This window comes from Clostridium sp. chh4-2 (assembly GCF_002899675.1).
In the GTDB taxonomy this organism is placed as follows: domain Bacteria; phylum Bacillota; class Clostridia; order Lachnospirales; family Lachnospiraceae; genus CHH4-2.
This window is the reverse complement of the sequence record NZ_PKUU01000005.1, coordinates 114,979-172,649: the sequence shown is the minus strand read 5'-3', so window position 1 is coordinate 172,649 and position 57,671 is coordinate 114,979. Positions and strand designations below refer to the sequence as shown.

43 protein-coding genes (1 of these 43 running past the window's edge) are annotated in these 57,671 nt (G+C 43.9%); 40 read left to right on the top strand and 3 right to left on the bottom strand.

What is annotated here, in order from left to right; genetic code table 11:
• The first annotated feature begins 176 nt into the window (after nucleotides 1-176).
• The 22 genes from C0033_RS07115 to C0033_RS07010 all read left to right on the top strand — a co-directional run bounded on the left by C0033_RS07115 (nucleotide 177) and on the right by C0033_RS07010 (nucleotide 32,736).
• Entirely contained in the window at nucleotides 177-1,577 is a 1,401-nt protein-coding gene (locus tag C0033_RS07115) for an MATE family efflux transporter (protein WP_103227182.1), read from the top strand.
• 183 nt (nucleotides 1,578-1,760) lie between these two features.
• Nucleotides 1,761-2,987, top strand: a complete 1,227-nt coding sequence (locus tag C0033_RS07110; protein ID WP_180994603.1) for a hypothetical protein — start codon at nucleotides 1,761-1,763, stop codon at nucleotides 2,985-2,987.
• Between the two features lie 76 nt (nucleotides 2,988-3,063).
• Entirely contained in the window at nucleotides 3,064-4,752 is a 1,689-nt protein-coding gene (locus C0033_RS07105) for an SWIM zinc finger family protein (RefSeq protein ID WP_103227180.1), read from the top strand.
• Nucleotides 4,752-4,955, top strand: coding sequence for a hypothetical protein (locus tag C0033_RS07100; RefSeq protein WP_103227179.1), 204 nt, complete (start codon nucleotides 4,752-4,754; stop codon nucleotides 4,953-4,955). Before C0033_RS07105 ends, C0033_RS07100 begins: the two co-directional genes overlap by 1 nt.
• A 73-nt stretch (nucleotides 4,956-5,028) precedes the next feature.
• A complete protein-coding gene (locus C0033_RS07095) occupies nucleotides 5,029-5,625 on the top strand; it encodes an HNH endonuclease signature motif containing protein (RefSeq protein WP_103227178.1) in 597 nt (198 codons plus the stop codon).
• 189 nt (nucleotides 5,626-5,814) lie between these two features.
• Nucleotides 5,815-6,756 (top strand): LysR family transcriptional regulator, encoded by a 942-nt coding sequence (locus tag C0033_RS07090; RefSeq protein WP_103227177.1) that lies wholly within the window; start codon nucleotides 5,815-5,817, stop codon nucleotides 6,754-6,756.
• A 321-nt stretch (nucleotides 6,757-7,077) separates the two neighbouring features.
• A complete protein-coding gene (locus C0033_RS07085; RefSeq protein WP_103227176.1) occupies nucleotides 7,078-8,385 on the top strand; it encodes a 2-hydroxycarboxylate transporter family protein in 1,308 nt (435 codons plus the stop codon).
• Nucleotides 8,386-8,438: 53 nt separating this feature from the next.
• A complete protein-coding gene (locus C0033_RS07080) occupies nucleotides 8,439-9,257 on the top strand; it encodes an alpha/beta hydrolase (protein WP_103227175.1) in 819 nt (272 codons plus the stop codon).
• A 303-nt stretch (nucleotides 9,258-9,560) separates the two neighbouring features.
• Complete coding sequence (locus tag C0033_RS07075) at nucleotides 9,561-10,796, top strand: ABC transporter substrate-binding protein (protein ID WP_103227174.1); 1,236 nt, start codon at nucleotides 9,561-9,563, stop codon at nucleotides 10,794-10,796.
• A 45-nt stretch (nucleotides 10,797-10,841) separates the two neighbouring features.
• Entirely contained in the window at nucleotides 10,842-13,409 is a 2,568-nt protein-coding gene (locus tag C0033_RS07070) for an ATP-binding protein (RefSeq protein WP_103227173.1), read from the top strand.
• A gap of 464 nt (nucleotides 13,410-13,873) precedes the next feature.
• Complete coding sequence (locus C0033_RS07065) at nucleotides 13,874-14,353, top strand: flavodoxin (protein WP_103227172.1); 480 nt, start codon at nucleotides 13,874-13,876, stop codon at nucleotides 14,351-14,353.
• Between the two features lie 3 nt (nucleotides 14,354-14,356).
• Nucleotides 14,357-15,079 (top strand): RibD family protein, encoded by a 723-nt coding sequence (locus tag C0033_RS07060; protein WP_103227171.1) that lies wholly within the window; start codon nucleotides 14,357-14,359, stop codon nucleotides 15,077-15,079.
• A gap of 278 nt (nucleotides 15,080-15,357) precedes the next feature.
• Nucleotides 15,358-16,515 (top strand): DnaB-like helicase C-terminal domain-containing protein, encoded by a 1,158-nt coding sequence (locus tag C0033_RS07055; RefSeq protein ID WP_180994602.1) that lies wholly within the window; start codon nucleotides 15,358-15,360, stop codon nucleotides 16,513-16,515.
• Between the two features lie 44 nt (nucleotides 16,516-16,559).
• Entirely contained in the window at nucleotides 16,560-17,285 is a 726-nt protein-coding gene (locus tag C0033_RS07050; protein WP_103227169.1) for a hypothetical protein, read from the top strand.
• A 295-nt stretch (nucleotides 17,286-17,580) separates the two neighbouring features.
• Nucleotides 17,581-19,524 carry an extracellular solute-binding protein gene (locus tag C0033_RS07045; RefSeq protein ID WP_103227168.1) on the top strand — a complete coding sequence of 648 codons (1,944 nt, stop codon included), beginning with the start codon at nucleotides 17,581-17,583 and terminating at the stop codon, nucleotides 19,522-19,524.
• A gap of 32 nt (nucleotides 19,525-19,556) precedes the next feature.
• A complete protein-coding gene (locus C0033_RS07040; protein ID WP_242984436.1) occupies nucleotides 19,557-22,166 on the top strand; it encodes an ATP-binding protein in 2,610 nt (869 codons plus the stop codon).
• A gap of 18 nt (nucleotides 22,167-22,184) precedes the next feature.
• Nucleotides 22,185-23,657 (top strand): GntR family transcriptional regulator, encoded by a 1,473-nt coding sequence (locus C0033_RS07035; RefSeq protein ID WP_103227282.1) that lies wholly within the window; start codon nucleotides 22,185-22,187, stop codon nucleotides 23,655-23,657.
• Nucleotides 23,658-23,722: 65 nt separating this feature from the next.
• A complete protein-coding gene (locus C0033_RS07030; RefSeq protein ID WP_103227167.1) occupies nucleotides 23,723-25,276 on the top strand; it encodes a sensor domain-containing diguanylate cyclase in 1,554 nt (517 codons plus the stop codon).
• 8 nt (nucleotides 25,277-25,284) lie between these two features.
• Complete coding sequence (locus tag C0033_RS07025) at nucleotides 25,285-27,999, top strand: bifunctional diguanylate cyclase/phosphodiesterase (RefSeq protein ID WP_103227166.1); 2,715 nt, start codon at nucleotides 25,285-25,287, stop codon at nucleotides 27,997-27,999.
• A 206-nt stretch (nucleotides 28,000-28,205) separates the two neighbouring features.
• On the top strand, nucleotides 28,206-31,214 hold the full coding sequence (locus C0033_RS07020) for a 3'-5' exonuclease (protein WP_103227165.1): 3,009 nt from the start codon (nucleotides 28,206-28,208) through the stop codon (nucleotides 31,212-31,214).
• Nucleotides 31,215-31,225: 11 nt separating this feature from the next.
• A complete protein-coding gene (locus C0033_RS07015) occupies nucleotides 31,226-32,056 on the top strand; it encodes a GyrI-like domain-containing protein (RefSeq protein ID WP_103227164.1) in 831 nt (276 codons plus the stop codon).
• 131 nt (nucleotides 32,057-32,187) lie between these two features.
• Nucleotides 32,188-32,736, top strand: coding sequence for a DUF6144 family protein (locus C0033_RS07010; protein ID WP_103227163.1), 549 nt, complete (start codon nucleotides 32,188-32,190; stop codon nucleotides 32,734-32,736).
• Nucleotides 32,737-32,798: 62 nt separating this feature from the next.
• Here C0033_RS07010 and C0033_RS07005 read toward each other — a convergent pair whose 3' ends face one another.
• Nucleotides 32,799-33,686: a LysR family transcriptional regulator gene (locus C0033_RS07005; protein ID WP_103227162.1), complete on the bottom strand. Its 888-nt coding sequence runs from the start codon at nucleotides 33,684-33,686 to the stop codon at nucleotides 32,799-32,801.
• A 112-nt stretch (nucleotides 33,687-33,798) separates the two neighbouring features.
• Here C0033_RS07005 and C0033_RS07000 point away from each other — a divergent pair, with 112 nt between their 5' ends.
• From C0033_RS07000 to C0033_RS06975, 6 genes are all read left to right on the top strand, one after another.
• Nucleotides 33,799-34,308: a flavodoxin gene (locus tag C0033_RS07000; protein WP_103227161.1), complete on the top strand. Its 510-nt coding sequence runs from the start codon at nucleotides 33,799-33,801 to the stop codon at nucleotides 34,306-34,308.
• A gap of 84 nt (nucleotides 34,309-34,392) precedes the next feature.
• Nucleotides 34,393-34,710: a carboxymuconolactone decarboxylase family protein gene (locus tag C0033_RS06995; RefSeq protein WP_103227160.1), complete on the top strand. Its 318-nt coding sequence runs from the start codon at nucleotides 34,393-34,395 to the stop codon at nucleotides 34,708-34,710.
• A 32-nt stretch (nucleotides 34,711-34,742) separates the two neighbouring features.
• On the top strand, nucleotides 34,743-35,705 hold the full coding sequence (locus C0033_RS06990; protein WP_103227159.1) for an aldo/keto reductase: 963 nt from the start codon (nucleotides 34,743-34,745) through the stop codon (nucleotides 35,703-35,705).
• Between the two features lie 100 nt (nucleotides 35,706-35,805).
• Complete coding sequence (locus C0033_RS06985) at nucleotides 35,806-36,663, top strand: aldo/keto reductase (protein WP_103227158.1); 858 nt, start codon at nucleotides 35,806-35,808, stop codon at nucleotides 36,661-36,663.
• 70 nt (nucleotides 36,664-36,733) lie between these two features.
• The gene (locus C0033_RS06980) at nucleotides 36,734-37,120 is read left to right on the top strand and encodes an NUDIX domain-containing protein (RefSeq protein WP_180994601.1); all 387 of its coding nucleotides are present in this window, start codon (nucleotides 36,734-36,736) and stop codon (nucleotides 37,118-37,120) included.
• Complete coding sequence (locus C0033_RS06975) at nucleotides 37,117-38,061, top strand: HNH endonuclease signature motif containing protein (protein ID WP_103227156.1); 945 nt, start codon at nucleotides 37,117-37,119, stop codon at nucleotides 38,059-38,061. Before C0033_RS06980 ends, C0033_RS06975 begins: the two co-directional genes overlap by 4 nt.
• 148 nt (nucleotides 38,062-38,209) lie before the next feature.
• Here the strand turns inward: C0033_RS06975 and C0033_RS06970 are convergent, their stop codons facing one another.
• Entirely contained in the window at nucleotides 38,210-38,962 is a 753-nt protein-coding gene (locus C0033_RS06970) for a hypothetical protein (protein ID WP_103227155.1), read from the bottom strand.
• Nucleotide 38,963: 1 nt separating this feature from the next.
• Nucleotides 38,964-39,995: a DUF6709 family protein gene (locus C0033_RS06965; protein WP_103227154.1), complete on the bottom strand. Its 1,032-nt coding sequence runs from the start codon at nucleotides 39,993-39,995 to the stop codon at nucleotides 38,964-38,966.
• A 307-nt stretch (nucleotides 39,996-40,302) separates the two neighbouring features.
• Between C0033_RS06965 and C0033_RS06960 the strand changes: the two genes are divergently transcribed.
• The 12 genes from C0033_RS06960 to C0033_RS06905 form a co-directional block, all read left to right on the top strand.
• A complete protein-coding gene (locus C0033_RS06960; RefSeq protein ID WP_103227153.1) occupies nucleotides 40,303-41,013 on the top strand; it encodes a LytTR family DNA-binding domain-containing protein in 711 nt (236 codons plus the stop codon).
• A gap of 288 nt (nucleotides 41,014-41,301) precedes the next feature.
• Complete coding sequence (locus C0033_RS06955; protein ID WP_242984435.1) at nucleotides 41,302-42,354, top strand: GHKL domain-containing protein; 1,053 nt, start codon at nucleotides 41,302-41,304, stop codon at nucleotides 42,352-42,354.
• Nucleotides 42,355-42,486: 132 nt separating this feature from the next.
• On the top strand, nucleotides 42,487-44,832 hold the full coding sequence (gene feoB / locus C0033_RS06950) for a ferrous iron transport protein B (RefSeq protein ID WP_103227151.1): 2,346 nt from the start codon (nucleotides 42,487-42,489) through the stop codon (nucleotides 44,830-44,832).
• Between the two features lie 122 nt (nucleotides 44,833-44,954).
• Complete coding sequence (mgtE, locus tag C0033_RS06945; RefSeq protein WP_103227150.1) at nucleotides 44,955-46,286, top strand: magnesium transporter; 1,332 nt, start codon at nucleotides 44,955-44,957, stop codon at nucleotides 46,284-46,286.
• A 221-nt stretch (nucleotides 46,287-46,507) separates the two neighbouring features.
• Nucleotides 46,508-51,091 carry an AAA domain-containing protein gene (locus C0033_RS06940; protein ID WP_103227149.1) on the top strand — a complete coding sequence of 1,528 codons (4,584 nt, stop codon included), beginning with the start codon at nucleotides 46,508-46,510 and terminating at the stop codon, nucleotides 51,089-51,091.
• A gap of 174 nt (nucleotides 51,092-51,265) precedes the next feature.
• Complete coding sequence (gene treR / locus C0033_RS06935; RefSeq protein WP_103227148.1) at nucleotides 51,266-51,982, top strand: trehalose operon repressor; 717 nt, start codon at nucleotides 51,266-51,268, stop codon at nucleotides 51,980-51,982.
• Nucleotides 51,983-52,383: 401 nt separating this feature from the next.
• On the top strand, nucleotides 52,384-53,244 hold the full coding sequence (locus tag C0033_RS06930) for a sugar ABC transporter permease (protein WP_103227147.1): 861 nt from the start codon (nucleotides 52,384-52,386) through the stop codon (nucleotides 53,242-53,244).
• Between the two features lie 4 nt (nucleotides 53,245-53,248).
• A complete protein-coding gene (locus C0033_RS06925) occupies nucleotides 53,249-54,052 on the top strand; it encodes a carbohydrate ABC transporter permease (protein WP_103227281.1) in 804 nt (267 codons plus the stop codon).
• Between the two features lie 46 nt (nucleotides 54,053-54,098).
• Nucleotides 54,099-55,340, top strand: a complete 1,242-nt coding sequence (locus C0033_RS06920) for an extracellular solute-binding protein (protein WP_103227146.1) — start codon at nucleotides 54,099-54,101, stop codon at nucleotides 55,338-55,340.
• Between the two features lie 36 nt (nucleotides 55,341-55,376).
• The gene (gene treC, locus C0033_RS06915; protein ID WP_103227145.1) at nucleotides 55,377-57,041 is read left to right on the top strand and encodes an alpha,alpha-phosphotrehalase; all 1,665 of its coding nucleotides are present in this window, start codon (nucleotides 55,377-55,379) and stop codon (nucleotides 57,039-57,041) included.
• A 142-nt stretch (nucleotides 57,042-57,183) separates the two neighbouring features.
• Complete coding sequence (locus tag C0033_RS06910; RefSeq protein WP_103227144.1) at nucleotides 57,184-57,606, top strand: GNAT family N-acetyltransferase; 423 nt, start codon at nucleotides 57,184-57,186, stop codon at nucleotides 57,604-57,606.
• Between the two features lie 53 nt (nucleotides 57,607-57,659).
• On the top strand, nucleotides 57,660-57,671 hold the 5' end (the start) of the coding sequence (locus C0033_RS06905) for a hypothetical protein (RefSeq protein ID WP_103227143.1). 474 nt of this gene lie beyond the right edge of the window; the window shows 12 of its 486 coding nt (coding positions 1-12); its start codon is at nucleotides 57,660-57,662; its stop codon lies off the right edge, out of view.

The following is a 57,671-nucleotide window of genomic DNA, read 5'->3' as shown; positions in this document are numbered from 1 at the left end:
CTCCATTCCCGTACCAGTGCAGCCCGGAACTATATTTTGTCTACGTCTATTATATCTACATTTTTATATGCTTGTCAAGTATGGGAAACTATTTAGTATAAGTATTTGATATGAAACTGTTTTTGGAATACAATAATGGCATAAAAAGAAGTAAATGATTTGCGGAGAGGAGAAGTATGGAGAAGGAAAGCATCATGGGGACAGCACCCGTCCCTCAATTAATAATAAAAACGTCCATACCACTGATTATATCATTGCTGGTAAACAATCTTTATAATCTTGTGGACAGTATTTTTGTCTCACATGTCAGCGAAGATGCGCTGACAGGAATCTCACTTGCGGCACCGCTGCAGATGATCATGATTGCGCTGGGATGCGGGCTGGCCGTGGGACTGAACGCAATGGTATCCAAAGCCATGGGAGAAAAGAAAACGGATGAGGTAAAAAAGACGACGTCAGCGGCCATCGTCATGGCATTTGGAGCCTATCTGATCAATGTTATTGTCTGCCTGTTATTTGTAAGACCGTACTTTGCATGGCAGGCCGGCGGAAACGAAGTGATAGCCCGGTATGGAATTTCCTACATCCGGATCTGTATGCTCTTTTCTTTTGGGCAGATGATCCAGTGGGTATTTGACCGGCTGTTGATTGCAACAGGAAAATCCACGCTGTTTCTTGCCACTTTGGGGACGGCTTCCCTTGTAAATGTGATTTTAGACCCCATCCTGATATTTGGATACTTCGGTTTTCCGGCAATGGGGACTGCCGGGGCGGCCGCTGCTACTGTTACGGGACAGCTGGCAGGAGGACTTCTTGGAATCTGTTTGAATATAAAAAGAAACAAGGAAATTCCGGTTCATTTTACCCTGCATATTCAGAAAAAGTATGTGGTAAATATCCTGAAAGTTGGAATTCCGACGGCAATTATGCAGGGAATCATGTCCGTCATGGGTATATTTATCAACACCATTCTGTATCAGTTCTCATCGACAGCGGTGGCAATTTATGGAATCCTGCTGAAAGTGCAGAACCTGGCGCAGATTGGCGTCCAGGGAATGAATAACGGCCTGATTCCGATTATCGCTTACAATTACGGGGCCGGAAAAGAAAAGAGAATCCGTGAGACAATCCGGTGCGCATTTCTTTATGCTGTGATTATGATGACGGTTGTCCTGTTTGCCCTTGAACTGATGCCGGATAAAATTCTGATGCTGTTTGACGCTTCTGAACAGATGATGCGTCTCGGGATTTCAGCGGTAAGGATCATGTCTGTCAGCTTTTTCGTATCATCGGTGGGTATTATATTTGCGGCGGTTTTTCAGGGATTTGGAAATGGAAACTACAGTATGTATCTTGCATTCATGCGCCAGGTGATTTTACTCATACCGATTCTGCTGATAGGAGCGGCTATGGGAAATATAGCGGTTATCTGGTCGGGATTTGCTTTAGCGGAGGCGCTGTCAATACCGTTTGGAGTATGGTTATATGGAAGAGTGAAACGAGATACGATTGCGCCTATGGCAGAAACTTATGAGGGAAATCATCATATGAAGATGCTAGAACGGGGATTCAGATAGGTGCCGGGCAATTGTTGGCAGCAGATATCCAAAAGGGACATATTAGAAAACGATTTTGCATGAAACAGGAGTCGTCAGTTCAGATAAATCATGTTATAATTTGAGAAAAGACATTATGTCAGCAAATCCGCAAAAAGGATGGTTGATTTTTGTCTAAATCAGGTTCCGGCTAAGGAGAAAATGATGAAAATAATAAAAGGCAGAAAAGAAAATTGGGAAAAGGAAGCTGAGAAGGTTTGTCATGATTTTGATATGTTTTGCGAATATCTGTTAGAGAAAAAGGTCAAACTTTCCAAAGGCTCAGGTAACATTGGTAAAAAGGCATGTTTTGAACTGAACAGTCTCTTTACTGTAAAAGAAGATTTTGAAAAACCCACTCGTTTACAAAAAGACTATCCGGTGATTAATTTCTTTTATTTCTTTGCGGTAAGTAAAGGTATCCTGGAACAGGACCCAAAGGGGAATTATATGCAGCCCGGATGCAATTACGGATACTATAAAGAGGCATCGGTCTTAGAAAGATTTCTTTTGCTGCTTATGGATGTTCTTTTTGACGGACGGTTTTCAAACGACAGTGTATGGAGTGGGATGAGCATGGAGTATTTGATGGATTGGGCGGAGAAAAAAAGACCATGTGCCAATAAGTCATATGCCCTGCCGGAAAATATTTCTGTCAGATTATGTATGACGGGCAGGGACAACCTTATGACATATCTGGAGGAACTGGGGGTACTGACATTACGATTGAAGGAAGGCCAAAAGTATTTATTGCCAATAGAACGGCAGTGGAAAATGGAGATAAAGCCTCTTTTTGAGCTGGTTTGTAATCTGTACAGTGCCGTGCATAAGGAGTATGACGAGGAAAAAGAGGACCTGGCTTTCTTCTGTTTCGATACATACTGGAAAAAACATATTTCAGGAGGAAAGGCATCAGGGCTGATAAAGATATTCGAGGAGCAGCCGGTGGATTATGAGAACCAAATAGCTGATCTGGAAATTAGTGTGCACCGGGGAAACTGTATCCGGGTCGTGCGCATGAACCTTTCTGATTCCCTTTATAAGCTGCACTTAATGATCCAAAAGGTATTTGAATTTGAAAATGACCATCTGTTTGCATTTTATACAGGACATGGGATGATGAAAGAGACCTTTACCATGCCGGAAGCATTTATGTCTAATGCTGACTATTCTGTACATGATACGGCGCTGGGAGATTTGCGCCTTCATAAGGGGGATAGTTTTTCCTATCTGTTCGACTTTGGGGATGAGTGGTGGTTTGATATCGAGGTTGTGGAAGTCACTGATGGCAGCGTTCCTGAGCCGGAACTGATAAAGGCAGTTCACGATGCGCCGGAGCAATATCCGATGTATGAGTATGAGGATGAAGCATATGAGGATGATGATGAATAGGGAGATGGCTAACTGCCGGGAGGAATGATCTGCGCAGAAACTATAGTAACCGGATGAGGTGCGGCAGGAGGAGACTATGAATGATTGGAAATATTTATTCAGACCACATATTCTTGAACGGGGGTTTGATTATTATGTGGTGGGGGCTGTGGATGAAGTTGAGCGGACAAAGACAGGGTACCGTGCAAACGTAGAGGGGACAGAAGATTATGGGGTGGAGATAGAACTCAGAGACGGTGATGTCTATGATATGAACTGTACGTGTCCCTATGCGCAGGATGATAAATACTGCAAGCATATGGCTGCGGTTTTATATGAGATAGAAGAACGAGAGAGGGATCTTGAAATGTCTCAGAAGTCCCGGAATGAAAAATGTGGTGATTCAGGAAATGAGCTCAGGGATGTAATAGATGAAATTCCGGAGAATGAGCTGAGAGACCTTTTGGAATGTATAGCTTTGGAGAATGAGAAACTGAGAAATCAGATTCTGATCAGATATTCCCGCACCATCAGCCAAGGACAGATGGTTATGCTGAAAAATGAGATAGCGGAAATTGCTAAACGGTATTCGGACAGGGGCGGTTATGTAGATTGGAGAAATGCGGGTGGCTATATATCCGAGATGGAAGCATTTTTGCGTGACAAGGTACAGGAGATAATTGAAAAAGGGTGCTATATGCAGGCATTTGAGCTTACGAACCATGTATTTGTCACAATCGGCAACCAGGGTATAGATGATTCGGACGGCGGTACATCCATGGCAGCAGACCTCTGCTATGAATGCTGGCAGCAGATTCTGGAAAAATGCAGTGAACAGGATAAAACTAAGATGCGGGCCTGGTTTGAGAAGCATCAGTCGGACGGCATTGTGATTGACTATATGGAAGATTATATCAGGGAGTTTCTTCTGAATGAACTGCATGATAAGAAACTATTAACGAAGGAAATACAGAGGTTGGACGAGGTGATTGAAAATAGGGGGGACAGTACAGACTGCGGAACCTATTACAGCGTGTATAGTGGAGACGTAAACAATATCCGGAAGCGGATACAGTTTATGAAAGCGCTGGGTGCCACGGAAGAAGAAATTCGCCGGTACAGGGAGAAAAACCGCAGATTTGCAGCGGTAAGGATGCTGGAAATCGAAGAATTCATCCGGGCGGGAAACAATATGGATGCCGTCCGCGTACTGAAGGAAAGTAAGGAACTGGATCAGATATCACAGGGCTGGGTTAAAGGGTACAGCCGGAAACTGATTGAACTGTACAGCCAGATGCATATGGAGAAAGAATATAAAGAGGAGCTGTTGTTCCAGGTTTTTTCCTGCGCACAGGACAGCCTGGACTTCATAAAGAAATTAAAGGCGGTCTGTAATCGTGAGGAATGGGAACAGAACCGGGAAAAACTGCTGGCAGCCCCCGTTGGCATGGCAGTTAAACTGCATCTGCTGGAATCAGAAGAATTGTATGACCGGCTGCTGGAGGAAGTGCTAAACTCCGGCTCCGTATATTGGCTGGATTCCTTTGAAAAGAGGCTGAATAAAATCTATCCGGATAGGATGATGGAAGCTTATATTATCTATATAAAAAAAGAGGCAGGAACGGCACATAACAGAAGCGACTATAAAGAACTGATGAAGTATCTGAAAAAAATCACATCTTATCCACAGGGCCGGGAGGCTGCTGCGCAGCTTGCAGGGGAGTGGAAGACTCTTTATAAGAGACGGCCCGCCATGATGGATGAATTGAGAAGGGCAGGATTTTGATGGGGTATAAACCGGAATTATGGGCGGAAGCTAAGAAAAAATGCAGACTTGGAGAGAAGGAAATCCAGATGGCGAAAGAAATGGGATTAAATCCCAAAAGTCTGATTAAAAATATCCCTAATTCCAGGGAGCAGTGGAAACTTTCCGTCAAAGATTGGATTCATGAGATGTATGAAGACAGGCAGATGAAAAAGAAAGGATGACACAGATGACAGATCCGAATGAAGTATATGCCAAAGCAGTGATAAAGACGACTCTGATAAAAGAGGAATCAAAATGAATATTAATAAGTACGAAATTTATAATTATTGGAAAGATAAAGCGATTACCAAGAATTTAGAAGTAAAGTTATGGGAGAGGTGTACATCTGAGGATGAGGCCGTGAAACTTATTGAATTTTCAGATGGTATTGTTTGCTGGGGATGCGGTCTCTTACCCTACAGCACTGTTGATTCGGATAAAATTGAAGTGCTGTGGAAACATGATCATCTGCTGAATAAAGCTCACATTCTTGCGCGGTCTAAAGGTGGAGAGGACGTGCCATCCAATTTGTTTTTATTGTGCCCCAATTGTCATGAGGAAGCGCCGGATACGACAAATCCTAAAAATTTTTATGCTTGGGTTTATCATAAAAGAAAATCTGACAATTGGGTGCAGGTCTATAGACGGGAGCTTGAAAAAGCAGCGTCTATTAAGGGAATCGCTTTGGAAGAATTAGTTGGATGTTTTGGACAGTTAAATATGGATTCTGATACAATCGAAGCCATGCGCAAGCAAATGGCAGAAAGATGTGCACTACACGGTGGGGCGGTATCAATGAGTTCAAAAATGTTAAGTATTATAGATATTTTGTTAGAAAGCACAAAAGAGTGATATGGCCGCCACGGTCCAACCACGTCCTTGCGGATCATGAAATTTTTATTACTAAATTCCAAGTGTTGTTAGGCGAAAAGGTTTTGTGTAAAGCATATTTGGAATGGATTTAAAGAGAACGAAAGCATATTGAGCGCCACCATAGCCTGTAGTATAATAAATGGCAGAAACACAGGAGAGGAGCTTTTCATGGATACCAATATTTATCGTTATGTTGTAGCTGTGGCGGAATGCAGGAGTATTTCGGCGGCGGCAAGAAAACTATTTATCTCTCAGCCGGCTTTGACAAAACATCTTCGCAAATTGGAAGATAGTTTGGGAATCACGTTGTTCAACAGAACTCCGTCTTCGGTTACCCCGACTCCGTCAGGTGAGATTTTTTTAGAATATGCGGCACATTATTTAAAAATGGAAGAGGAGATGAATGCACGGTTATTTCAGCAGGCAGGCGTGGAAAAGATGCATTTGAAGGTTGCAACTTCCAATCGAGGCGGTAAATATGTGGGTGATTACACTGTATTGTTTTTAAATGCCTATCCCAATATCAGTCCGGAATATCTGTTTGCCAGTGCAGAACGGTGTGAGGAGGCGCTGGAAAATGAGGAAGTGGAATTGGCGGTTTACACCGATCCGGTAATTTCAGGCAGGCTGGAATATATGCCTTTGGAGGAAGATCCGCTCATTCTACTGGTTCCTCGAAACAGTAAGCTGCTGGAGGGAAAAGATATTGAAAACAATGGAGTAAATAAACCTGTGGAGATCGAACCGGAACGCTTCCAAAATACGGAACTGACGTATATCCTTTCGACTCCTGATCACAGCCTGTATCACGCCGAAAATTCCTTTTTTAAGAAGTACAAGATTACGCCTCAGCACTATTTCCGGGTAGATCTTGTAGATACACGATGCTCGATCACTTGTGCTGGCGGTGGAATCTCCTTATTTCCGCGGACAACCGTTGCGGGAAAGCAGGATCTGGGTGACGCTGTAATCTGCACTGTCAAAGGAGAAGATATGTACCGTTATGTGATTATTGCAAAGAAAAAAGGCCATATCTTATCAAAGTCGGCAGAGATGTTTTGGCGATTTATGGTGGATCAGAAGTTTACGTCTTATAACAAATCAGAATAGGATTATAGTGAATTGGAATAGTCAATGTTTTATTTTTGCAAAGATGATCGGAGAGATAGAAAAAAATGCGGAAGATTTATAAGATTAAAAAGAGTATTTGAATTTTATGTCAAAAAAGCATCCTTATTTTTGTGCAAGGTGCTATAAACATTGGGAAATATACGGTTATAATTGAATAGATTAAATGGAATAGCCATAGCCTTCTGATCTGTTGAAAATATTGTTTATCATATTGTATAATTCAACCATAGATTCAACCGGTGAATCATTCAAAATGCATACAATGCGCAAACTGCATTTATTTAAAATCAGGAGGAAACTATGGAAAAGTTAAAAGAAACAAAGATACTTGGATTTCCGCTCTGGATGTTTATGATTCTGAGTGCGGTCATGATTTTTCTAGCTTCGACAGACTGGATGCTTACCAACATGGTTGGAGCCCTTGCTTTTGCTCTGGTAGTTGGAACTTTGCTGGGATGGGTGGGAGACCATATTCCGGTATGGAAAACATGGTTTGGCGGCGGAATGTTATTTACCTGCCTTGCAGCAGGAGCCATGAATACGTTTAATCTGGTAGGAGAAGAAGCAAAAGCTGCTTTGAGTACCTTCAATGGATCGACCGGATTTTTGGATCTGTACATTCTGGTTTTGATTACCGGATCGGTTCTTTCGGTAAACAGAAAGGCGCTGCTTAAATCATTTGCAGGATATATACCGGCCATCATCGCAGGTGTTGCCTGTGCTTTAGGAATGGCGGGATTGGTAGGCGCTATTACCGGAGTAGGGGCCGTAGATGCCATTGCGACCTATGCCATTCCAATCATGGGCGGCGGAAACGGCGCAGGTATTCAGCCTATGAGCCGGATGTGGGAGGCAGTGACTGGCGGAGACGGAAGCTCCTGGTATGCGACAGCATTTGCCATCACGAGTCTGGGCAATCTGGTAGCAGTTATTATGAGTGCTTTGTTAAATAAGGTAGGGCAGATGAATCCCAAATTAACCGGTAACGGCCAGTTGATGCCAGGTATGGAAAATACGGCAGAGAAGCAGGCCGAAGCGAAACCTACAGTTGCCGATTATGCTACAGGTTTAGCATTGGCACTGACTTGCTTTTGTATTGCAGATCTTTATTCCAAACATATTTCTATTGTGAATAATCATCTGAAGCTCGGTTTCTCAATCCATACGTTTGCGTTTATGGTAATTTTGATAGCAGCGTTAAACATCTCTGATATCCTTCCGGCCAATGTAAAGGCAGGAGCCAAGGGAATGCAGCAGTTTTTTGTGAAATTTATGTCCTTCCCGCTGATGATCACCGTAGGAATTGGAACGAATCTTAGCGATTATGTAAAAGTATTTACCAATCCTGCTTACATCCTGATTATTGTAGCAACCGTAATCGGCGCGATGATCGGTACGTTTGCAGTTGGAAAACTATTCCATATGTATCCGGTGGAGGCAATGCTGACAGCTGGATTGTGTATGGCAAACGGAGGCGGCGCTGGAGATGTGCAGTGTCTTGGAGCTGCAAACCGTATGGAGATGATGTCATATGCACAGATATCCTCCCGTATCGGCGGTGCTATCATGTTGGTGGTAGCAAGCTTCTTCTTTGGAAGATTCTTATAAAAGATGCTTAAATAAAGCAGCGGTAAGTGGCTGGCGATTAGGAGGATAATGATATGATAAATAATAATTCACTGGATCAAAACCTGACTCCGGAGATGAGAAAAAATTTGTTTGGCAACGCATATCTGAATATGCTGTGGCATTGCCCGGAGGCCCCGTCTTTTCCATATTGGGTACATGTGCCGGACAGTTATAATGAGGAAGAGGATTCTTCCTATCAGCTGATGGTGGTAATTCATGGAACCGGATGCGAAGTGGAAGCTTATGTAAATGAAGCGAAAGAATTGGCCGATGCTAATCATATGGCAGTGCTGGCCCCCTTATTTCCGAGCGGAATGGTAGAACGGGATGATTTTAACAGTTACAAATTGCTGAATGACCGGGGAACGCGCTATGATCTGGCCCTGTTTGCCATGATCGAGGACATGAAAAAGCGCTATCCGAGAATTGAGGGCGAACGCTTTTTCCTCTTCGGACATTCCGGAGGAGGGCAGTTTACCAACCGGTTTTTATTGGCTTATCCGGAACGGCTGAAAGCCGTATGTATCGGGGCGCCGGGACGTCCGACCTTTATCAATCCGGATGAGGATTATTTCTGGGGGGTTCGGGATTTTAAGGATTATTTCGGAAAAGATGTGGATTTGGAGGCTGTGAAAAAAGTTCCGGTTCAGATTGTGGTAGGCGAGAGGGACACAGAGTTTATCGGAGATTCGCCTTATGGTACCTGCCGCGTGGAACGGATGAAGAGTTTGAAAAAGAATTTTGAAGACTATGGTTTGAGTGTTGATTTAAAAATTCTTCCGGGTATCGCTCATATAGGCGGAGAAAAGGAACGGATTCAAACCGCTCAGCGTTTCTTCCTCGGGATTTAACGAAAATTTTTGAGAGGCAATAGAGCGGCGGGGAGACCTGCCGCTTTTTGGCTGAAGGTATTACCGGTAATATAATGTATGTCAGGCTGCTTTTTTAAGAAATTAAAGGAGCAGTCTTTTTATGTTCCTCTGCCGGACAAACAGCGGTTTCTATACTGTATTTAACGCAAATATTGTATATTTTCGGCTTTTTGTTGTGCTGTCAGCAATTATACTTTATAATATAAATAGTTGTTTTTCAGACAGTTTGTAACCAAGTACAGCAGAAAAGTAGATGGCCGAAAGGCTGTCAATGAGGATAAAATGAAGATAATTAATAAAAAGCGTTTGATTGGATGCGGTTTTGCGCTGGCTGTTTTTGCAGGTCTGCCCGGTATATGCGGATGCAGTGAGAGCAGGAAACCAGAGATTGAGGTGGCGCTTTGGAATTTAGATGTGTATGAAAATTATACAAAACAAGTGCAGAGCCTGGTACCGGATGTGACGATTAAATGGGTCAAGGGGCAAAGGGACCTGGATTATTATAAACAGCTTTCAGAGACGGACAGTCTGCCCGATATTATAACGGTTCGTAAATTTTCAATGAAGGATTCTCTCAGCTTAAATCCCTATCTTCTGGATTTAACCAGGACTGAAATAGCATCTTCTTATTATGATATTTATCTTGAAAATTATAAAACCAGAGAGGGAAAGGTATTTTGGGTTCCTATGTCCGGTACGGTTGACGGAATAGTAGCCAATAAAGAGCTGTTTGAACAGTACAATATTCCGGTTCCAAGTGATTTTGAAAGTTTTATTTCGGCCTGTCAGGAATTTGAAAAGCACGGAATAAGGGGATATTCTCTTGATTTAAGCTTAGACTATAATGCCCTGCATCTTTTACAGGGAATGGGAATTGAAAGCTTGTCTTCAGTCGACGGAATGGTTTGGCGGAAAGATTATGAAGAAGGAAAGACAAATCACTTGGATTCTAAGGTATGGCTGCCGGCTTTCGAGAAAATGGAGCGGCTTAATACATTAAAAATCCTGGATAAAGACACCATGTATTCCGATGATGTGGGTTCCTATGAACGATTTATGGAGGGAACACAGGCCATGGTTAACATCAGCAGTGAAAGTATTTCCAAACTTCTTCCCGGCAAAGATTTGGAAATACTTCCGTATTTTGGAGAGGATCAGGACTTTCTGCTGACGTATCCCACATTCAATGCGGCCGTCAGTAAAGGAGTGGAAGAGAGCAGTGAGAAGGAGAAAGCAGCCTGGAAGGTTTTGATGGCTATGACTTCTTCGCAGGCTCAGGAGGTACTGAACCAATATACGGATGGGTTGATTTCTTATAAAAGGGACATTTCTTTTGAATATGACGGAAGTATGAGTATGGTACAGCGATACCTGGAAAAAAACCGTACATATATCCGCCTCGGTTCGGAAGAATTTTTTGAAAATTCCAGAATCACGGTTGATGAAATGTTGGTAAATCATATGTCTGCTGAAAGCGCGCTGGAATTGATGGATGATCTTATGAGCAGTTCAGAATAAACATAGAAATACTACTACAATACAAATGAAAAAGTTGGAAAATTTATGACGCAAAAGAAAAAAGAGAAGAGCAGCAGTAATAATAAGTATAAACACGTACGCAACGTCATAGTGATTGGAGCGTTGCTTGCCATATCGGGTATTATTTTCTTGATGACGATGTTATTAAAGAATATGGAAGATAATGCCAGAAAGGAAAATGAATACCATTTATTAGAAATCGCACATCAGGTAAGTGATAATATAAATTCCAAGCTGGAACAAAACTGGTCTCTGCTGCGTACGATTGATTATGAGTTGGGTTCTTCCCATATGTCGGATGCAGACATCCAAAAATATCTGCAAAATCTGGTGAATGAATGGAAGTTCAGCCATATTTACCTTATCGATGATGCCGGCAACTGCAGAGATGAATATGGGGAAAAGAGCAGGTTAATAACGAGGGATCATGCCATTGCTCTTTTAAGGGACAGGACAGAGGTTTCTTTTCTGAGAAGGGATGTTAACGGCAATGCCACGCTGTTTTTTGCAATTCCGGTGGATGAGAAAGAAGCAGATTCCGATAATATATCTGCTATAGCCCTTGAATATAAGCTGGACAATATTTTAGATATACTAACTATTTCAGCCTTTGAAAAGAAGGGGATGTGTTATGTTATTGACCAGAATGGAAGCAGGCTGTTTAATACCCAGTCTGACAATGCGATTAAAGATTATAACATTTTAAATTACCTGGAATATGCATCAAAGGATGGAAGGCAGAGTGCTGAAGTAATTCAGGAGGCGATGGACGGCGGTTTCAGTGGAGTAACTGTTTATACGAAAGACGGACATCAGGAATATATCGGCTATAATCCCCTGAAAAATGGAAAATGGACGCTTCTTCTCTTTGTTGGGGGAGATATTATTGGGGAAAATATGAATCGTTTTTCCCGAAATGTATTTACTTCATGCGCTGCAATCATTGGACTTCTCATTATCATAAGCGGATTTATATTTTTCCGGCTCAATCAGACAGCGAACAGAAAGAGGGATGCTGATGTGTATAATCGTGAACGGATGCTGAACCTTTTGATCGACAGGGGAAATGAAGTCTATATGATGTATAATAAGACCAAAGGCTGTCTGGAGTATGTAAGCCCTAATCTGGAAAGCGTGATGGGATGGAGCCGTCAGGAGGCGGAGCAGTTGTTTGCGGAAGGCGATACTGTGAGCGAGGAAGATATCGCCGGGATCAGAGATGAATTTATTGATTGGGATGGCCGGGGCGAATTTGTGGGTTCTATCCACAGGCATAGGATCAGGAATACGGGAAATCTGCGGTGGATACGCCTTCAGGTAAACCCTGTCCATCTTAGCTCTGAGGAAGTGTGGATTGCCAATCTTTCTGATATGACAAAGGAATGGGAACAGCGTGAAAACTTAGAACAGGCGCTTATTGCGGCCAACAGTGCCAATATAGCTAAAAGTAATTTCCTTTCCAATATGAGTCACGATATCAGGACGCCGATGAATGCCATCCTTGGCATGGCGGCTATTGCGGAGCGGTATGCAAAAGATCCTGAAAAAGTTACAAGCTGTATGAAAAAAATCTCCTACTCTTCCAAGCATTTGTTGTCGCTGATTGATGAGATTCTTGATATGTCAAGGATTGAAAGCGGAAAGGTACTGCTCGACAATAAGGCTTTTTCAATATCCGATATGCTGGATGGCATTGTATCCATGTTTCAGGAACAGTTTAAATCAAAAAAACTTTCATTTAACATGGAGAAACGCGGCATAAAAAATGAGATCCTCATAGGAGATGAATTCCGGCTCAGCCGTATATTGGTGAATATCTTGTCAAATGCTGTCAAATATACGCCTGAACAAGGTCAAATTTTATTTTCTATAACAGAGCTGGAGACAGACAAAGAAGGGTTTGCCAGATACCAATTTGTGATAAAGGATAACGGAAGGGGAATGACTGAGGAGTTCCTGAAAACTATCTTTATGCCTTTTACCAGAATGGAGGAAAAAGAAGGATGCTATACACAGGGAACCGGCCTTGGTATGGCCATTGCCAAAAGCATGCTGGATTTAATGGGAGGGACTATAACGGTTGAAAGCGCCTTGGATAAAGGAAGTACTTTTACAGTAGATGTGGAATTTGAGCTGGCGGAAGGTTGGGAAAGCCAGGAAGATAAGAACGAGCAGGAGGACAATAAGAAGAAACGCTTTGATTTTACCGGAAAGAGAGTGCTGATCGTTGAGGATAATGAAATTAACGAAGAGATTTTAGAAGAACTTCTGCATATGGAAGGCGCTTTGACGGAAAGTGCGGGAAACGGACAGGAAGCTGTGGACAAATGGGAAGAATCATCTCCAGAATATTATGATCTTATTCTGATGGATGTGCAGATGCCGGTTATGAACGGATATGAAGCGGCTGCCGTAATACGCAGTCAGGACCGCCCTGATGCGAAAACAATTCCAATCATTGCTTTGACCGCCAATGCATTTTCAGAGGACAGAAACAGAGCGCTGGCTGCCGGCATGAACGCTCATGTGACAAAACCTATAGATATGACAAAGCTTTATGATGTGCTGGGGGAAGTGTTTTCAGTAACGTAATGTATATCAGGCTGCTTCTTTAAGAAATTAAAGGGGCAGCTTTTTATTCCCTTTAGGTAGTTATAGCAATTTCAGATAAGTTTTACTTATTAAAAGACCATGAAAACAAGATTGTTTCCTGTTTGCATGGTTTTTATAATAACAAGTAAAACAGGAATTTGGTATCCGTGAAAGGCATAAATAATCCTCCTACAATGGAGGAATCCACTAACCAATCAAACCATACCACAAATCGTGTAAGAGTAAAATCGTCAAACACGAATTTAAAGGGTGAAACAAGAATTAACTAATACATTTTAGTAAATATTTTACATAAATATTTTAAGTTTGGTATTGACTTAAACTTAACTTTAAGTTCTATACTCTAATAGAACTGACACATAAAGGTTACCAAATGTTCCGTTTACTAATGAAGAATGTACGGATATTTACGAAAAATTTACTGCTAAATAAAGGAGGCATCTATGAAAATCTTACTGCTATATTACTCTTACGGAGGAAATACACACCGTGTTGCACAGTACATCCGAAAAATATTAGACTGTGATGTGCAGGAAATTTTAACCGTAACGCCCTATACAGGGTCATATAATTCGGTTGTCAGTCAAGGCCAGCGCGAAGTGGATGAGGGCTTTGAACCCCCAATCCGTCCGATGGATAAGGATTTGAACAATTATGATACTATAATTTTGGGAACTCCCGTTTGGTGGTATACGTTTGCTCCAGCAGTAAAGACTGTCCTTTCCGCTGTTGACTGGAACGGAAAAACAGTCTATCCGTTTGCAACAAACGGAGGATGGATCGGCCATACATTCCGGGATATTAAAGCGGCTTGCGTTGGGGCGGATGTAAAAAAGGGACTAAATATTTATTTTGAAGAAGACAAGATGCGGACTGCAGCTGAAGAAATCGACCGATGGGCAGAACAGATTAAGGAGGATTAAATAATGGAGAGACCATATATTTTTTGCCATATGATGACATCGTTGGATGGAAAAATCATGGGCAATTACATGGAGGCGCCGGAGGCCGGCCCTGCTGGAGATGCATTTTATGACATCGCTTTCGGTAAAGAACCAAAATATCAGCATCAGGGGTGGTTATCCGGACGTGTGACCACAGATGACAATTTTACCATGTACCGCAAGCCTGCTTTGGATGAAAATGCTTCCGATGTTCCGGAAGGGGACTTTGTTGCGAAAAAAGCGTCTATGTATTATGTCTCCATTGACCCGTCCGGCAGGCTGGGCTGGGAGACGAATACACTCACTTATATTGATATCACCGCTCATGTGCTGGAGGTGCTGACTGAGAAGGCGTCCAATGCTTATAAAGCATTTCTTCGCAAGCTGGGCATTTCCTACATCATTGCGGGAAAAGATGCGCTGGATTACAATGAGGTATTGGTCAAATTAAAACAGTTATTCGGTATTGAAACCCTGATGCTGGGCGGCGGCGGAGTGCTGAATTGGTCTTTTATCCAGGCTGGAATGTGTGATGAAATAAGCCTGGTAATCGCCCCGTGTGCGGACGGCTCTACGGAGACTCAGACACTGTTTCAGGCAAAAGACGGATTGAGTACAGAGGAACCGGTAGGTTTTACTTTGAAAAGTGCCGATGTTCTTGAAGGGGATGCCGTATGGCTCCGTTATCTGGTAAAAAGCAAATAATATGAGAGGGATTACAGTTGAGTTTGTATGAATGTCCGAATATACAGGCTGAGTAACGAGAGGATAGGGCACATTAGTTCTAAAAACTGGAAGATTTTGGAGGAGCCATTAAGAATAGATCAATCGGACTTGAAAGCCGTTCTTATAAGCTGATAAATCTTGATTTAAAAAAGATTGCCTATCAGGAATAATGAATCCTGATAGGCATTTTTTATATAGTAAGATGTGAGTTGATGTGGTAAAATTGAAAACAGAATATGCTTTGGAGAGAGGAAAATATGGTATATTATTTATACAGATTCTTAAATGTAAATAATGATATTTTATATATTGGTAGAACAAACGATATCAAGCGCAGAATATTAAAAGAACATTTCACGGACAATACACATTTACCAAAGGAATGCTATTTGGAAACGGAGAAAGTCGAATATACTGAAATAGAGTATGAGTCAGAAGAGGTGGCATATGAGGCAATACTAATTAATCGATATCGCCCCAAATATAATATACAGTTTAAGGATGAAGGAAAATTTGATACTAATTTTCCGGAATTTGAATGGAGGGAATTTGAATGGGAGTATGATAGACAATTGGAGTTTCTGAAAAAGAAGAAGAATGACGTGATAAAGGCAGCAGACATTGTAGAATATTACATTTCGCAATCTGATGTCGGAATTGCCGTTACCGGAATAGAAGGTATAGACTATCGGGTTCCAATTTTGCCACAAAGCTTTACATTGATCGCTGGAATAAGCGGTATTGGAAAAACTACTTATATGTTAAATATTGCACTGCGCAACGCAAGACTGGGGAAGAAGGTCTTGTATATTAATCTAAAAGATAGTGAAGAGAATCTGTTTATGAGAATAATATCTATTGACAGTGGGATTCCGTTAAAGAACTTGGCTATGAAACTAATGGACGAACAGGAGTGGAATCCGTTTATAGATTGTATAAAACAGTTCATGAATTTAGATTTATTAATGTACAATAAAAATGAAGACTACTGGAAGTTGGAAAAGATTATGACCAGCAGTTTGCAAAGCAACGCGGATTTAATATTAATAGACGATTTACAAATGATCGAATATGAGAAAAGTAATTATGTCAAAGACAAGATGGATTATGTATTAAAAAGTATCAGAGCCGTTGCATTGAAATGTTCAATTCCTATAATTGGGTCATATTGTATCTTAAAAAATCAAGTTATTAATAGAACGGATCATAGACCGATTCTGACTGATTTAGAATATGACAGCCTTTTTAAATATGCGGATAATATCCAATTAATGCATAGAGAATCCTTTTATAGTGCTCAGGCAGAGAAAAGCACAACGGAAATAATTGTCGTTAAAAATATGGTCGATAGTAAAAACTTTACACAAGAAGTTTGCTGTGTGAACGGAGTATATGCCGGTATTAAAAATGAGTAATGGGAGCTAATTTCCAGTAAAAAACAAGGAATAGGAGAAAGAGTATGAAACAAGGATATTTGGAACAAGAGGCAAATCGGGCAAACCAGGCTGCGGGAAAAACAGTTATCAGGGCGGTAATTGCATTTATCTGTATACTTGCAGTCCTTTATTTTCTTTTAAAGGATTCCATCGATGTAAATGATCCTTCCGGCAGACAGGTGATTACTTATATTGGTATCGTTTGTGTGGTAATGCTGCTTGGGGTAGTGGTGAGATTGTTTAAATCAAAGCAGTCGGCTGCCAACGGCAGAAATCTGGTACTCCCTTATGAGGAAGCTTCAAAGGAGACCGTGGGAAATATAATTGACCAGGAAGCATCAGAGGGAAAGATTTTAGTAGAGGAATACATCGATACGTTTGCAGAAGGCAAGAAACCGTCTGGGGAGAAGGTTGTTCTGACCCCTTCTTATCTGCTGCTTTGCGGCCCTGGAACTAAGATAACGGCAATTCCCCGTAATAAAATTTACTGGATCTGTGCACAGGTCGGCCATAAAGGAGGATCTTTCCGGGTTCAGCTGCTGGTATTTACGGAAAAGAAGATCTTCCGCGTGGTTGGTGTCGATATCGAGCATGTTCAGAATATAGCGGAAAAGATTTACCGGTACATACCGAATGTGTTCAGCAATTATGATCCGTTTATACTGTCATATGAGCTGGAAACACTCTTTGATAAAAACCGTGATGAGTTTCTCAATTTTTATAAAAGCCATGCGGCTGAAAGCAGATAGTCATACCATTATAAATCCGGATTCTAATTTACTTGAAGAGAACTGGACGAGGAGTATTCCTGTCTGATAATGGAGGAGAATGCTCTGTGCGTTTGGAATTAGCGGATTGATATGAATTATAATCTGCCGTGCAATGCTTCCTTTACCATGTCGGCAGACTCCTATAAAAGAATACAGATCAAGCGATAAGGGGCGTCCCGAAACGATTGCGTTTCGGACGCCCCGTTTTTGGTTGCAAAGCAGGGCGTTTTGCTTTATAATAATCTGGATAAGGTACCAAGAAAGAAGGGGCGATATGAAACTCAGTACATCCAGAAGAATTGCAGGTCTGTTAAGCGCTGCCGCGCTGCTCTCAGCCTTGGCGGGCTGCGGCAGGCCGGCGCCGGAAGAAAAGACTGTGATTAGAATTCTCTATTCCAATAACTTTAAGAAGGTGGAGGAACTGGTAGAATCCACCTATGATGATATTGATCTTCAGGCTGAGATATCGCCTTATCCCAGTGAACAGCTTCGGCGCCTGGACCGGGGAGTGGGCCCGGATCTGGTGATTTCGCCGCAGCCTGATTCTAATCTGGTACAAAAGTATTTGTTGGATCTCAGCGACACGAAGGCCAGTACGGCATATGACGGTACCATTATGAACGCTTTAAAGCTGGAGGGGAAAACATATCTGATCCCGCTTCCCGGCGTTTACAGCGGGTATGTGGTCAATGAAACGTTGTTTGAACAGGCCGGACTGCCTTTGCCCTCCAATAATGATGAACTGACAGCGGCGTTTTCTGAATTAAAGAAAAAAGGATTGGGCTTGGGGGAAGATAACACGAATTTTTCAATTATGAGCGATTACAATACATCGGTAGGAATGTTTTATGTCGGATGCATGGTTCCTGATTTTTTGGGAACGGTGGAGGGCGTTAAATGGCTGTCCGATTTTAAAGAGAAAAAAGCATATTTTTCTGGTACTTGGGAACGGTGCTTTTCGCTGTCGGATTCCTTTGTAGAAACAGGTGTTATGGATCCGGCTGCCATTGCCCGCCAGCGCAATTCCATTCTCTGCAGTCAGCGCATGAGCAAGGGAACCCTGGCAGCAGCTTTTGGAGATTCCACACTGTATTATGAATGTGTTGCCGGCAACAGGAAAGCGGCAGAGGAAGGCGAAGCGGAAACGTATACATACAGAATGCTTCCAATGCTCAGCAGTGAAGGGAACCAGCCCTGGTTTTTGTTCGCTCCTTCAGCTCTTATGGGCATCAATAATGCAATCAGCGAAGAAAAGCAGGACGCCTGTAAACGGATATTGGAACTGCTGTCCACGTCCGACGGACAGGATGCACTGATTGAAGATATGGGCGCAGGCATGTCCTGTCTGCGTAATTATCCGCAGCGGGAGGATTTGATCCCCACCGGTGTAGAAGAATATGTGAAGTCAGGATATATTTATAATGTTATGTTTCCAAGTAAAACCGTGGAATATCTGGGCGGTTACGTCAGAAATATTATGAGTGAAAAATGTTCGGTGGATGATGCCTTACAGGCGATCGACCGGTTTTATCTTGAGGGAACGGATGAATTGGCGTATGATTTCACGGTCATCGGAAAGATAAACCATGACATGCTGATGGAAAATTTCAACGTCCGGCGGTGTGAAACCGAGATCGGCAATTTTATAGCGGACTGCGTGGCCGAAGCATCAGGAGCCCCTGTGGCAGTGGTCAACGGCGGAGGAATCCGGGCCAGCTTTTATCAGGGCGTGGTCTATGGCGGAGATATCGCTGTGGTATGCCCATATGAAAACCGGATCATCGTTCTGGAAATGGACGGGCAAACCCTGTGGGATATGCTGGAAAACAGCGTATCCACCTGTACCGGTGAATTCCCCGGGGGGCGGTTTTTGCAGGTCTCGGGGATTCATTATACATTTGACAGCAGCAAACCGGCCGGAAGCAGACTTATGAGCGTAACTTTGCCGGATGGCACGGATCTGGATTTAAACGCGTCCTTTCAGGTGGCGGTGACCAATTATATGGCCGGAATAGAAAGCTATGCCGAAGGCAATGGTGACGGATATACGATGCTCAATTACTATGATGACGCCATTCCAAAGGGCAGAGTTAAGCTGGTAAAAGAAACGGGTCTGCTTTACCGCGATGCCATAGCGCTTTATTTTGAGAATCATAGGGAAAATGCCACAGAAGTGGGGCTGGAAGGCAGAATCCGCGATTTGGCCCTGGAGGAATAGAGAAAAATACCAGGCAGAAAGGATGAATACCATTGAATCGTCACAATAAAAAGAATAAAGAGCACAGAATGATAATTTTTGTCTCCGTTCTGCTTTTAATGGTGGCCGTCCTCTGCGTGTTTGCGGCCGCTGTGTATCAAAAAGAATCGGAACGCACAGTGACCAATATCAGTGAGGTCTACTTACAGGAGATGGCCGCACAGGTCAGCAGTCATTTCAAAACGAATCTGGACAGCCAGTTTTCCCAGGTGCGCACGATTGCCAATGCGATATCGGAAGATGATTTAAAGGATGAGGAAAGCCTGCAGCAATTTTTATCCCGCGTCCAGTCGGATAATGACTTTTCGCACATCGCTGTTATCAGCGACGGAGGAATTGCCTATTCTCCCGAGGGCTCGGTTCCGGCTATGTCAAAAATATCAGGTCTTGACAAATTGCTGTCGGACTCGGCAAAGCTGATTTCCATCAATGAAACGATCTGGGAAAGTGAAACGATTCTGCTGGGCACATCCATGACCCCTGTGCCGTTTAATGAGGAACAATTGGTTGCCGTAATCATTGGAATCCATACCTCTGATATCGGATTAAAGCTGGGGCTGGACGGTGTGAAAGAAACCAATTCCCACACCAATATCGTCACAAGAAACGGAGATTTTGTGATTAAAAGCGCCTTTTCGGAGGACATTTTATACGGCTCCAATCTGTTCTCAATCTATGAGCAGCAGGCGGTTTTTGACAAGGACTATGACTTAAAGTCTTTCCGCGCCGCAATCGATGCCGGGCAAAGCGGAATGACGCTGCTGACGGTGGGAAATCACCATGAGTATCTTTATTATGTGCCCATAGAAGAGACGGATTGGTATCTGGTTACCAGCATGGCATATGAAATGGTGAACAAACAGATTGCATATCTGAGCAAATTTATGATCACCGTATGCGTGGGAATATTTTTAGTTATTCTAATCACGGTCTTTACTTTCTTTTTGCTGCTGAGGCACAGTGAAAAGCGCAGCAGCAGACTGCTGCTTTTGGAAAAGGAGAGGGCAGAGGCCGCCAGCAGGGCGAAAAGTGATTTTCTGTCCCAGATGTCCCATGAAATCCGCACTCCTTTAAACGGCATTATGGGCATGGTGGAGCTTGGAAAGAACCATATCGGAGAGCCGGATCGGATGCGCAATTGTTTGGATAAGATCACTCTGTCCTCCGCCCACCTGCTTTCCCTGATAAACGACATACTGGACATGTCCAAGATCGAAAGCGGGAAGATCGAGCTTCATCCGGAACAATTTGATCTGGGACGGATTTTACGGACTTTGACTACCGTATTCTACGTACAGGCGAAGCAAAAGCAGATCGATTATCAGATTTTCCTTCATGGTGAGATTGAAGAGTTTTTGGTGGGCGATTCCCTTCGTTTGAACCAGATTCTTACCAATCTGCTTTCAAACGCCTTAAAATTTACGCCGGATAAGGGGCGTGTCAGCCTGATCGTGGAAGAACTGGGGCGTGATGAGGAGCACATCTGGATTCGTTTTACCGTGGAAGATACGGGACGGGGGATTGCGCCGGAGAATTATGAACGCATTTTTGAAGCCTTTACCCAGGAAACCAGCGGAACCGCCCGCCAATATGGCGGAACCGGTCTGGGCTTGCCCATTACGAAGAATTTTGCGGAGATGATGGGAGGTTCCGTTACCGTTTCCAGTAAACTGGGGGAGGGAAGCGTATTTACTGTCGATCTGCCATTCGGCTATGTACAGGATAATGCGGCGGATCACGGAAAACGCTGCGGATGCGGCCAGCCGGTTCTGATTGTGAATCAAATTTTAGAATTGGAAACACATCTTGCGGTGCTGCTGGAGAATGAGAAGTTTCAGGTTGACTGCGCATCCGATGAAGAAGCGGCTCTGAGCCTTGTACGACAAGCTACGGAAAGCGGCCATCCATATGAATTATGTTTTATAAAATGGGATTTTTCACCGGACATAAAACGTCTGACGGAGGATATCCGTAGAATGGCCCAAAAGGACGGCCTGAAGATCATTCTGACCGGGCAGGATCAGGACGAACTGGATGACGCGGCAGCTCTCTGCGGCGCCGATGCGACTCTGCGCCGGCCTGTATTCCATTCGGGTATTGCAGCGCTGATGGAGGAACTGACGGAACAAAAAACAAGTCAAAAGAAGGAAAAGATATCTACCGTATTGGATCATGCGCAGGTTTTGGTTGTGGAGGATAATGAAATCAATCTGGACATTGCCGCCGCCCTGCTGCAGGATGCGGGAGCAATTGTTGCCACGGCTCAAAACGGTCAGGAGGCGGTTGCACGGTTTACGGAAGCGCCGGAAGGCTTTTATGATCTGATACTGATGGATGTACAGATGCCGGTTATGGACGGTTACGCCGCAACGCGGGCCATCCGCTCGCTCAGGCGCTCCGATGCAGAAACAGCGGTGATCATCGCCATGACAGCTAATTCGTTCAGTGAAGATGTTCAGAAATGTCTGGACAGCGGCATGAATGCCCATATTGCAAAACCATTTGTTATGAATGATATCTATACTGCCTATACAGAGGTCTTGAATGGGCAGGGGAAAAAAGAAGAGCGGACCGGCGGCTCAGATGCCGGAAACAGACGATGAGAAACGGGATTGGCAAAGATGAGCTTGAAATATGATATGACTATGTACGAACGGATTTTCCGGATTTTGAAAAATAAAATCGAAAGCGGTCTGTATCCTGCGGGTTCCAGCCTTCCTTCCCGCGCCGATTTGTGCCGGGAGTTCGCCACCTCGGAAAAAACAATCCGCCGGGCTTTGGCGATGCTGGAGGAAAAGGGATTTATTGAAACGTCGCAGAGGAAACGTCCTGTTGTAGCCGCTTCTGTGAACAAGGGCCATCTTGCGACAACCCTTGCTTTAAAGAAAATCGATACGGATATCACAAACGATGTGTTGAAAACAGGCGCTCTGCTGTGCTATCCGGTGATTAAAAACGGAATTTCGCTCTGCAAACAGGAAGACTTAGAAATTCCACGGAAAATCCTGGATCATATGAATGTGGAGAATCCGCCGGAATTTTGGAAACTGTCCAAACAGTTTTTACGTTTTTTTGTGGCCAGGAATGAAAATGCCCTGACGATGCAGGTGGTAGACAGCCTGGGACTTTCCGATTTAACGCCGTTAAAAGACGATATAAAATCCCGTGCCAGATATTACGGGCAGCTTCAGGAGTTTATGAAACTTCTTGAAACGGGAGGCAAGACGGAAAACGTTCAATTCGACGACATGACGGGGATGTACGGTCTAACGGAAGGAAGCCGTCCCTCTTTCGATGTGTCTCCCGATTCCGCCGTGATTCTGGGCAGGAAGCAGATGGAGAAGCTGCTTGAGAGAGATGAAGTGAGGTATTCCGCTGTCTATATGGATATCGTGGGACTGATAGCGGCCGGCCGCTATAAACGGGGAGACCAGCTTCCCACACATAAAGAACTCCAGGAAATCTACGGCGTCAGCGTCGATACCACGATTAAAGCGGTACAGATACTCCAGGAATGGGGTGTTGTGAAAACCGTCCGGGGAAACGGTATTTTTGTGGAGATGGATAAGAACGGCATCGGAACCATTCAGGTACCGCCCCATTTGATTGCATGCCATGTGCGGCGTTATCTGGATTCGCTGGAGCTGATCGCTCTGACCATCGAAGGCGCATCAGCCTGTGCGGCCGCTCACATTACCATACCGGAACTACAGGAGCTGAAAGCGCAGATCGGCCGTTTGTGGAATGAGGATTATCTGTATGAACGGTCACCGGCCATTTTGCTGGATTTTATTGCCGGACATATAGGGATTGACGCTTTAGAAGCTGTCTATGCGATTCTCCAAAAGAATCTGCGGATCGGACGAAGCATTCCGGGCCTTCTTAACATACAAAAGACGTCTGTGAACTGTGAAATCCATGAACAGTGCGAAGATGCGGTAGAGACGCTGCTGAAAGGAGATCACAAGGCATTTCCCGGTAAAACCGTCCGGCTGTTTGAGAATATCTCCCGCCTGGTAGAGGAAGAATGCCGGCGTTTGGGATACTATGAGGCCGCGGCAGGCGTCTATGACGGAACGTCATTGTGGAGATAGAGTTTTCGGAGGAAGGGAACGTTTATGAAAATTGAAATAACCAAGAAGGAGAGCTGTAAAGTGATATGAAACAGAACAGGAAAAAGAAACAATGTGGTCAGTGGGAGATCTCTTTTGCCCCAATTTTACGTTACAGCGCGGTATTTTGTGCGATTGTTGCTGCATTCCTCCTGTTTGGCGGCGGATTGCTCTCCGTTCGGCGGATGAAATTGGATGCGGAGCTTTCCCTGTACAGCAGTCAGGTGCAGATATCACAGCGTGTGGATGAGGCAATTAACCTGTTGGAAGCATTGGCAAGCTTCCCGGATTTCTATGATCCCAAGCTCCCTCCTATAGATAAGGTAAAAAGGCTGGATCAGTTAAGCCCTTATTTCGGATTTATGATGATCTGTTATGTGGATGAGAATATCATCGTCTATTCGGACGGTGAGGAACCGGCCAGCCTGGCCAGCAGGGATTATATGCAGCGCCTGTATTCTTCCGGTCAGCGCCAGGTCACAGATAGTTTTGCAGCGGGAGCGGATGGTACGACGCTGAATTACACGGTGGCAGTTCCTTTGATTGACCGTCAGGGAACGATTACGGGCTCTCTTTTCTGCGCCATTTACTTTGACGAAACCGTGAAGATCCTGGAGGATTCGGTGGGGCATTTGAAGGCTGACGCCACCCTGCTGGGTTCAAAGGGGCAGGTCATGTCTTCTACTACAGGAATGTCCTACGGAGATTCCGTGATGGATACGCTGAGGGATGACAGATTATTTGGTGTTACGCCGGATAAGCTGGAAGAGCTGCTTCTCGCAGCCAAGCCGGGGGCTTACTGGAGCATTCATAATGGAAGTTTCTGCTATACGGCATATCAGCGGGTGGACAACACCAATTGGGATATTATGTGTACGGTTAAATTTGAAAATGCATTTTCCCAGGTATTACCGTATATGGTGCTTGTAGCCTGTCTGACGGCTCTGGCCTGCATTAGCCTGATTTTATTAGTGCGGAATTACATAGCCAAACAGATGGTGGTAGTGGACACTCTGGTACAGTCCATGGGAGAATTGGAGAGAAGAATTTACCAGAACGAACGCCCGGAAAATGTGGACTTTAAAGAGATCCTCCGCTTAACCAGCGACGGCCTGTCCGACAGTCTGACCGGTGTGGTCACCCGCTCCGTATTTCTCAACAAAGCGGAAGCGCAGCTGAAAAAAGCAGATCATAAGATGATTAAGGCCTTGTTCTTCGTGGATATGGATAATCTTAAATATATCAATGATACCTGCGGTCATGACGGCGGAGATATCGCGCTGAAAAGCGTGGCTTATATTCTCAGGGAATATGAAAAGAAGTATGACGGCGTGGTAGGCCGGTATGGCGGAGACGAGTTCTTAATGCTTCTGACCAGTCTGGACGACCAAAAGGAGCTGCGCGACGTACTGGACGGACTGATTCTCCGTCTCCAATCCAAGATTCCTTCAGGAGGCCAGAATATACCGGTACAGTGCAGCATCGGCGTATCCGTATACCAGCCGGGAATGGATTTAGAGCAGATGATCTCCGATGCGGATGAGGCGCTCTATCATGTGAAACAAAATGGAAAGGGATACTATTATATCCACCACAATTGAGGATTAAAATGAAAAAGCAAAGCAGACGGCAGATTCTCTTATTAGCCGTTGCAGTACTGTCTATTCTGACTGCGGTCGCAGTGTTTGGGATAAGTCTGCATAAGGAAATGATAAGAATACGGCAGAGAGAAGCCGAAAACGTATTATACCATTATAATGAAAAAATCATGCTGCAGCTGCAGGGAACCATGAATGAAGCAAATGCCCTGGCTCAGACGGCCCTTGTTATGGGAAAAAACGGAAACGGATGGTTTGAACAGGCGTCCGAACCGCTTTTAGCAAGGGAAGAGGTGCGCTTTGTCTGCCTGTTTGAGGGGGATATCATGGTGAGCGCCCGGCCTGAGACGAAGTATGGAGATCTGGCAGGTCTGGATTTACAGGATTTTTCCTATGTATATACGCTGGCAAAAGTGGTCAAAGGGTTGGTAGTGGAAGGCCCGGAGGTGATGGATTTTGATCCGGATCAGCAGGAAGTATTCCTGTTTCTGCAGCCCATCGTGGATGGGGAGACGTATCTGGGCGAAGTTGTAGTGGCTTTGGATGGGGCGTATGTATTAGATCAACTGGGACTAAATGAATTATTCGTCCAAGGGTATGATTATGAACTCTGGAGAGTGGAGCCGCAGAACGGAGCCAAGGAAGTAATCGCAAGAACAAGAGAGAATGTGGACTTTTCCCAGGCTAAAAAAACTACATTCTATCTTCCGAGCCAATGGAATCTCAGCATTCAGCCTTCGGACGGCTGGCTCAGCCCCAGACAAGAAAGAGGGCTTGCCTTGGCGAATGCCGCATTTGCCGTTCTCCTTCTGTCACTGGCCGGCCTGGCGTACCGGAATTACCGGCGGGAGGCCGTGGTGAATCAGCTGAAAACCAGGGATGAAGCTACCGGCCTTTACAATCAAAAAGGTTTTACGGATGAACTGAACCGATGGCTTTCAGCCGGACGCGGCCCTGTCATGCTGTTTTACTTCTCTATGGAAGGCTACAGTCAGGCGGCCCGTATGATCGGTTCCAAACAGGAGATGGAATTTTTAAGGAGCATTCCCAACCGCCTGGACGAGTATATACACAGCCCGTTTCTGGCCGGTTATCTGGGAGCGGGAAGCTTCATTCTTGCAGTTCGCGACGAAATGAGCGAAATTCAGCAGGGAGAGTTTGCAAAAGGGCTGTCCCTGGAACTCATGCTGAAAGCCCGCATCAATAACGAAAAGAGTTTTCTTTTAGCACGATACAAGTATGTGCGCTGTCAGTCCGGAAGCGGCCGGGCGGAAGCGGAAATGGAAGCGCTGATTCATGCTTACTATGATGATATGGTGAAGGAATCCCCGATCCGTATGATGATTGAGAAATGCGAACAGCTCATTGAAGGGAACAATGATGTAATCTTTGATGAATATACGGATTTCGAGATGACGGAACTGTCCAAGACCTTCAACCGATACCGCAAAAAGGTGGAACAGCTGGCTTACTTCGATCCGGTATTCAATGTGGGCAACCGGCCCAAATATTTCCGGGATACGGATATGCTGATTTCCTATGATCCGAAAAGACCATTCAGCCTGTTCTGCGTCGACATTTGCAGCTTCAGTCAGTATAATGAATTGTTCAACGCCGATGTGGGGGATGAGATTCTTCATGAGATGTTAAGAAGGCTGTCCAGGCCGTTTGGTTCCTACTTATACCGTATTAACGGCGATGTATTTCTGGGTGTTTCCCTGATAAAAGAGAGGCTGGAGGTCTTTGCGGAACGCCTCCAGCAAATCCTTACGATCCCCGTTATGGTAGGCAGCCAGGTCATTCCGCTGCAGGTTCGTATTGTGGCCTGTCAGTATCCGGCATACGGCGATACGCCCGGAATTTTGCTTGAACGTCTCCAGTCGGCGATGAGTTTTTCAAAATCATCCGGTAGAAATACGGTCATCTATGATGCTTCGCTGGATGAGCTGGTGCGCACCGAATCCGATATTTTACTCCGGCTGAATGACGCAATCCAGCAAAAGACCTTAGAAGTATGGTATCAGCCCCTGATGCACCTTGAAACAGGCTGCTTTAAAGCTGCTGAGGCCCTGGTCCGCCTTCCAAAGGGAAACGGCTGCTATTTCTCAGCAGGCCAGGTCATATCGCTGGCTGAACGCAACGGAAGAGTGGAAGTGCTGGGAGATTATGTGCTGACTCAGGCCTGTACCTTTATGCAGAAATACGGAGATTCGCTGGGAATTCAGCGCATGGGAATCAACCTTTCCGTACAGCAGCTGCTGGTTGGAAACAGCGCAGAACATCTGCTGCAGCTGATTCGTGAAGCCGGCGTCGATCCTCACCGGATCACCCTGGAGATCACTGAAAGCATTCTCATCCAGTCCATTGACCATGCGGCCGAGACGTTAAAACATCTTAGGGACGCGGGAATTAACATCGCTCTGGATGATTTTGGAGTGGGCTACAGCAGCCTGAACTATCTGTCTAACCTTCCGGTGGACGTAATTAAGATTGACCGTTCCCTGACACAACAGATCCTGACCAACAAAAAGCAGTACGCTTTGTTAAAATCCATTGTGGAAATGTCGTCGGTCAATGATCTGACAGTGGTTGCCGAGGGAGTTGAAAACGAAGAGGAACAGAAGTTAATCTCTTCCTCCGGCGTGCAGTACATACAAGGCTATTATTATGCCCGGCCTATGTCGGGAGAGCAATTAATCCGTTATTTGAACGGATACAAGAAGTAAAAATATCGATACGGACCATAAATAAAAATGCCGTCAGGAATAGAATCCTGGCGGCAGCTTTTTGTAATCAAAATGCCATGACAACCGTCATGGCACACTTCATTATCCATTATACACAATTCTTAAATACAAGTCTATAACTTTTTCCTTTTTTTTGATAATATAATGAGGTGAACAGCAGCTGTGAAAAAAGAAGGGAGACAGGTATGAAACAAAACGATCAGTCAAACCGTATACCGGGAGTTACCCTGGAAGAGGAAAAGAAGACGCTTTCAGATATCCTGGCCATCGCAGACGAGAATTTAAACCGTGCAAAGGCCTCTGTGCAGGATTTGGCGGACGAACTTCATGAATTGAAGGAAGTATATGACGCGGAAGATAAAGAAGGTCTGGCTCTGTGGTTTAATACCGATGCCAGGTTCCAGCAGGTGCGGCAGGAACTGCTCCGCATGGAACGCAGCAGAAAAAAACCGTATTTTGGCAGAATTGATTTTACCGATACAAAACTGTTAAATCAGGAATGCTATTATATTGGAAAGGCCGCCATCACCAAAGATGCGGCAGACCTGGTGGTCATTGACTGGAGGGCACCGGCCGCATCGGTTTATTATGAAAAATCCATTGGAGTATGCACCTATTCGGTAAAAGGGGAAGGCGCATTTGAGATCGATCTCTCCAGAAAACGTACTTATGAAATTGAAGACGGGCAGCTGAAGGACTTTTACGATTCCGATGTGGTGGCCAACGACGAGCTGCTTACCAAATATCTGGCCCGTAATAAAAGAACCGTTTTAAACGATATCATCGCGACGATCCAGCAGGAACAGAATGAGATCATACGCAAGAGGCCCCAGTATAATGTCATCGTGCAGGGAGGAGCCGGTTCCGGCAAGACGACTGTAGCCATGCACCGCATCTCCTACATCCTGTACAATTACGACCTGGAATTTAAACCAAAGGATTTCTACATCATCGGCAGCAACCGGATGCTTTTAAACTATATCACCGGTATTCTGCCTGATCTGGATGTTTACGGCGTTTCTCAGATGACCATGGAGCAGCTTTTTACACGCCTTTTATACGAAGACTGGGACGATGAAAAGTTTAACGTTAAAAAGCTGGACAGGCAGGATAAAGAAGCCTGTATAAAAGGAAATTTTTCCTGGTTTCACGCTTTGGAAGAGTTCTGCCGCCGCTATGAATGGAATTATATACCAAGATCGGACGTTTATATAGAAAAGAATCATCACCTGCTGATGACCCAAAGTTCCATTGAGAAACTGCTGGAACGGTTTCATTATTTATCCCTTCCGGATAAACTGGACAAGCTGACGGAACATCTTATGGCAAAGCTGGAAAATGAGATTTACGGAAGATATTATACGTATCCGCCGGAAGAACAGAGATCGCTTGTAAGGCGCTATCAGACGTATTTTGGAAAAAAGGAGTGGAAAGGCTCCATTTTCGAACTGTACGACAGCTTTTTAAAGGAGCAGAATGAGAAAGGAAGCCGCGTTTCCCTGCCTGAGGGATCTTTTGATCTCTACGATCTGGCCGCATTGGCCTATCTGTATAAGAGAATCAAGGAGACGGAAGTGATTCAGGAGGCGAGCCACGTTGTAATAGACGAAGCCCAGGATTTTGGAATGATGGTTTACGGAGCTTTGAATTACTGCCTCAGCAAATGCACATTCACGATTATGGGCGATGTAGCCCAGAATATTTATTTCGATTACGGGCTGACGGATTGGGAAGAGCTGAGAAGCCTTATGCTCACCAGGGACCATGACTATTTCGGCCTGTTGAGGAAAAGCTACCGGAATACAGTGGAAATCTCAAATTTTGCGACTGACATCCTTCATCATGGGAACTTCCCGGTCTATCCCGTGGAGCCGATTATCCGCCATGGAAATGAGGTCCGGGTCACCGGATGTGAGAATGAAGAACAGCTGATTGAAGAAGCCGCCAATACAATACTCCAGTGGCAGAAAAACGAATACGAGACGGCGGCAGTCATCTGCAGGGACGAAGAGGAAGTATACAGGATATCCGAACAGCTTGGAAAACGGGTGAAGATACGGGAATTCAATGCCGAGACAGAGGAATTCGGAAGCGGCGTAATGGTTCTTCCCATAGAATATGCCAAAGGATTGGAATTCGATGTGGTTCTCCTGTTTAATGCCAACGACAAAAGCTATCCGGCGGAGGACGGTTTTGCAAGGCTTCTCTATGTGGCAGCCACCAGAGCGCTTCATGAACTGACCGTGCTCTATACTGGAAAAGTGACGGATCTGATTGGAGTTCCGGTTTCGGAAGAACAAAAACAGAAAAACCTTGTCAGTCTGCCAAAAACATCGGGGAAGGACATTGTAGAAAAACAGCCTAAGACCAATAAAGAACTGGATAAAGAGCGGGTGCAGCAGGCAAAATTCGAATTTGAATTCCGCAATAAAGTGGGGCCGAAGCGAATCGTTGTTCAAAATCCCATCGAAGCAAAGCTGGCTGCAAAATCACAAAAGGCAAAAAGCAAGCCGGAAGTCACCGAGTTTGGCCGGATACCGGATAATGCCAGGTTAAGGCCGTCTGGCCGCTCCAATATGAATCTGGCGATTCGATGGATGAACCGTGGTAAAACCTGGATTGAACTGTCCAATGCCTACGGAATCCTGAGAATTACGCCCATATCCGGGGATACGGTCCGCGTCAGTTTTTCCAAAGAACCAATTGGTGAACTCCCGGATATCCCAAAAGAACTTGCAGCCGCTTCAAAACCGGCCTGGAATTGCAGGGAACTAAAGGACAGGGTGGAGATAGCCACAGAAAAGCTGGTTTTACGGATCGATAAGAAAACGGGCAGAATCTCTTTTTATACGGAAAAAGATAAACTTCTTCTCGCCGAAAGCGCCTCATTTCCAAGACAGATCGCCAATACGCCGAAAGACCGGACATGGACGTATTTTGACTGGACGAAAAAAGAGGTATTGAAGGCCAGAGGGCTGTTCGATAAACAGCTGCTGGATTTAAACTATACGGCGAAATATATCTCTTTCGGAAATAAATCAGAGCGGCCTGCCTGCATTCTTTCAAACAACGGATATCAGATACTGGTTCCTGCAGGAAGGCCGGTGATGTGTTGCACGCTGCCTATGTATGGCCCTTATCTATGCACGGAAGAGGATAAGGTGATCGATTATTTCTTTAAAAATTTACTGTAAAATGGAGATATATGGACAGGAAAAAACTTGTTAACCAAAGCATTGATTATATTATGAACCATTTAGATGAGGATTTAACCCTGGATACCATATCTGCCCGGTGCTTCATGTCAAAATATCATTTCAGCCGGATATTTAAAGAAGAAACCGGCGAATCGGTATATGCATTTATTAAACGGTGTAAGGTTGACCAAAGCGCAGTGGATATAAAACTGAACCCGGACAGAACGATTTCGGATATTGGCTTAGATTATGGATACAGTTCTTCCAATTATAGCTCTGTATTTAAAAAGCATCACGAGATCTCTCCAACGATGTTTAAACAGTCAATTGAAAATCGCAGTATGCAGGTTCCTTTTGCTCCGGAGCGTACCGTTCATTTTAAAACTGCTGATGAATATGGCAGACAGATAGAGATTCTGGAGCTTCATGACTTTTTTGTGCTGTATGAGCGGTTTATTGGAAACTATGCGGATATTGAAAAGAACTGGTATCAGTTTTTAGATAAGTACAACGGATTTTTGGATGAAAAGACAATTCTGATCGAGCGTTTTTTTAACGATCCGTCCATTACAAACTCATCACAATGTATCTGCGATATCTGCATGACGGTTAAACAGGACTGCGGTCTGGATCATGTGATGTGGATCAGGGGCGGCAAGTGGATTGTGTATCATTTTGACGGGGAAATCAAGGATATTTATGAGACATTGCAGGGGATTTTTACCGTTTGGCTTCCTCAAAGCGGTTACGTGATGGCGCAGCGCTACGGATTGAATATTTATCGCCACATTGACCGGGACAATCATAGTGTTGTTATGGATTTATGCATTCCCATTTAAAAAGCAAGAATTCAGAAGACGGCAGGAAGACCTTTTTTCTATAATTAGAAGTGTTAGAAATACTTCTGATGATAGAAGGAAGGTCTTTTTCTAGTCAGCGCAGTTAAAATGTCAAAAATATGGAGGAAGCAATGTTCGATATAAGAAAAATTCAAGAGAATGTGATCTATGAAGCAGTCAAAGCGGAAAGCAATGCAGATACAGCCGATGAAGTGGTATATGGGAATGATCGGACGGCAGAGACAGAAAGCGATTCTGAGTGGGTGAAGTCGGTAATGGGCCGTCTGGAAAATAAGTTTGAATTCCGGACAATAAAGAAAATACGAATGAACTGTCAGTGTGGCTATGGGATGGATGAAAAAGCTGCCCTTGTGAAGGAGTTGATGGCAGATGCTAAAAACTTAGAAGAGTTTACAAGCTCAGAGAAAGCAAAGGCAGCCGGACTTTTCTGCAAAGACGGCGAGCTTTTTCTTCAATTTAATTATTGCCCCTGTCCGATGCTGGCGGACGTGGAACGGTTAGAAAACAATACATGGTGCCAATGTACTGCCGGTTACAGCAAAGTCCTTTTTGAAAAGGCGTTTGCCTGCGATGCGGATGTTGATTTACTAAAAAGTATAAAGACGGGAGATGATGTATGCCTTATGAAAATTACTCTCCATAACCCCGTTTGGCGGTAGCATAGACCGGGGCGGGATTTGCCGTCCCGCCCTCATTTTTTCGAAATCCAAGTCTGTTTTCTTCAATAAAGTTCCTTTGCCGTCTCAGCAAATCTGCACACATCTTCCGGCGCGTCAAAACTATACAGCAGGCCGTAAGGAATGCTGTAATCCCAATTCACAGGAATAGACACCAGGCCGGGATGAACGTCCTGCCAGCATTCAAGGGTGAGCAGCACATTCCCTGTTTCGGCACAGCGGTTAAATACCGATAAATCATAAAATTGAGGGGTATCTTCAATCCTGATCTGCGGATGATGCTTTTCCAGATCATTTCTCAGAAAATCATTGACGCCGGAATCCCCCCGTTCCACCATCATCAATGTTTCTCCATACAAATCTTCAATATCAATCCGTTCTTTGACGGCAAGGCGGTGCTCCCTGGAAACTGCGATCATTTTTTTATATCTGCCGAGAGGCAGAAAATTGCAGCGGGAGAGCCAGGCCTTAGAGTCGCATACGCCGATCAAAAAATCAAATTTCTTTCCCAACTGTTCGATCTCTGAAAGAATCCCCTCGTGATTGTCTTCAAACGTCACAAGATGAAGCTTATATTCGGGAAAATCCTTATTAATTCGATACCACAAATCCATAAAAGGCTTTGCAGGATTCAAAAGCGAGGTGCCGATGCAGAATGTGGTATCACTTTTATGGAGGGCGGCTTTGGCGCTGGCAATGGATTTTGCGGAGTAGTCGATCATGAACTTGGCGTCTTGATAGATGACTGCACCTGCGGCTGTCAGCCGGATACCGGACGGGGTGCGTTCGATCAGTTTGATATCCAGATGGGTTTCCAGGGCATTCATCTGTTTCATCACAGCGGTGGGGGAGATATACAGGCGTTCAGCCGCTTTGGTAAAACTGCCGCAGTCCGCAGCCATGATAAATGTATCCAGCATATGATTGTACATGAGACATCCTCCTTAGTATTAACTTTAAGTTAACGCTATAATAACACATAGGAGATTCAAAATCAACGCCGACGAAGATACAATAAAGATAAGAAAAACAGGAGGTGAAGTAATGGCTGATTTAATCGCATTCTTTTCAAGAGCAGATCAAAATTATGTAAATGGCGAGATAAGAGATCTTTCGGTTGGAAATACTGAGGTGGCGGCAGGTATGATACAAAAGTTGACAGGCGGGGATACATTTAAGATAGAGCCCCGTCATGCTTATTCTAAGAATTATAACGAGTGCATTGCACAGGCACAGGACGATCAGAGACGGGACGCCCGTCCGGAACTGGCCGGTTATCCTGCAAGCATTGATTCGTATGAGATCATTTATCTGGGTTTTCCTAATTATTGGGGAACGATGCCAATGGCGGTATATACCTTTTTGGAATACTTTGATTTTACGGGAAAGACAATCAAACCGTTCTGCACTCATGAGGGCAGCGGATTGGGCAGCAGCGTCCGGGACATCCAAAAGCTGTGTTCGGGAGCAAATGTGGAATCCGGCTTGGCCCTCCGCGGCGGAAGTGTGAAAAATGCCGGAAAAAATATTGAGGAATGGGTAAGCGCCCGGTAGGTCTGTGTATTTACTGCGCTGATTATCGAAATCGTGGAAAAACAGACCAAGAGAGATCATAGTAAAGAGAAGGGATGAAAGAATATGGAAAAAGTAACGGCAGGAAGAGACCAGTTGGGAGAATTCGCACCGAAATTTGCCCAGTTAAATGACGAGGTGCTGTTTGGAGAGGTTTGGTCCAGAGAAGATAAATTATCGGCCAGAGACCGATGTATTGTCACGGTAACCGCGTTGATGGCCAGCGGCATTTTAGATAGTTCTTTGAAGTTTCATCTTTCCAATGCAAAAAAACATGGAGTGACAAAGGAAGAGATTGCGGAAATTCTTACCCATGCGGCTTTTTATGCAGGATGGCCAAAGGCATGGGCGGCGTTTAATATGGCAAAAGAGATATGGGAATAAAGAATAGTTGTGAAAGAAAGGCGGATTAACATATGGAATATGCAAAGTTGGGAAATTCCGGAATTGTAGTATCGCGTTTGTGCGTAGGATGCATGAGCTTTGGCGATCCCGCCAGCAAAATGCACGCTTGGACGCTGAATCCTCAGGAAAGCGAGGATATCATCAAGCACGCCCTGTCCCTGGGAATTAATTTTTTCGATACCGCCAACTGTTATTCAGCAGGAACCAGCGAGGAATATCTGGGAAGAGCGATAAAGAATAACGCAGCGAGAGACAAAGTGGTTTTAGCGACGAAAGTTTACTTTAATGACGGAAAACTTTCGAAAGAAGCGATACCAAGGGAAGTGGAAGGATCATTAAAACGGCTTGGTACAGATTATATCGACCTGTTAATCATCCACCGGTTCGACTATGACACACCGATTGAAGAGACGATGGGAGCGCTTCATAAAGTCGTCCAGTCCGGCAAAGTGCGCGCGATCGGCGCATCGGCCATGTATGGATACCAGTTCATGAACATGCAGCATGCTGCGAAGATGAACGGGTGGACAAAATTTGTTTCCATGCAGAATCATTATAATCTGCTTTACCGGGAAGATGAGCGGGAACTGATTCCTATCTGCGACGAGCAGAATGTGGCCAGAACGCCCTACAGTCCACTGGCTGCCGGAAGGCTGGCGCGTCCCAACTGGTCGGCGGACACGATGAGAAGCCGGACCGATGTGGTTGCAAAAGGAAAATATGACAAAACCCAAGACAGTGATATGGAGATTGTCAGAAGAGTATCGGAACTTGCAGAGAAAAAGGGCGTCACGATGACGCAGACCGCCCTGGCATGGCAGTTTGCAAAAGGCGTTGTATCGCCGATTATTGGAGCCACAAAAGCTAAGTATTTTGACGATGCGGCGGGCAGTTTTGACGTGAAGCTGACACCACAGGATATTGAATATCTGGAAGAAGCATACGTCCCGCACAAAGTTGTGGGAGCGCTGTAAACATAAAGTGCAGCGGTGGCTTCCCGAGAGCCGGCCCAGCTGCCTCCCCCCAAAATGCAGAGCGGGCCGGTGAAATTTTGACTGAAAAGGAGAAAAAAGTATGGAGTATGTAACATTGAGCAACGGCATAAAGATGCCCATATTAGGCTATGGCGTATATCAGGTAACAAAAGAGGAGTGCGAAAGATGCGTGCTGGACGCTTTAAAAGCGGGATACCGCTCCATTGACACGGCCCAGGCATATTTTAACGAAGAAGAGGTGGGCTCTGCGATTAAAAAGTCAGGCATACTGAGAGAAGAAATCTTTTTAACATCAAAAGTGTGGCTGGAACATTACGGCTATGAGGAATGCAGAAAATCTGTGGAAGAATCCCTATATAAGCTGAAGACCGATTATATAGACCTTATGCTGCTGCATCAGCCGTTTTCCGATTATTACGGCGCGTGGAGGGCATTGGAAGACTTGTATGAGGAGGGAAAACTCCGTGCCGTGGGAATTTCCAATTTTTATCCCGACCGGCTGGTGGATCTTGCATCTTTTTCCCGCATCCGTCCGATGGTCAATCAGGTGGAAACCCATCCTTATAATCAGCAGGTACTGGCAAAAGAATATATGGATAAATACGGCATTCAGATAGAGGCGTGGGCTCCTTTTGGTGAAGGAAGAGGCGGTCTTTTTGAAGATGTTACATTGAGAGAAATCGGCGGAAAATATGGAAAAACAACGGCTCAGGTAATGCTTCGCTGGCAGATCCAGCGCGGTGTGGTGGTTATTCCAAAATCCACCCATTATGAGCGCATGGTGGAAAATTTTAATGTGTTCGATTTTTCATTGAGCGCAGAAGATATGGATAAGATCGGGGCTCTTGATAAAAAGCAGAGTTCATTTTTCTCCCATCATGATCCGGCTACTGTGGAATGGTTCGTTCAGATGGTGGAAGAGCGTAAGAATAAATAATATGGTAAAAATATAAATTATGCATTGGAAACGGAATGATTTATTGTATAATGAATCTGAGGTGATGCATATGCGCAGAATTATAGCAGCCGCTATCGTAAAAGGTGAAAAGATTTTAATAGCTAAGCGTAGTTATGGATCTTTGGCTGATTATTGGGAATTTCCCGGCGGAAAAGTAGAAGACAATGAATCGGATGAAAGCTGTTTAAAAAGGGAGATCATGGAAGAGTTAAAAGTAAATCTGAAAATGGAGAAATTCCTTGGAGAACAGCGGTTTTGTGTTGAAGATAAAGAATATATCATGGCGTTATATAAAGCCGCTTTATTAGACGATAATTTTCAGCTCAGTGTGCACAGAGAGATTGCTTGGGTGGAAAAGGGCCAGATCCTCAAATATAAGCTGGCGCCGGTGGATGAATTACTTGTTCATCAAGGGTGTTTGGAGGAATTAGAATGAAATATTTTTTTGTATTTCAAAATAAAACATTTTACGAGGAATTCCATGGAGGATATTTGTGGGCACCACAAAGCAGCAATGATGGAAAAAAAGCAGCTCATTGGGAGAAGATGAAGGAAGTAAGGCGCGGAGATGTCATTATACATAGTTATAGAAAAAAGATAATGGCAGTTAGTTTTGTAGAAAGAGATGTTTATGTAGCAAAAAGACCAGAAGAATTGCCAGATGATCAGTGGCAGATGGACGGATGGAGAGTGGATACAGATTACATTTCTTTTACAGACACGATTATAACGTCGGACTATAAAGAAGAGTTATTGAAATTACAACCTCAGAAATATGCACCTTTTAATAGGCTTGGTAGAGGAAATATGGGGTATCTATTTGAGGCAAATAGATCGATGTTTGAGTTTATTATAAGGCAGACTGCTTTAATTCAGAAAAGTGAGATAGAGAAACAACGAGTATTAAATTTGCTTGATCCAAGGGAAGAAGTACAAAGTCTAGTAACGGATCTTGAGAGTCTCATGGATTTAGAAGAAACAAAAGCAAAACAGTTATCACCTGAAAATTTAGCAATTCAAATTAAAAAAGGTAAATCAAAAGAAACTCAAAAAAAGGAAAGTGTTGTTTATTATCGCAATGCCTATATAAAAGAAATGGTTAAATTCCTTGCAAAAGGGAAGTGCCAAATGTGTGGTGATAAAGCCCCCTTTTGTGATAGGGATGGAAAGCCATATTTAGAAGAACACCATGTGAAACGGTTAGCAGATGGTGGAAGTGATACGATGGATAATGTGGTGGCAGTTTGCCCTAATTGCCATAGGAAAGTTCACATATTAAGGGATAAGAAAGATCTTTTTTTATTAGAGGCGGTCGCGAAGGATAATGAAAAGCAGTATCACAGATTATTAGCTTATGCAGAAAAAACAGAGTTGTAAGACGGAAAAGTAAAAGCGAGCTGCAAACTCAGTTAAGGTTAACGCTAAGTTTCAAGGGCTGAATGGCATGGAATGCTATTCAGCCCTTGCTGTTAATGTAATGTTATTGTTTACGGATACTATCCAACACCCGGTTTTATGTATAAAATTACATCCTTCTGACATCCTCTACAGACAGCACGGCTCCATTAGCCGTATCGATTTCCGGACGCCGGTTTTTTAACAGCTCCTGAAGAGCCATTCCCGATTCTTTAGAAGTCTCCGCACATATGGTATTTTTATTTTCATTAACCAGGCTGATGGTCAGATAGTGGGCCTGCTTTGTAGTTTTCCCCACATTTACACTGTAGGTATTATCCGTCAGGTAAGCGCCGGTTATTCCGCTGACCTTCATCACGTTCGGAAAGTCGTTTGAGTAGAGGCAGATATAATCTTTTGTAAGGATTCCATTTTTTTGTCCGGTAAAAGCTGATTTAATGGGGCCGAGATGGTTCAGAATCAGGCTGTCTGCTTCCATGGCCTGACGGTCAAAGTCACGTATCTCCCCTTCGCTGCAGCCTCCTGCTTTAGCGGACTGACGGATCCAGTCATCCGTATTCTTCTTTAAATCCTTAGTGAGGATAATGAGAACGACTAAAAAGAGCAGGGTAATGATCAGGAAAAATATGCTCAGCCCAATTCCGATTGGAACCATGTCGCTGTTTCCGTCCTTGGAAAATCCCAGAGTTTTTCCGATGGCCCAGATCAGTCCCGCGAGACCTCCTGCCATGAAGATTCCCATAATGATGAAAGCGGCAGGACTCTTCTTTTTCAGTGTTTTTTCGTAAGCCTTAAAAACGGAGTGATCCGGGTAGTTTTTGCTTCGGTATGATTCGTCCATAGTTTTGAAATATTGTTCCATTTTATAATTCCTCCTTATTAGTGCCGCCCATCATGGCTTTGTCGCGAAGTCCCGTCCTCTTTGCCAGCTCAGAGTCAATGGATTGATACCGTTTAATGGCCTGATCCGCCTTATTTCGGTTCATGGAGAAACAATGTTCCTTTCCATCCGCAGTCAGGCATATCAGTTCCTGGACGGTGGTGCGGCCTGATTTTCTTACATTGAACCAGACTTTGCTAATCTCTGCATTCAACAAAATCTCCGGCTTGCTGCAGATTCCATAAGTACAATTATATCCAATCCAGAACTGGCCGCATATTTTCTCCGAATTTCGGAAATCCTCTTCCAAATCTTCTCTTCTGACCGTTTGGTGGCTTTCTAAAAATGCCCGGATGCTTTTTTTATGTTCATTTCTAAATAATTTGGACAACAGCCATAATCCCAAAAGGGCGATGGCGGTTCCCACAGCTTCGATGCCCATAGCGCTGCTTGGCGTCTGATTATCCAGCAGTCCGGCCCATAGATAGTAATTCTCCTCCAAACCGTCCAGCTGATAATCGTTCAGAGCCTCCTGATAATAGCGTTCTCCGTCTCCCTTTAAAAGTTTCATGGTTCCGGTAATCTCAATACCTTGAGGCGGTTCCGCCTGAAGCCCCTGCAGATAATCCCATGTCTCGTCTATGAGGCGTTCTATGTTTTCACGATCTTTGGCGTTGGGTACGCGCAGCGGCACAGCCCCCAAATCTTCATCCAGTACCAGGTAGTAAACGTCTGATTTTCTTCTTACGCTGTTTCGGGTGCGGTAGGTTTCCATGAAGCCGTCCAGCACATATTGAACCCGTAAGGTTACATACTCATTTTTAACCGCTTCAGTGCCGTATACCTCCTCTAACGGTATCGGACCCCGGATATATTTAAGCAGATAGCCGCCAACCGAAATCATAATAAACAATCCAAGAATTGTCATAATCAGAGCGATCGGCGCTGTCGATTTGAACATACCCTTTTTCAGTTCGTTTTCCAGCAAGCTTTTACTTTCATTTTCCCGTCCCATGTTACGTTTCCTCCTGTCGTCATCAAATGCAGCCTTATTATTTTTTACCTTCTGCATTTATTAAATATCTTTTACAATATAGCAGAAATGAGAGAGGGTCACGCGTATCCTTGTCTGAAACATGGATTTTCTTGTCCGAAAAAGCAGCAGTTCAGCTTTCCGACATCTGTGCCGGTTCCTGCATCAAAAGGCATCCCTGATGCCAAAAAAATGACATACAGCAGGGATGCTTTGACAAACATAGAATAAGACATTATACTATTACTACATGAAAAATGAACTAATTTTCTGACAATGGAGTTTACATATGAATAAATGTACCGTATGCATCTGTGATGATGAATTATCCATACGCAGTCAATTGAGAAAATACATCCTCAGATATTCCTTTTCCAATGATATAGAAATCGATATTATAGAGCTGTCTTCCATAGAAGAACTGTTTGAACGTCCGCCGGAATATGACATTTTATTTCTGGATGTCCGTTTTGGCAATAAAAATGTGGGGATCGACGCAGCAGAAAAGCTGAGATCCTTGGGCAATACGGCAGTAATTGTCATTATGACCGTGCTGAAATCCATGTCCATTGAAGGATACCGCGCAGAACCTTTCCGGTTCATTTTAAAGCCCTTTAACGAAGAACAGATTCAAACCGTGCTGAAAGCCTGCATTTCCAAATTAAAGCGGACCGTAGCATATATGAAGATCATCCGGGATTCCCAATCGGAACTGATCCGCGCCGACCGGATCATGTATATCTATTCCAAACAGCGCAAACGCCGGATCGTCTGTACAAATGATGAAATCATCAGCACCTGGCAGAGCCTGGATGAGCTGATGGCCGGTGCTCCCGAAGGAAAATTTGCATTTTCCCATAAAAGCTATATCGTAAATCTGGATATGGTGGATTCTGTCAGGATTGGCGAAATCACCATATCAAAAGGCGATAAGCTTCCTTTGAGCACGCATTTCAAGGATTCGTTTATGAAGGCCCTGCTGAAAAACACGGATATTTAGAGAGGATGTACAATGCTGAACACGATTTTGGCGCTGAGCAAATGCATATTGGATTTTATTCTGATCTTTTGGTTTTCCAAACAGTTTTTCTGTGTCCGGTGGGAAAACCGGAAGTATCTTTCCCCTGCCGTACTGATAATCTTAGCCCTCCTATTACATCTTATAAACTCTCTGTATATGCCTGTGCTCAACACCTGTGCGGCCCTTTCATTTATACTGTTTATAAATTTTTTTCTGTTTGAAGGCCCGGTGACAGCCCGGCTCATCTGCACGGCCGCCGAAGCTTTTTTGAGTCTCATAAGTGAATTCATTCCCGTATCGGTTTATTCGCTGGTTTATAATTCCAGCATTCCGGCAGCGGGAACTGAAACTATAAAAAATGCGGCCCTGAATCTTGTGGGCACCTGCATTTTGGGTATCATTATATTCAGTATCTGCCATGTGATGATCTGGAAACGTCAAAATGAAGAGAAAGACCCAGTCATTTCCAACAATTTTTCCATTATTTCGGTACCGCTCATCAGCATACTAATGGAATATTATGTCCTGTCCGTGGATACTCCCGATGCGTCTGCTTCCCTCCGCAGCATCCTTTTTTCGCTGGGGCTGCTGTTGATGAACATGATCGTCATATTTGGAGACAATAATTCCAGGAAACGGTACCAGCTTCAGCGGGAACTGGACCGTCTGAGCCGGTTGGAAGAGCAGAACCGGATGATCATCGGGCAGCAGGACCAGTTTATCGAAGAGATGAAAGGGTTTGTACACGATTATACAAAACAGCTGGAAGGCATTAAGCGGCTGGTCCATGAAGAAGGCAGTCCGGTTTCAAATGAGCTTCAGACGTATTCCCATGAAATGCTCCGAAACATCGAGGAGAGCTGCCGTTTTGCATTCATCCCGTCACCGGCCCTCCGTGCAATTTTAATTCAGACACAGCTCCGCTGCAATTTTTCCCATATAAAGTTTGAGACGGATATACAATACGCGGAGTTTTCCTTTATCGCATTTCCCGACCTCTATACCCTGTTCGAAAATCCTTTGGAAAATGCCATAACCGCCTGTAATGAAATTACAGATGAAGAAGCAGCCAAATATGTACGGCTGAGAATATTTAAGAAAAAACATTTAATCTGGGTGGAGATAAAGAATCCGAAGGTCAATCCAATCGTTATTAAGGAACACTGCATTCAGACTACGAAAAAGGATGAGGGATTTCACGGACATGGGCTGAAGAATATGAAGAGGGTTACGGAACGGTATGGGGGGTATATGAATATTGATTATTGTGCGGATGAATTTTCCGTTACTATGGCATTTCCGGAGGGGAAGGATGCGTAGGAAATGAAGTTTTTTACATTAAGCGTGAAGGCATTTTCAGAAATGCCTTCACGTTTTACTTTAAAACGGGGTTGCAGATCTTGGCATTGCGTATTATGATTAGACATGACTAACAAAAGAGAGGTGGCGCTAATGTTTTTAAGTGACTTAGACATAGGAAAAACAGCTAAGATAATCTCTGTCGGAGGAAGCGGTGCTCTGAGACAGCATTTTTTAGATATGGGTCTGATCCAAGGCGCGGAAATCACCGTTGTGAAATACGCTCCCATGGGAGATCCCATTGAAATCAGGATTCATGGCTATGAGTTATCACTTCGATTAGACGATGCAAAGAAAATTGAGATCGGAGAATCTTATCATAAAGAAGTTATAAACAGAACAAAGATAGTGAAAAAGAAAAGAACACAACACCCCGGTCTAGGTGAAGGCGGCAAATACCATACGGAAGAAGAGGCCAATCCGCTTCCGGAAGGAACCGTGCTCACGTTTGCTCTGGTGGGCAATCAAAACTGTGGAAAGACCACGTTATTTAACCAGTTAACAGGTTCCAATCAGCATGTGGGAAACTTTCCGGGCGTTACGGTAGACCGGAAGGATGGCGTGATTAAAGGGCATAAGGATACGCTGATAACCGACCTTCCGGGCATCTATTCCATGTCGCCGTACAGCAGTGAAGAGATTGTTACCAGGGAATTTCTGCTGAAGGATAAGCCGAAGGGCATCATTAATATTGTGGATGCCACCAATATAGAGAGAAATCTTTATCTGACCATGCAGCTGATGGAGCTGAACATTCCCATGGTTATTGCTCTTAATATGATGGATGAGATCAGGGAAAATAACGGTTCCATTCTGATTAACGACCTGGAAGCATTTCTCGGCGTTCCGGTCATCCCCATTTCCGCGTCAAAAGGAGAGGGAATTGGGGAGCTTGTAAGCCATGCGCTGCATATAGCAAAGTATCAGGAAAGTCCGGGAGAGATCGACTTTTGTAACGCCGACGGAGGGGAGAATGCAGTTCACCGCTGCGTTCATGCCATCATGCATCTGATCGAGGATCATGCGAAGGCAACGGGCATTCCGGTGCGTTTTGCCGCCAGCAAACTGGCAGAAGGCGACCAGATCGTGCTGGACAGCCTGAATTTGACGCAGAATGAGAAGGAAATGCTGGAACATATCATTTTACAGATGGAAAATGAAAGCAGAATGGACCGGGCTGCGGCCATTGCAGACATGCGTTTTAACTATATCGGAGAGGCATGTGAAGCTACGGTTATTAAACCCCATGAAAGCAAGGAACGGATTCGGAGCAGGAGAATTGATAAGACCCTGACGGGCAAATATACGGGGATTCCTGCATTTGTGGGAATTATGGCTCTGGTGTTCTGGCTCACGTTTAATGTGATCGGTGCGGCACTGCAAAGCTTGTGCGATATGGGCGTAACCTGGCTGACGGAAGCAGTGGACCGGGGAATGACTGCGCTTCATGTGAATTCGGCTCTGCATTCCCTGGTGATTGACGGTATATTCAGCGGGATCGGCAGCGTGATCAGCTTCCTTCCCGTGATTGTGACTTTGTTTTTCTTCCTGTCTCTTTTGGAAGACAGCGGTTATATGGCCCGAGTTGCATTTATTATGGACAAGCTGCTTAGGAAAATGGGGCTTTCCGGCAGGAGCATTGTGCCGATGCTGATCGGTTTTGGGTGCTCCGTTCCGGGAGTTATGGCGACGAGAACGTTGTCTTCGGAGCGGGACCGGAAAATGACGATATTGATGATTCCGTTTATGAGCTGTTCCGCAAAACTTCCGATTTATGCATTTTTTACGGCGGCATTTTTCCCGAAACATGGGGCGCTTGTGATGATCGGACTTTATTTTATGGGTATTATCATGGGAATTTTGTTCGCCCTTCTTATGAAAGGAACCATGTTTAAAGGGGAGCCGGTGCCGTTTGTAATGGAACTTCCCAATTACCGCATGCCGGGAGCGAAAAATGTCGGGCAGCTGTTATGGGAAAAAGCGAAGGATTTCCTGCAGAGAGCATTTACCGTGATCTTTGTGGCGACGATTGTTATCTGGTTTTTACAGAGCTTTAATTTGGGACTCAACAGGGTATCCGATTCTTCAGACAGCATACTGGCGGGCGTGGCCGGACTCATTGCGCCCATCTTTACACCGTTAGGGTTTGGCGACTGGAGAATGTCAACCGCATTGATTACAGGCTTTATGGCAAAGGAGAGCGTTGTGTCCACGTTATCTGTGCTTTTTGGATCCACGGAGGAACTGTTAACGGTTCTTGCGCCGGCCGGAGCTGCCGCTTTGCTGGTATTTTCGCTTCTCTATACGCCATGTGTGGCCGCTGTGGCGTCGGTGAAAAGGGAATTGGGCGGAAAATGGGCTCTGCTGGTGGTGTTTGGGCAGTGTGCGATTGCCTGGGTGGCAGGATTTATCGTTCATGCAATTGCAATGTTATTTTAAATGCAAAGAATCGGATGGAATGGATATTGTAAAGAAAATTACATAAGTTATGAATGCAGTATTTTTGCTTAAAGGAATAAGTGATTCACTAAAAACGGGTTCGCATGAAGGAAGGGGAGAACATGAGGGAGAAAAAAGCGGAAGAGATTATTGAACTTTTACAGAGTGCGGACAAGGAAGCCATCAATGATTTCGTCAATCATGTTCATCCGGCCGATGTTTTAGAGGCGGTTATCGGGCGCGGGGATATCCATGATCTGTTAAATGGGCTGCCGAAGTCATTTGTTGCTGAAATTATAGAAGAGGCGGATGAAGAAGAGCAGATCAAGATTCTGCAGCAGTTTACAAACGGGGAAAAAAGCGAGATCTTAAATTCCATGGCCAGCGATGATGTTGCGGATTTGATCGACGAGCTGGCTGGCGACAGGAAAAGCTATGTGATCGGCCTGCTGGACGGAGAGACGAGAAAAGACGTTGAAAAGCTGCTGACCTATGACAGCGAAACGGCCGGCGGTATTATGACCACCGAGTTTCTGGCTATTTACGAAGATAAGACCATTGAAAGCGCGCTGAAATATATCCGCAGTGAAACGGATGCGGAAACCACGTATTACTTATATGTAATCGACAGGGAATATCACCTGCGGGGAGTGGTAACGCTGCGGGATATCGTCAGCAATGAGTTGACAACGCTGATCAAAGATATCATGAATCCCAATGTTATCAGCGTCCATTATAATGAAGACCAGGAAGAGGTATCCAGAACATTTGAAAAATACGGATTTATGCTGATGCCGGTTATCGACGATGAAAACCGTATGATCGGCGTAATCACAGTCGATGATATTCTAGAAATCATGATAGAGGAGACCACAGAGGATATTCACCGGATGGCCGGAATTAATAAAGAAGAAAAGGTAGACGGTTCCGTTTCGGATTCCATCCGGTCCAGGCTGCCATGGCTGATTGTCAATCTGGCTACCGCACTTCTTGCAAGCGCGGTCATCGACTTGTTTTCGGATACCATATCGAAGATTGTGGCTCTGAGCGCGGTGATGACGATTATATCCGGAATGGGCGGTAATGCCGGAACCCAGACCCTTACAATCATTGTCCGCGGCTTGTCCTTAGGGGAGGTGGACCGGGAAAATGCGGTCCGTATCCTGATAAAAGAGGTTTTAGTTGGCCTGGCCACCGGGATTGTGATCGGAGTATTTGTAGCCGGGATCGCGATGTTTTATGAATTTAATCCGCTGTTCGGACTGGTGGCCGCTGTGGCGATGATGCTCAATATGCTTTGCGCTTCCGTTGCCGGTTATGCGATTCCGATCTTGTTGGAAAAACTTAAAATCGATCCGGCGTTAGCCAGCGGAGTGTTTGTTACCACATTTACGGATGTGTTAGGGTTTTTCTTCTTTTTGGGATTGGCGACTGTAGCTATGCCTTATCTGTAAATAGAAGTTTATCTGCCTGCCTGTGAAGGATGTATTTCTTTGCGGGCAGGCAATTTTTGTTAGCAGGTCATTTTTAAATGTCTTCTAAGTTAAAATTATTTATGCTTAAAGTATTTTGCATTTATTGATATATTATGGGCCGTTTGATATACTAAATGGATTAAATAAGTCTGTTATAGCTGCAAGGATATTGATATTAAAGATGATAAGAGGATTTCCAGATGAAAGAAACAAGTATTTCGAAAAAACAAAAGATAGCTGTATCCATATTGGATTACTGGCATACATTAGAATTTCTAAGCCAGGATGCATTGCCTACATTAACCTATGAGGAAAAGCGGAAAAATAAAGAAGCAGTAAAAATGGATTCTCATACTAATGAGTTATCCTCAAATAACGCCAGTAATGTTAAGATTTTAAAGATGATAACTCCGCTTGAGAGAAGCAGCGATTTATTGGATACAGTAAGGCAGGAGACAGAGCGGCATGGAATGGCTTGTTGGGGGAACATTACGGTTTATGCTGGTAAGAGCAAACGAGAATTATGCATTCAAAAGATTGCCCAGGCACTGCATGAAGAAGACAATCGCCCAGAGAGCAACCACGATGAAATTGCATGGTTTGGTTTACAGTTAAGTGCATTTGGAAGTTATGTGGAAGGCTCTTTTTCTTTGTCGACGATTATTTGGGCGTTGAATCGTATAGAAAAACTGGCAGATGAATCGTTATTAAACTGTTTATCTGAGGATGACTATAAGAAAGATCTGGAAGAGTTTGATGATTATTTAAAACGGGAAATCGAGATAGGGAAGGGGCATTCGCTCTGCGATTCATGCAAGTATCAGGGAGAGGAAGGATCATTTAGCCCTGTGAATACGGACCAGATCTATCATTTATACAATAAGATAGTGGATAAATATGTTAAAAGAATTTTACAAGATAAAAAAGACGATGTCGGAAAAGTACAGGATCAGGAGACTTCAGGGGAATTCTCCTGTATTTTGGTTTATCAGATCTATAAAGATGAGGAAACTAGAGAAAAATATAGAGATGATGATTATTCCGGACTAGGGAAAACATTTTTTGCAGATGATTTAAAGATGGTGCTAACCAAAATTAAGTCAGGGGAATTTGGTGATAAGAATCCCATGCAAGAGTCGTTGATTGCCTATATTGTGGGAGCTTATAACGAGTATTATCCAGAAGCGTGGAACCTTTCGCGAACGGAGCGGTTTGATTTGGGGTGGACGCCAGACGGGAATAAAAACCGGAATGCTCTACAGGAAAAAATTGCCGATGTTTTAGATGTGAGAAATGCCCCTATTGGTAAATGGCCTTCTCGGTTTATGCCCTCACTGATGCAGCAGATGGCTGTGAATCTGGCGGTTAGGGAGAGTGAAGAAATTATTCCTATATTTTCAGTGAACGGCCCTCCTGGAACGGGAAAGACAACACTTTTAAAGGAAATTATTGTGCATAACATCATCATGAAAGCAGAGCTTTTGGCAAAATATCAAAAACCGGATGATGCATTTAAAGAGTGCTGCTTTAAGTACGGGGAAAAGCGTAATAACGGATACTCGAACTGGTACTCTAAGTATTATAGACTTAGAAATGAAAAAATTAATGATTACAGTATTCTCGTTACTTCTTGTAATAACTCAGCTGTGGAGAATATAACCAAGGAATTGCCCGTAGAGACAGGAATTACTGAAGCGTTGAATCCTGCTGAAGGGGACAGTCAGATGTTCAAAGAGCAACTAAGTGAGGTAAAGCGGCTTTTTACGTCGGAAGAAAGTGAATGTTATGAGATGCTTTACTGCAAAGATGAGGAAAGAAGTGGAGTATACAAAGACCTCTATTTCACCGAGTATGCGAAGGAATTGCTGGGGGATGATAAGGCTTGGGGGTTGATTTCAGTAGCGTTAGGAAAAAAGTCTAATATACATCGATTTTATCAAACAGTACTGTGCCATCTGGATGCCGACTTTTATAAAACGGAGAAGATTGAGTATAGGTTGGAGGAATATCAGAAGATAAGAAAAAAATTTCTGAAGCAGAAAGAAAAAGTAGAATGGATGCAGAAAGAGCTCGTAAGGAACTGCCAAGATGAAAAGAAATTCAGAGAATATTGCATACAAAAAAGGATAGATATTCAAGAGGAAAATCAGAAAATAGAAGAAAAAATCTGCTTATTAGAAGATTCTGATCAAATGAGAGCCGATTTGAAAGTTTTGTTAAAGGAGGAGGAAAGAAAACTGTCATGCAAAGAGGATGAATTAGTAAAGGTTGGTGAGAGATGGGAATTCGTGAAAAAACAATGGAATGAAATAGTACTTCTCTATACAAAAAAGAGAAAAGAGTCCATAGCTGTTAGAAAAAATATCTCCATCGTTAATAAAATCCTTCATACGAAAAATGCAAAGGCCAAGATTAATTTAGCTGATAAATTAGATGAAGAAGTTAGAAACATCGAAAGACAGAAGGAAGAAAAAGAATCCGAGTATCAACAACAGAAGCTAGAATATGAAAAATTAAATCAGGAAATAGAAATGCAGAGACAGAGATTGAAAGATCTGGAAAAGAAGCAAAAATCTCTGGATGAGAATATAGCGTCTGCTCCAAATGACATAGAAAAATGCAACCTGAAAATTAGGCAATGTGAAAGTGAGTTGACGGAAGCAACCCAAAAATATAGAACAGAGCTCGCAGAGAGACTGGAAAAAGCGGATGATGTCAGCCTTTTTACTGCATTGGATGAGCATTTTATGGAGCAGCTTTTGAGTTGCGATGAGAAGGAAAACGCACATGCTCAAGTATTGAATTTGTGGTTTACTAATTCTTATAACCGAGAGAGAGAGAAAATGTTTTATTATGCTCTTCAATTGAACAAAGCATTTATTCTTTCTTCCAAAAGCTGTTTTAGAAACTATCGAAATTTGGCATTGCTATGGCAAGAAACCAAAGATGATAATGCGAAGGTCTGTTTTCATCCGAAGGACCGTGAGGCTTGTTTGGGACCGTTACTTCAGTCTCTGTTTTTACTGGTGCCAGTTGTATCAACCACCTTTGCCTCAGTTGGAATGTTCCTACGAGATATTAAAGAGCCTAATGTCATAGGAACTCTGATTGTGGATGAAGCGGGCCAAGCCCCGCCTCAAATGGCTGTTGGAGCATTATACCGCTGCAGAAAATCCGTTATTGTAGGGGATCCAAAACAGATAGAACCGGTTGTGACAGATGATATTCAGTTGTTAAAAAAAGTTTATAAAAACCAATGCTACAAACCCTATAAATCGAAAAGAGTCTCTGTACAGTTATTGGCAGATATAATAAATCCGTATGGAACTTATATGGAAAATGAAAATATGGAGAAAGAGTGGGTAGGTTGTCCACTAGTAGTGCATCGAAGATGTATTTCTCCGATGTATGAGATTTCAAATAGTATTTCCTATAACAATACCATGAAGCAGCAGACAAAGGAGCCATCCCAAAAGAATGAAGAGCTGTTTTGTTATCCTGGTTCAAGATGGATCAATGTGATCGGGAGTGAGGCAGGGAATAAAAATCATTATGTGGAAGCTCAAGGAAAAAGGACATTAGAAATTTTGGAACTGGCATTTTCAAAATCAGATAATCCTAGCCTGTTTATTATTACGCCATTTACCACGGTGAAAGCGGGGATGGTGAAATGCATTGAAGACCATATTCGTCAAAACAAAAATTCTGTTCTTTTTCAAAAACAAAATAATGTAAAAGAGTGGATGTACCGGAGTATTGGGACGGTGCATACTTTTCAAGGAAAAGAAGCCAATGAGGTGATCTTTTTATTAGGATGTGATGCAGGAAAAGAAGCAAAAGGAGCTGTAAAATGGGTGAATTCTAATATTGTTAATGTTGCAGTTACCCGAGCAAAATACCGTTTGTACGTGATTGGGGATGAACGGGCTTGGAAAGAGTCCCTATTTATTAGCCAGATGAAACGCATTATCGATATCTATGCTTTGAGGGAATTGAGTAGCGTTATCAATAGAGGAAATGGGGATAGCGAGGAAGTAAAGTGTAGTAGGGTGCGTAACTTTTATAAGCAACTGCCTACTTCGGAGTCAGTTGCTATAGAAGTAGAAGATGATGAAGAGGGGCAAAAATGCTATTCCATTCATCCGGATATCTTTTTAAATGAATTAAAGAGCAGCGATCTCCTGTTAACAAAGATTACGGAAGAACAGCTGAAGGGCTATGGATTTACTTTAGAAGCTTTTTATGCATTGAATTCACAGGTGCGGGAATATATCGAATGGGGAATTAAATTATATTCCATGTTTAAGAAATTAATAGGACAATTTGATATTGGTGACATAGATACTTCTTGCTGTTCAATCCTGTTCTGCAAAGCACTTGAGATGCAGGTAAAGGAGTGCTTTTATGAGGGAGTAAAGAAACAATTCCCCGATGATAAAATATGCGGACCTGGAAATAAAAGTATTTTTGTTAAAAATGCACAGAAAAAGAATATGATGATCGGAGCATTTCATCACATCCTTCATGAGGAACGGAATAAAATGATTTTGTCGGATTACATGAAGAAACTTGAAAATTCTAAGTATGATAAGTTATGGTGGGATGAATTTGACAGTCGTCTTTGGCAGGGAAATAAAATTCGTAACGAATGCTGTCATTGTAATAAATTTTTGTGGAAGAGGACAAATGAATTTTTAAAACTTTTGTTTTTAAAGGATGAGACGTCAAAAAAAACCATAATGGATGGTTTAATCAGGGACTGCGAGGTTGGAAGACTATTGTAATTAAAATGATTGAAAAGAGAGCACGAAGAAATGAGACAAACAATAGGATCAGTGAGTAGCTGATTTGATGTAGATTCTATATAAGATATGTTTTGAATAGTTGACTTCTTGTACGTATATGTTATAATAGAAACAGTATATGTTAGAATAGATTACAAGTATAAGGAGCATGAGATGGAAAGCAAATACAGGAAACTATACAATATCTTATTGGAAAAGATAGAAAAAAAAGAGTATAAGCCCGGAGATAAGCTGCCTTCAGAAGGAGAGCTTATGGAACTCTATGATGCTTCCAGGGACACGGTGAGGAAATCCCTGAATTTACTTGTACAGGATGGGTATATCCAGAAAGCAAGAGGAAAGGCAGCCATTGTCCTGGATAAGAATAAATTTAATTTTCCCGTGTCGGAGATCGCCAGCTTTAAGGAAATTTATAAAAATTCTTCTTCCGTAGTGGAGACCCTGGTGGAGAATTTAGAGATTGTGAAGGGAGATTCCAAACTCATGGACTGCCTTCAGCTGAAACCGGAGGAAGAGGCATTTTCCCTTGTAAGAATCAGGAAAATTGACGGGGAACGGATCATCATAGATAAAGACTATTTTTCCAGAAAAACAGTCCCCAACCTTCCACTCAGGGCTGCGCAGAACTCGATTTATGAATATCTGGAACAGGAGATGGGGCTGAAGATCGGGTTTGCCATGAAGGAGATCACCGTCCATCCGGTGACGGAGGAAGACCAGCAGATGCTGGATCTGAAGAGCTACGATATGGTTGTGGTGGTGAAAAGTTATACGTATTTGGAGGATTCCACCTTATTTCAATATACGGAATCCAGACACCGGCCGGACAAATTTAAATTCGTAGATTTTGCAAAGCGTAAGGTGGAGTAGGCTGCAGGTAAGTGCTGATAGATTCGTTATGCTGATTGAACGGATTTTTTAGATTAATTTTGCCAAGACAGCTTTAATTAGAGTAGAAGAGGCAGCAGAGAAGAGAGGTTCTGCTGTCTTTTTTTGCATTAAAGTTACTATTCACAGTCCAGGTGATCTCTGCCGTCCGCGTCGGATTTAGCAGTATGCAGGAACTTTCCAGTTCCGGTTTCGGGCATAAGCGCTTCACGACAGAGATTACCATAGCTGTGAATAGTAACGCACTTGGTCCGGCAAAAAATAAAAATTAAAAAAGGATTGACAAACATATACGTATATGATAATCTTTAAACAAGATAAGTTTACATATAAGATTTAAACAAACACACAGATGTATGTAATAGTGAGAAGGGGGAAACGCGATGAAGGTTTTTTTAAAGAAGTACTGGTTTGAGCTTATATTAGTACTTCCCATGAGTTTGTACATTCTGGGATTTACCATAGCTCCGATTTTTCAATCCATAGCCATGGGATTTCAGGACAGTGGGACAGGGGCATTTACCTTAGATAATTATAAATACCTGTTTGGCAGACCTAATTTTATCAAGTCCATTACCAACACCATATTCACCGCACTTGTAAGCCTGTGCTTCCAGCTGGTTCTGGGGCTGGGGATTGCGATGGTGTTAAAGACAGCATTTAAAGGAAAGGGAATTGTGAGGGCGCTGGTGCTGATGCCCATGGGAATACCGACGCTGGTATCCGGTGTTATCGCCTTATACATTTTCGGTTCGTCAGGGTATTTGAACGAGGTGCTGTTCCGGGTGGGACTGATCCACACGCCGATCGATTGGACCAGCGGAGGCATGAGAGGTTTGCTGGTGGTGATACTGGCGGATACCTGGAAGGTGCTTCCGACCATGATTTTGCTGCTGCTTTCCGGTCTGGAATCCATTTCCGGCGATTTGTATGAAGCGGGAAGCATTGACGGGGCTACGGCCTGGTATGCGTTTAAGAAGATTACGCTTCCGTTATTAAAACCGACGGTGACCATGGCCCTTTTGTTCCGGGCGGTGGACGCATTCCGAATTTTCGAACTCCCTCAGGTTTTGGTGGGGCAGTCCATACCGTTTGTAGCCACTTATGCATATGAAGAGTATTCCATGAACAATATTAACGCCTCAGGAGCGGCTTCCACGATCCTGCTGGCAATCATCCTGATATTCGCATTTTTGTATATCAAGTTTATAGATAAGGGGGAAGGATTCAGTGTCTCAGAATAAAACAATGAAAAAAATCGGCTTTTTGGTTATCGTCTTCCTGATTTGCCTTTTTATGGTGATTCCCCTGTACATTATAGTAAAAGTTTCGTTCGGAACTTCGGAGGAGATATTGACGCAGCATCCGACTTTGCTTCCGCATACCTTTACGCTGGATCATTGGAAAGACGTGCTGTCGTCAGGAAATATATGGGGGCCGTTTTTTAAGAGCTTAATCGTTGCCACCTCCACTATGGTGATCTCGGTTCTTCTGGTGGCGCCGGCTGCCTATTCCATTTCCAGAATGGATAAAAAGGTGAAATACACCTACATCATGACCCTGTTCTTTACGAAGATGTTCCCGACCGTGGGAATCGCTCTTCCGATATCCATCCGGTTTTTAAAATGGGATCTTTTAGACAGCAATGTGGGGCTGATTATGGCCCATCTGATCGGACAGCTGCCGTTTATGGCATGGATTCTGGTTTCCACATTTTCGGCGATACCTAAGGATTTGGAAGAGGCGGCGCAGATCGACGGAGCCAGCAAGATGAGAACTCTGCTTTACGTGATCTTTCCGGTGGCCGTACAGGGAATCGCCGTATCCGGCTTGTACGTATGGCTGAATTCCTGGAATGAATTTACATATGCGCTGTATCTGTCGCTGACAACCAAGACGCTGCCGTTAGGCGTGTACTATTACGTACAGAGAGGCGGATTCTTCCAGCAGGCGGCATACGCCACGATTTTAGCAATTCCGGTTATTATAATCACATTTATTTTACAGAGATATTTGAAATCCGATTATCTGTCGGGAGCTGTAAAAGGCTAGTGAAATGAATAATTATAAAGAATTTATATTAAGGAGAGGTAAAACAATGAGAAAATCATCAATGAAATTAGCGGCAGCAGGAATTGCAGCAGCAATGCTGGTATCAGGTCTTCTTACCGGATGCGGCGGAGGAAAGGCAAAGAACGATCCGTCAACCCTTCGTGTAACCATGGCGCTCAGCGAGGAAGAGTGGGCGGTTATGCGCAAATCCGTAATTCCGGAATTTGAAAAGGCCAACAACGTCAAAGTGGAAGCCGTTCAGGTGGAAGCGGGAGATGTAGTGAAGAAATTACAGGCCATGAAAGGGTCAGGCAAAGTGGAGATCGACCTGATCGCCCAGGATTCCAACAACCTGTCAAGTCTTGTATACAATGGCCTGGTGGAAGACCTTACGGAATATGAGAGCCTGATTCCGGCAGAAAGCATCGGCAGCCTGGCAAAGGCAGGACAGTTTGATGGAAAAACTTATTTTATGCCGTACCGTCCGAATGCGGAGATCAACTATTACAATGAGAATAAATTCAATGAATACGGCCTTACCGCCCCTACAAACTGGGATGAGTTATATGAGACCGCAAAGGTATTAAAAGAAAAAGAAGGAATCGGCCGCGTAGCTTTAAAGATCAAGATGAGCGGCGACGTCATTGAATTGGCTGAGTTCATCCGTTCCGCAGGCGGCGATCCGCTGGTGCTCAACGATGAAGGCTCTATCGAAGCATTTACCTATCTGCAGAAATTGTGGCCTGAACTTTCCGAAAATACCATAAAAGCCAGCTTCAGCAGCACCAACGGCTTTTTAGCAAAAGACGAAGTTTATTATGCGCCAAACTGGCCGTTCGGAGCCAATATCATCGTAAAAGACGGCGGCAAAAAGGAAATCAAGGCATATGCAGGTTTTGAAGGACCGAAAGGACTTGTTAAGACTTTAGGCGGCGAGATGTTAGGAATTCCGGCCGGTTCTCCCAATAAGGATCTGGCAGTGAAATTCATCCAGTACTTAGAGAGCAAAGACGTTCAGGAAACATTAATGCGTGAAAATGGATGGGCATCTTTCCGTAACGATGCATACGGCGAGGCGGAAGAATGGCAGAAACCATATTTTGAAGCCACATTGGAAGCCCTTGCGGCCGCACAGCCTCTTCCAAACGTATCATACTGGTCAGAAGCGCAGCAGGCCATCAACGATGCCGCAAAGGAAATTGCCATTGAAGGAAAAGATGTAAAGACCACATTGGATAAATATGCGGCGCAGATCGCAGAAGCAAAAGCCAAAAGTGAAGCAAAATAATCAGGATTAAGAGACAGAACGGAAGTAGGGCTGGAAATGAAAAAAGAACTAAAAAAGAGTGTTGTTTATCAAATCTATCCGAAATCATTTTGTGACAGCGACGGAGACGGGCTGGGGGATTTGAAAGGCGTGATCTCAAAATTGGATTACCTGGAGAAGCTGGGCGTGGATTACATATGGCTCACCCCATTTGTCCGCTCTCCGCAGAAGGACAATGGATATGATGTTTCCGACTATTACAAGATCGATGAACGGTATGGAACCATGGACGATTTCGATGCTCTGTGCAAACAGGCGTCAAAACGGAAAATCGGCATCATGATGGATATGGTATTTAACCATGTTTCCTCAGAGCATGAGTGGTTTCAGAAAGCGCTGCAGGGCGATCCCCATTATCAGGATTATTTCATCTTCCGAAAGGGAAAGGCCGACGGCAGCGCCCCGACCAACTGGACCAGTAAATTTGGCGGCAGCGCATGGGAATACGTGGAGCAGATGGACCGGTACTATCTTCATCTCTTTGACGTCAGCCAGCCGGATCTCAATTGGGAAAATCCAAATGTCCGCAAAGAAGTGCAGAACGTGGTAAATTACTGGCTGGATAAAGGCGTTAAGGGTCTGCGCTTTGATGTGATTAACTTAATCAGCAAAGGGGAATACTTAGACGACGAATCAGGCGACGGAAGAAAATATTACACGGACGGCCCCAAAGTCCATGAATATATTCAGGAACTGAATGAAGCTACTTTTGGAAGAGATGCGGACATTATCACGGTTGGCGAGATGAACAGCACTTCCATGGAACACTGCTTCCGGTATGCGGGAGAGGACACAAACGAGCTTTCCATGGTATTTAACTTCCACCATATGAAAGTGGATTATATGGGAATTGAAAAATGGGTGCTGGTTCCCTATGATTTCATGAAATTAAAAGGTCTTCTGTTTGACTGGCAGATGAAGATGCAGGAACACCATGCCTGGAACGCCGTTTTCTGGTGCAACCACGACCAGCCGAGAGTGGTTTCCAGATTTGGAGACGAAGGCGCTTTGAGAAAGGAATCCGCCAAAATGCTGGCCACCGTCATACATTGTCTTCGGGGAACTCCTTACATCTATCAGGGGGAAGAGCTGGGCATGACCAATGCAGGTTTTACCAGCATCGATGAATACAGGGATGTGGAAAGCCTGAACCATTTCCGGATTCTCCAGGACAGGGGGATCAGCGAGCAAAATGCATACGCCATTTTAGGCGTGCACTCCAGGGACAACAGCCGCACTCCGATGCAGTGGGACGACAGCGCCAATGCGGGCTTCACCACAGGAACCCCGTGGATCGGTGTAAACCGGAACTACCATGAGATCAACGCGGCCCGGTCCACAGCGGATGATACCTCGATTTTCTACTATTATCAGAAACTGATTCAGATGAGAAAGAATCTGGATGTGATCGCTTACGGAGACTTCGTTCCTTTGGTTCCGGAACATGATACGGTTTTTGCTTATGAAAGAACCTATCAGGGCGAAAAACTGGCGGTGATCTGTAATTTCTACGGAAAGGAAACTCAGTTTTCGGCCGGATGTCTGGATGACGGTTACGAATGCATTCTCAGCAACTATGAGAAGCGGGAACCGGAAGATGTGCTGAAGTTAAAGCCGTATGAAGCGCTGGTTTTCTATAAAGGAAATGGGAATAGAGAATAAGGTGATATTTATAATCCAATTATCTTCTTTAGGGGAGATAGTTGGATTATTTTTTTTGATATAAAAACAGAACAAACGTTCTAAAAAAGCCTTGCGGTTCCTACCATAACCCTGTATAATGGAGGGACAAGGAGGGGAAAGAATGATTCGTTTATTTGAATTTCGGGATTTAGACAGGATTATGGAGATATGGCTGCAGGGGAATCTGCAGGCCCATTCGTTTATAGATGAGGAATATTGGAAGTCCAATTTAGAGTCCGTCAGATCCGTGCTTCCCAATGCGGAGGTTTATGTATATGAAGCTGAGAATGAGATTTTAGGATTCATCGGCATGGATGCGGAATATATCGCCGGGATATTTGTGGCAGCGGAGCACCGGGGCAATGGAATCGGCCGCCGGCTGATTGAACATGTCAAAAAGAAGAAGCGGCTGTCATTACATGTATATGAAAAGAATACGGGCGCAGTGGCCTTTTACAAAGGTCTGGGATTTCAGATCGCGGAAATCCTGACAGAGAAGGGAACCGGGGAGAAGGAATTCAGAATGGTTTATCAGGCGGCTTGACGGCAGTTGGGTTATGCTGCACTGGAATCCGATTCCGGAAGAGGAGGGATGGTTTGAACATTGAT

Bases quoted from the DNA above. Each gene is read 5' to 3' on its own strand.
- C0033_RS07010 (WP_103227163.1), top strand. From the start codon at position 32,188: ATGTTCGATATAAGAAAAATTCAAGAGAATGTGATCTATGAAGCAGTC.
- C0033_RS07000 (WP_103227161.1), top strand. From the start codon at position 33,799: ATGGCTGATTTAATCGCATTCTTTTCAAGAGCAGATCAAAATTATGTA.
- C0033_RS06930 (WP_103227147.1), top strand. From the start codon at position 52,384: ATGAAGGTTTTTTTAAAGAAGTACTGGTTTGAGCTTATATTAGTACTT.
- C0033_RS07075 (WP_103227174.1), top strand. From the start codon at position 9,561: ATGAAGATAATTAATAAAAAGCGTTTGATTGGATGCGGTTTTGCGCTG.
- C0033_RS06985 (WP_103227158.1), top strand. From the start codon at position 35,806: ATGGAGTATGTAACATTGAGCAACGGCATAAAGATGCCCATATTAGGC.
- C0033_RS07105 (WP_103227180.1), top strand. From the start codon at position 3,064: ATGAATGATTGGAAATATTTATTCAGACCACATATTCTTGAACGGGGG.
- C0033_RS06975 (WP_103227156.1), top strand. From the start codon at position 37,117: ATGAAATATTTTTTTGTATTTCAAAATAAAACATTTTACGAGGAATTC.
- C0033_RS07055 (WP_180994602.1), top strand. From the start codon at position 15,358: ATGGTATATTATTTATACAGATTCTTAAATGTAAATAATGATATTTTA.
- C0033_RS07080 (WP_103227175.1), top strand. From the start codon at position 8,439: ATGATAAATAATAATTCACTGGATCAAAACCTGACTCCGGAGATGAGA.
- C0033_RS07110 (WP_180994603.1), top strand. From the start codon at position 1,761: ATGAAAATAATAAAAGGCAGAAAAGAAAATTGGGAAAAGGAAGCTGAG.
- C0033_RS06980 (WP_180994601.1), top strand. From the start codon at position 36,734: ATGCGCAGAATTATAGCAGCCGCTATCGTAAAAGGTGAAAAGATTTTA.
- C0033_RS07030 (WP_103227167.1), top strand. From the start codon at position 23,723: ATGAAACAGAACAGGAAAAAGAAACAATGTGGTCAGTGGGAGATCTCT.
- C0033_RS07065 (WP_103227172.1), top strand. From the start codon at position 13,874: ATGAAAATCTTACTGCTATATTACTCTTACGGAGGAAATACACACCGT.
- treR (WP_103227148.1), top strand. From the start codon at position 51,266: ATGGAAAGCAAATACAGGAAACTATACAATATCTTATTGGAAAAGATA.
- C0033_RS07090 (WP_103227177.1), top strand. From the start codon at position 5,815: ATGGATACCAATATTTATCGTTATGTTGTAGCTGTGGCGGAATGCAGG.
- C0033_RS07045 (WP_103227168.1), top strand. From the start codon at position 17,581: ATGAAACTCAGTACATCCAGAAGAATTGCAGGTCTGTTAAGCGCTGCC.
- C0033_RS07060 (WP_103227171.1), top strand. From the start codon at position 14,357: ATGGAGAGACCATATATTTTTTGCCATATGATGACATCGTTGGATGGA.
- C0033_RS07020 (WP_103227165.1), top strand. From the start codon at position 28,206: ATGAAACAAAACGATCAGTCAAACCGTATACCGGGAGTTACCCTGGAA.
- mgtE (WP_103227150.1), top strand. From the start codon at position 44,955: ATGAGGGAGAAAAAAGCGGAAGAGATTATTGAACTTTTACAGAGTGCG.
- C0033_RS07025 (WP_103227166.1), top strand. From the start codon at position 25,285: ATGAAAAAGCAAAGCAGACGGCAGATTCTCTTATTAGCCGTTGCAGTA.
- C0033_RS07100 (WP_103227179.1), top strand. From the start codon at position 4,752: ATGGGGTATAAACCGGAATTATGGGCGGAAGCTAAGAAAAAATGCAGA.
- C0033_RS06910 (WP_103227144.1), top strand. From the start codon at position 57,184: ATGATTCGTTTATTTGAATTTCGGGATTTAGACAGGATTATGGAGATA.
- C0033_RS06990 (WP_103227159.1), top strand. From the start codon at position 34,743: ATGGAATATGCAAAGTTGGGAAATTCCGGAATTGTAGTATCGCGTTTG.
- C0033_RS06965 (WP_103227154.1), bottom strand. From the start codon at position 39,995: ATGGGACGGGAAAATGAAAGTAAAAGCTTGCTGGAAAACGAACTGAAA.
- C0033_RS07070 (WP_103227173.1), top strand. From the start codon at position 10,842: ATGACGCAAAAGAAAAAAGAGAAGAGCAGCAGTAATAATAAGTATAAA.
- C0033_RS06960 (WP_103227153.1), top strand. From the start codon at position 40,303: ATGAATAAATGTACCGTATGCATCTGTGATGATGAATTATCCATACGC.
- C0033_RS07035 (WP_103227282.1), top strand. From the start codon at position 22,185: ATGAGCTTGAAATATGATATGACTATGTACGAACGGATTTTCCGGATT.
- feoB (WP_103227151.1), top strand. From the start codon at position 42,487: ATGTTTTTAAGTGACTTAGACATAGGAAAAACAGCTAAGATAATCTCT.
- C0033_RS07115 (WP_103227182.1), top strand. From the start codon at position 177: ATGGAGAAGGAAAGCATCATGGGGACAGCACCCGTCCCTCAATTAATA.
- C0033_RS06940 (WP_103227149.1), top strand. From the start codon at position 46,508: ATGAAAGAAACAAGTATTTCGAAAAAACAAAAGATAGCTGTATCCATA.
- C0033_RS07015 (WP_103227164.1), top strand. From the start codon at position 31,226: ATGGACAGGAAAAAACTTGTTAACCAAAGCATTGATTATATTATGAAC.
- C0033_RS07050 (WP_103227169.1), top strand. From the start codon at position 16,560: ATGAAACAAGGATATTTGGAACAAGAGGCAAATCGGGCAAACCAGGCT.
- treC (WP_103227145.1), top strand. From the start codon at position 55,377: ATGAAAAAAGAACTAAAAAAGAGTGTTGTTTATCAAATCTATCCGAAA.
- C0033_RS07085 (WP_103227176.1), top strand. From the start codon at position 7,078: ATGGAAAAGTTAAAAGAAACAAAGATACTTGGATTTCCGCTCTGGATG.
- C0033_RS06970 (WP_103227155.1), bottom strand. From the start codon at position 38,962: ATGGAACAATATTTCAAAACTATGGACGAATCATACCGAAGCAAAAAC.
- C0033_RS06995 (WP_103227160.1), top strand. From the start codon at position 34,393: ATGGAAAAAGTAACGGCAGGAAGAGACCAGTTGGGAGAATTCGCACCG.
- C0033_RS07005 (WP_103227162.1), bottom strand. From the start codon at position 33,686: ATGTACAATCATATGCTGGATACATTTATCATGGCTGCGGACTGCGGC.
- C0033_RS06920 (WP_103227146.1), top strand. From the start codon at position 54,099: ATGAGAAAATCATCAATGAAATTAGCGGCAGCAGGAATTGCAGCAGCA.
- C0033_RS07095 (WP_103227178.1), top strand. From the start codon at position 5,029: ATGAATATTAATAAGTACGAAATTTATAATTATTGGAAAGATAAAGCG.
- C0033_RS06925 (WP_103227281.1), top strand. From the start codon at position 53,249: ATGAAAAAAATCGGCTTTTTGGTTATCGTCTTCCTGATTTGCCTTTTT.